This is a genomic window from Streptomyces subrutilus, from assembly GCF_008704535.1.
In the GTDB taxonomy this organism is placed as follows: domain Bacteria; phylum Actinomycetota; class Actinomycetes; order Streptomycetales; family Streptomycetaceae; genus Streptomyces; species Streptomyces subrutilus.
The window spans coordinates 3,189,474-3,242,915 of sequence record NZ_CP023701.1; the positions used below are offsets into that span (position 1 = coordinate 3,189,474).

The 53,442-nt window shown below is 69.9% G+C and carries 67 protein-coding genes (2 of these 67 running past the window's edge); 17 read left to right on the forward strand and 50 right to left on the reverse strand.

All coding sequences use genetic code 11. The features are described from left to right. Nucleotides 1-1,806, reverse strand: partial view of a glutamine--fructose-6-phosphate transaminase (isomerizing) gene (gene glmS / locus CP968_RS13710; RefSeq protein WP_150518298.1) — the 5' portion only. Its footprint begins 45 nt before the window's first position; the window shows 1,806 of its 1,851 coding nt (coding positions 1-1,806); its start codon is at nucleotides 1,804-1,806; its stop codon lies beyond the left edge, outside the window. A gap of 217 nt (nucleotides 1,807-2,023) precedes the next feature. On the opposite strand from glmS, the gene coaA reads away from it, so the two are divergent. Together coaA and CP968_RS13720 are read left to right on the forward strand one after the other, a co-directional pair. Next, on the forward strand, nucleotides 2,024-3,073 hold the full coding sequence (gene coaA, locus CP968_RS13715) for a type I pantothenate kinase (protein ID WP_150518299.1): 1,050 nt from the start codon (nucleotides 2,024-2,026) through the stop codon (nucleotides 3,071-3,073). A gap of 60 nt (nucleotides 3,074-3,133) precedes the next feature. Beyond that, the gene (locus tag CP968_RS13720) at nucleotides 3,134-4,102 is read left to right on the forward strand and encodes a DUF389 domain-containing protein (protein WP_150518300.1); all 969 of its coding nucleotides are present in this window, start codon (nucleotides 3,134-3,136) and stop codon (nucleotides 4,100-4,102) included. A 58-nt stretch (nucleotides 4,103-4,160) separates the two neighbouring features. On the opposite strand, the gene glmM is transcribed toward CP968_RS13720, so the two are convergent. The 43 genes from glmM to rfbB form a co-directional block, all read right to left on the reverse strand. Next, nucleotides 4,161-5,519 carry a phosphoglucosamine mutase gene (glmM, locus tag CP968_RS13725; protein ID WP_150518301.1) on the reverse strand — a complete coding sequence of 453 codons (1,359 nt, stop codon included), beginning with the start codon at nucleotides 5,517-5,519 and terminating at the stop codon, nucleotides 4,161-4,163. Nucleotides 5,520-5,654: 135 nt separating this feature from the next. After that, nucleotides 5,655-6,176, reverse strand: a complete 522-nt coding sequence (gene rpsI, locus CP968_RS13730; RefSeq protein ID WP_150518302.1) for a 30S ribosomal protein S9 — start codon at nucleotides 6,174-6,176, stop codon at nucleotides 5,655-5,657. A 42-nt stretch (nucleotides 6,177-6,218) separates the two neighbouring features. Continuing rightward, nucleotides 6,219-6,662 (reverse strand): 50S ribosomal protein L13, encoded by a 444-nt coding sequence (rplM, locus tag CP968_RS13735; protein ID WP_008739660.1) that lies wholly within the window; start codon nucleotides 6,660-6,662, stop codon nucleotides 6,219-6,221. 234 nt (nucleotides 6,663-6,896) lie between these two features. Then, nucleotides 6,897-8,195, reverse strand: coding sequence for a glycosyltransferase family 87 protein (locus CP968_RS13740; RefSeq protein ID WP_229886000.1), 1,299 nt, complete (start codon nucleotides 8,193-8,195; stop codon nucleotides 6,897-6,899). Nucleotides 8,196-8,236: 41 nt separating this feature from the next. Continuing rightward, nucleotides 8,237-9,865: an ABC-F family ATP-binding cassette domain-containing protein gene (locus CP968_RS13745; protein ID WP_150518303.1), complete on the reverse strand. Its 1,629-nt coding sequence runs from the start codon at nucleotides 9,863-9,865 to the stop codon at nucleotides 8,237-8,239. 33 nt (nucleotides 9,866-9,898) lie between these two features. Beyond that, on the reverse strand, nucleotides 9,899-10,750 hold the full coding sequence (gene truA, locus CP968_RS13750) for a tRNA pseudouridine(38-40) synthase TruA (protein WP_150518304.1): 852 nt from the start codon (nucleotides 10,748-10,750) through the stop codon (nucleotides 9,899-9,901). A gap of 91 nt (nucleotides 10,751-10,841) precedes the next feature. Continuing rightward, a complete protein-coding gene (gene rplQ, locus CP968_RS13755) occupies nucleotides 10,842-11,309 on the reverse strand; it encodes a 50S ribosomal protein L17 (RefSeq protein WP_150518305.1) in 468 nt (155 codons plus the stop codon). 138 nt (nucleotides 11,310-11,447) lie between these two features. Beyond that, a complete protein-coding gene (locus CP968_RS13760) occupies nucleotides 11,448-12,470 on the reverse strand; it encodes a DNA-directed RNA polymerase subunit alpha (RefSeq protein ID WP_008739666.1) in 1,023 nt (340 codons plus the stop codon). Between the two features lie 137 nt (nucleotides 12,471-12,607). Continuing rightward, a complete protein-coding gene (rpsK, locus tag CP968_RS13765) occupies nucleotides 12,608-13,012 on the reverse strand; it encodes a 30S ribosomal protein S11 (RefSeq protein WP_003956432.1) in 405 nt (134 codons plus the stop codon). A gap of 54 nt (nucleotides 13,013-13,066) precedes the next feature. Then, complete coding sequence (rpsM, locus tag CP968_RS13770) at nucleotides 13,067-13,447, reverse strand: 30S ribosomal protein S13 (RefSeq protein ID WP_150518306.1); 381 nt, start codon at nucleotides 13,445-13,447, stop codon at nucleotides 13,067-13,069. 200 nt (nucleotides 13,448-13,647) lie between these two features. Beyond that, nucleotides 13,648-13,761 carry a 50S ribosomal protein L36 gene (rpmJ, locus tag CP968_RS13775; protein WP_003956441.1) on the reverse strand — a complete coding sequence of 38 codons (114 nt, stop codon included), beginning with the start codon at nucleotides 13,759-13,761 and terminating at the stop codon, nucleotides 13,648-13,650. A 73-nt stretch (nucleotides 13,762-13,834) separates the two neighbouring features. Further along, nucleotides 13,835-14,056 carry a translation initiation factor IF-1 gene (infA, locus tag CP968_RS13780; protein WP_003956442.1) on the reverse strand — a complete coding sequence of 74 codons (222 nt, stop codon included), beginning with the start codon at nucleotides 14,054-14,056 and terminating at the stop codon, nucleotides 13,835-13,837. A gap of 138 nt (nucleotides 14,057-14,194) precedes the next feature. Then, nucleotides 14,195-15,046: a type I methionyl aminopeptidase gene (gene map, locus CP968_RS13785; RefSeq protein ID WP_150518307.1), complete on the reverse strand. Its 852-nt coding sequence runs from the start codon at nucleotides 15,044-15,046 to the stop codon at nucleotides 14,195-14,197. Between the two features lie 91 nt (nucleotides 15,047-15,137). Then, on the reverse strand, nucleotides 15,138-15,785 hold the full coding sequence (locus CP968_RS13790; protein WP_150518308.1) for an adenylate kinase: 648 nt from the start codon (nucleotides 15,783-15,785) through the stop codon (nucleotides 15,138-15,140). Then, nucleotides 15,785-17,098 (reverse strand): preprotein translocase subunit SecY, encoded by a 1,314-nt coding sequence (secY, locus tag CP968_RS13795; RefSeq protein ID WP_150518309.1) that lies wholly within the window; start codon nucleotides 17,096-17,098, stop codon nucleotides 15,785-15,787. The genes CP968_RS13790 and secY overlap by 1 nt, the downstream gene beginning before the upstream one ends. Before the next feature lie 187 nt (nucleotides 17,099-17,285). Next, nucleotides 17,286-17,741: a 50S ribosomal protein L15 gene (gene rplO, locus CP968_RS13800; RefSeq protein ID WP_053682613.1), complete on the reverse strand. Its 456-nt coding sequence runs from the start codon at nucleotides 17,739-17,741 to the stop codon at nucleotides 17,286-17,288. Nucleotide 17,742: 1 nt separating this feature from the next. After that, complete coding sequence (rpmD, locus tag CP968_RS13805; RefSeq protein ID WP_053682614.1) at nucleotides 17,743-17,925, reverse strand: 50S ribosomal protein L30; 183 nt, start codon at nucleotides 17,923-17,925, stop codon at nucleotides 17,743-17,745. Further along, nucleotides 17,925-18,530, reverse strand: a complete 606-nt coding sequence (gene rpsE / locus CP968_RS13810) for a 30S ribosomal protein S5 (RefSeq protein WP_030298218.1) — start codon at nucleotides 18,528-18,530, stop codon at nucleotides 17,925-17,927. Before rpsE ends, rpmD begins: the two co-directional genes overlap by 1 nt. Before the next feature lie 45 nt (nucleotides 18,531-18,575). Continuing rightward, nucleotides 18,576-18,959 (reverse strand): 50S ribosomal protein L18, encoded by a 384-nt coding sequence (rplR, locus tag CP968_RS13815; RefSeq protein WP_008739696.1) that lies wholly within the window; start codon nucleotides 18,957-18,959, stop codon nucleotides 18,576-18,578. A gap of 2 nt (nucleotides 18,960-18,961) precedes the next feature. Further along, a complete protein-coding gene (gene rplF, locus CP968_RS13820) occupies nucleotides 18,962-19,501 on the reverse strand; it encodes a 50S ribosomal protein L6 (RefSeq protein ID WP_150518310.1) in 540 nt (179 codons plus the stop codon). A gap of 20 nt (nucleotides 19,502-19,521) precedes the next feature. Beyond that, nucleotides 19,522-19,920 (reverse strand): 30S ribosomal protein S8, encoded by a 399-nt coding sequence (gene rpsH, locus CP968_RS13825; RefSeq protein WP_007265911.1) that lies wholly within the window; start codon nucleotides 19,918-19,920, stop codon nucleotides 19,522-19,524. A 223-nt stretch (nucleotides 19,921-20,143) separates the two neighbouring features. Then, nucleotides 20,144-20,329, reverse strand: coding sequence for a type Z 30S ribosomal protein S14 (locus CP968_RS13835; RefSeq protein WP_003956452.1), 186 nt, complete (start codon nucleotides 20,327-20,329; stop codon nucleotides 20,144-20,146). Between the two features lie 5 nt (nucleotides 20,330-20,334). Continuing rightward, nucleotides 20,335-20,886 (reverse strand): 50S ribosomal protein L5, encoded by a 552-nt coding sequence (gene rplE, locus CP968_RS13840; protein ID WP_030388859.1) that lies wholly within the window; start codon nucleotides 20,884-20,886, stop codon nucleotides 20,335-20,337. After that, a complete protein-coding gene (rplX, locus tag CP968_RS13845) occupies nucleotides 20,886-21,209 on the reverse strand; it encodes a 50S ribosomal protein L24 (protein ID WP_031146581.1) in 324 nt (107 codons plus the stop codon). Before rplX ends, rplE begins: the two co-directional genes overlap by 1 nt. Nucleotides 21,210-21,211: 2 nt before the next feature. Then, on the reverse strand, nucleotides 21,212-21,580 hold the full coding sequence (gene rplN, locus CP968_RS13850; protein WP_008739701.1) for a 50S ribosomal protein L14: 369 nt from the start codon (nucleotides 21,578-21,580) through the stop codon (nucleotides 21,212-21,214). Nucleotides 21,581-21,685: 105 nt separating this feature from the next. Continuing rightward, nucleotides 21,686-21,970: a 30S ribosomal protein S17 gene (gene rpsQ, locus CP968_RS13855; protein ID WP_150518311.1), complete on the reverse strand. Its 285-nt coding sequence runs from the start codon at nucleotides 21,968-21,970 to the stop codon at nucleotides 21,686-21,688. After that, a complete protein-coding gene (gene rpmC, locus CP968_RS13860) occupies nucleotides 21,970-22,194 on the reverse strand; it encodes a 50S ribosomal protein L29 (RefSeq protein ID WP_008739703.1) in 225 nt (74 codons plus the stop codon). Before rpmC ends, rpsQ begins: the two co-directional genes overlap by 1 nt. Next, on the reverse strand, nucleotides 22,194-22,613 hold the full coding sequence (gene rplP / locus CP968_RS13865) for a 50S ribosomal protein L16 (RefSeq protein ID WP_030026326.1): 420 nt from the start codon (nucleotides 22,611-22,613) through the stop codon (nucleotides 22,194-22,196). Before rplP ends, rpmC begins: the two co-directional genes overlap by 1 nt. 5 nt (nucleotides 22,614-22,618) lie before the next feature. After that, nucleotides 22,619-23,461: a 30S ribosomal protein S3 gene (gene rpsC / locus CP968_RS13870; protein ID WP_008739710.1), complete on the reverse strand. Its 843-nt coding sequence runs from the start codon at nucleotides 23,459-23,461 to the stop codon at nucleotides 22,619-22,621. Further along, a complete protein-coding gene (gene rplV, locus CP968_RS13875; RefSeq protein ID WP_037792011.1) occupies nucleotides 23,461-23,808 on the reverse strand; it encodes a 50S ribosomal protein L22 in 348 nt (115 codons plus the stop codon). The genes rpsC and rplV overlap by 1 nt, the downstream gene beginning before the upstream one ends. Nucleotides 23,809-23,852: 44 nt before the next feature. Beyond that, a complete protein-coding gene (gene rpsS, locus CP968_RS13880) occupies nucleotides 23,853-24,134 on the reverse strand; it encodes a 30S ribosomal protein S19 (RefSeq protein ID WP_142214205.1) in 282 nt (93 codons plus the stop codon). 12 nt (nucleotides 24,135-24,146) lie between these two features. Further along, nucleotides 24,147-24,983 carry a 50S ribosomal protein L2 gene (rplB, locus tag CP968_RS13885; protein WP_008739715.1) on the reverse strand — a complete coding sequence of 279 codons (837 nt, stop codon included), beginning with the start codon at nucleotides 24,981-24,983 and terminating at the stop codon, nucleotides 24,147-24,149. A 40-nt stretch (nucleotides 24,984-25,023) separates the two neighbouring features. Beyond that, nucleotides 25,024-25,347: a 50S ribosomal protein L23 gene (gene rplW, locus CP968_RS13890; RefSeq protein WP_073912895.1), complete on the reverse strand. Its 324-nt coding sequence runs from the start codon at nucleotides 25,345-25,347 to the stop codon at nucleotides 25,024-25,026. Further along, a complete protein-coding gene (gene rplD, locus CP968_RS13895) occupies nucleotides 25,347-25,997 on the reverse strand; it encodes a 50S ribosomal protein L4 (protein ID WP_150518312.1) in 651 nt (216 codons plus the stop codon). Before rplD ends, rplW begins: the two co-directional genes overlap by 1 nt. Before the next feature lie 4 nt (nucleotides 25,998-26,001). Further along, entirely contained in the window at nucleotides 26,002-26,646 is a 645-nt protein-coding gene (rplC, locus tag CP968_RS13900; RefSeq protein ID WP_007265899.1) for a 50S ribosomal protein L3, read from the reverse strand. A gap of 14 nt (nucleotides 26,647-26,660) precedes the next feature. Then, entirely contained in the window at nucleotides 26,661-26,969 is a 309-nt protein-coding gene (gene rpsJ, locus CP968_RS13905; RefSeq protein ID WP_003948644.1) for a 30S ribosomal protein S10, read from the reverse strand. An 820-nt stretch (nucleotides 26,970-27,789) separates the two neighbouring features. Continuing rightward, nucleotides 27,790-29,610: a hypothetical protein gene (locus CP968_RS13910; protein WP_150518313.1), complete on the reverse strand. Its 1,821-nt coding sequence runs from the start codon at nucleotides 29,608-29,610 to the stop codon at nucleotides 27,790-27,792. 6 nt (nucleotides 29,611-29,616) lie between these two features. Beyond that, nucleotides 29,617-30,918 carry a lipopolysaccharide biosynthesis protein gene (locus CP968_RS13915; protein WP_189828840.1) on the reverse strand — a complete coding sequence of 434 codons (1,302 nt, stop codon included), beginning with the start codon at nucleotides 30,916-30,918 and terminating at the stop codon, nucleotides 29,617-29,619. A 25-nt stretch (nucleotides 30,919-30,943) separates the two neighbouring features. Next, complete coding sequence (locus tag CP968_RS13920) at nucleotides 30,944-31,828, reverse strand: glycosyltransferase family 2 protein (RefSeq protein WP_150518314.1); 885 nt, start codon at nucleotides 31,826-31,828, stop codon at nucleotides 30,944-30,946. Nucleotides 31,829-31,837: 9 nt separating this feature from the next. Continuing rightward, nucleotides 31,838-32,644, reverse strand: coding sequence for a glycosyltransferase family 2 protein (locus CP968_RS13925; RefSeq protein ID WP_150518315.1), 807 nt, complete (start codon nucleotides 32,642-32,644; stop codon nucleotides 31,838-31,840). Next, entirely contained in the window at nucleotides 32,641-33,042 is a 402-nt protein-coding gene (locus CP968_RS13930) for a DUF2304 domain-containing protein (RefSeq protein ID WP_150518316.1), read from the reverse strand. Before CP968_RS13930 ends, CP968_RS13925 begins: the two co-directional genes overlap by 4 nt. A gap of 141 nt (nucleotides 33,043-33,183) precedes the next feature. Then, nucleotides 33,184-34,044, reverse strand: a complete 861-nt coding sequence (gene rfbD / locus CP968_RS13935; RefSeq protein WP_229886040.1) for a dTDP-4-dehydrorhamnose reductase — start codon at nucleotides 34,042-34,044, stop codon at nucleotides 33,184-33,186. Between the two features lie 47 nt (nucleotides 34,045-34,091). After that, the gene (gene rfbB, locus CP968_RS13940; protein ID WP_150518317.1) at nucleotides 34,092-35,069 is read right to left on the reverse strand and encodes a dTDP-glucose 4,6-dehydratase; all 978 of its coding nucleotides are present in this window, start codon (nucleotides 35,067-35,069) and stop codon (nucleotides 34,092-34,094) included. An 81-nt stretch (nucleotides 35,070-35,150) separates the two neighbouring features. On the opposite strand from rfbB, the gene rfbA reads away from it, so the two are divergent. Beyond that, a complete protein-coding gene (gene rfbA, locus CP968_RS13945; protein WP_150518318.1) occupies nucleotides 35,151-36,026 on the forward strand; it encodes a glucose-1-phosphate thymidylyltransferase RfbA in 876 nt (291 codons plus the stop codon). Then, the gene (gene rfbC, locus CP968_RS13950; RefSeq protein ID WP_150518319.1) at nucleotides 36,023-36,622 is read left to right on the forward strand and encodes a dTDP-4-dehydrorhamnose 3,5-epimerase; all 600 of its coding nucleotides are present in this window, start codon (nucleotides 36,023-36,025) and stop codon (nucleotides 36,620-36,622) included. Before rfbA ends, rfbC begins: the two co-directional genes overlap by 4 nt. A gap of 202 nt (nucleotides 36,623-36,824) precedes the next feature. On the opposite strand, the gene tuf is transcribed toward rfbC, so the two are convergent. The 5 genes from tuf to CP968_RS13975 form a co-directional block, all read right to left on the reverse strand. Beyond that, on the reverse strand, nucleotides 36,825-38,018 hold the full coding sequence (tuf, locus tag CP968_RS13955; protein WP_150518320.1) for an elongation factor Tu: 1,194 nt from the start codon (nucleotides 38,016-38,018) through the stop codon (nucleotides 36,825-36,827). Nucleotides 38,019-38,166: 148 nt separating this feature from the next. After that, nucleotides 38,167-40,296, reverse strand: coding sequence for an elongation factor G (gene fusA / locus CP968_RS13960; RefSeq protein WP_150518321.1), 2,130 nt, complete (start codon nucleotides 40,294-40,296; stop codon nucleotides 38,167-38,169). Nucleotides 40,297-40,335: 39 nt separating this feature from the next. Beyond that, nucleotides 40,336-40,806, reverse strand: coding sequence for a 30S ribosomal protein S7 (gene rpsG / locus CP968_RS13965; protein ID WP_007265894.1), 471 nt, complete (start codon nucleotides 40,804-40,806; stop codon nucleotides 40,336-40,338). 2 nt (nucleotides 40,807-40,808) lie between these two features. Continuing rightward, the gene (gene rpsL / locus CP968_RS13970; protein ID WP_007265893.1) at nucleotides 40,809-41,180 is read right to left on the reverse strand and encodes a 30S ribosomal protein S12; all 372 of its coding nucleotides are present in this window, start codon (nucleotides 41,178-41,180) and stop codon (nucleotides 40,809-40,811) included. A gap of 489 nt (nucleotides 41,181-41,669) precedes the next feature. Beyond that, nucleotides 41,670-42,149: a helix-turn-helix domain-containing protein gene (locus tag CP968_RS13975; RefSeq protein WP_150518322.1), complete on the reverse strand. Its 480-nt coding sequence runs from the start codon at nucleotides 42,147-42,149 to the stop codon at nucleotides 41,670-41,672. Between the two features lie 186 nt (nucleotides 42,150-42,335). Here CP968_RS13975 and CP968_RS34820 point away from each other — a divergent pair, with 186 nt between their 5' ends. The 7 genes from CP968_RS34820 to CP968_RS14010 all read left to right on the forward strand — a co-directional run bounded on the left by CP968_RS34820 (nucleotide 42,336) and on the right by CP968_RS14010 (nucleotide 46,284). Beyond that, entirely contained in the window at nucleotides 42,336-42,755 is a 420-nt protein-coding gene (locus CP968_RS34820; protein ID WP_229886003.1) for a WhiB family transcriptional regulator, read from the forward strand. After that, nucleotides 42,748-43,467 (forward strand): hypothetical protein, encoded by a 720-nt coding sequence (locus CP968_RS13985; protein WP_150518323.1) that lies wholly within the window; start codon nucleotides 42,748-42,750, stop codon nucleotides 43,465-43,467. The genes CP968_RS34820 and CP968_RS13985 overlap by 8 nt, the downstream gene beginning before the upstream one ends. A gap of 20 nt (nucleotides 43,468-43,487) precedes the next feature. After that, nucleotides 43,488-43,733 carry a MerR family transcriptional regulator gene (locus CP968_RS13990; protein WP_229886042.1) on the forward strand — a complete coding sequence of 82 codons (246 nt, stop codon included), beginning with the start codon at nucleotides 43,488-43,490 and terminating at the stop codon, nucleotides 43,731-43,733. A gap of 511 nt (nucleotides 43,734-44,244) precedes the next feature. Continuing rightward, the gene (locus CP968_RS13995) at nucleotides 44,245-44,655 is read left to right on the forward strand and encodes a hypothetical protein (protein ID WP_150518324.1); all 411 of its coding nucleotides are present in this window, start codon (nucleotides 44,245-44,247) and stop codon (nucleotides 44,653-44,655) included. 197 nt (nucleotides 44,656-44,852) lie between these two features. After that, a complete protein-coding gene (locus tag CP968_RS14000) occupies nucleotides 44,853-45,455 on the forward strand; it encodes a phage tail tube protein (RefSeq protein ID WP_150518325.1) in 603 nt (200 codons plus the stop codon). Between the two features lie 104 nt (nucleotides 45,456-45,559). Then, entirely contained in the window at nucleotides 45,560-45,850 is a 291-nt protein-coding gene (locus CP968_RS14005; RefSeq protein ID WP_150518326.1) for a hypothetical protein, read from the forward strand. A gap of 47 nt (nucleotides 45,851-45,897) precedes the next feature. Continuing rightward, nucleotides 45,898-46,284 carry a hypothetical protein gene (locus CP968_RS14010; RefSeq protein WP_150518327.1) on the forward strand — a complete coding sequence of 129 codons (387 nt, stop codon included), beginning with the start codon at nucleotides 45,898-45,900 and terminating at the stop codon, nucleotides 46,282-46,284. 47 nt (nucleotides 46,285-46,331) lie between these two features. Here the strand turns inward: CP968_RS14010 and CP968_RS14015 are convergent, their stop codons facing one another. Further along, nucleotides 46,332-47,324 (reverse strand): hypothetical protein, encoded by a 993-nt coding sequence (locus CP968_RS14015; protein WP_150518328.1) that lies wholly within the window; start codon nucleotides 47,322-47,324, stop codon nucleotides 46,332-46,334. Between the two features lie 294 nt (nucleotides 47,325-47,618). Here CP968_RS14015 and CP968_RS14020 point away from each other — a divergent pair, with 294 nt between their 5' ends. From CP968_RS14020 to CP968_RS14045, 6 genes are all read left to right on the forward strand, one after another. After that, a complete protein-coding gene (locus CP968_RS14020; protein ID WP_150518329.1) occupies nucleotides 47,619-47,813 on the forward strand; it encodes a hypothetical protein in 195 nt (64 codons plus the stop codon). Between the two features lie 87 nt (nucleotides 47,814-47,900). After that, entirely contained in the window at nucleotides 47,901-48,788 is an 888-nt protein-coding gene (locus CP968_RS14025) for a hypothetical protein (RefSeq protein ID WP_150518330.1), read from the forward strand. Between the two features lie 35 nt (nucleotides 48,789-48,823). Beyond that, nucleotides 48,824-50,023, forward strand: coding sequence for a phage tail protein (locus CP968_RS14030; RefSeq protein ID WP_150518331.1), 1,200 nt, complete (start codon nucleotides 48,824-48,826; stop codon nucleotides 50,021-50,023). Beyond that, a complete protein-coding gene (locus CP968_RS14035) occupies nucleotides 50,020-51,303 on the forward strand; it encodes a phage tail family protein (RefSeq protein WP_150518332.1) in 1,284 nt (427 codons plus the stop codon). Before CP968_RS14030 ends, CP968_RS14035 begins: the two co-directional genes overlap by 4 nt. 37 nt (nucleotides 51,304-51,340) lie before the next feature. Continuing rightward, complete coding sequence (locus tag CP968_RS14040) at nucleotides 51,341-52,252, forward strand: phage distal tail protein (RefSeq protein WP_150518333.1); 912 nt, start codon at nucleotides 51,341-51,343, stop codon at nucleotides 52,250-52,252. A 91-nt stretch (nucleotides 52,253-52,343) separates the two neighbouring features. After that, nucleotides 52,344-53,442: the 5' portion of a hypothetical protein gene (locus CP968_RS14045; RefSeq protein WP_150518334.1), read on the forward strand. It continues 95 nt past the right edge of the window; the window shows 1,099 of its 1,194 coding nt (coding positions 1-1,099); it begins with the start codon at nucleotides 52,344-52,346; its stop codon lies off the right edge, out of view.

The window sequence follows — 53,442 nt, forward strand, 5'->3', positions numbered from 1 at the left end:
CTCGTTCCCGCGCGCGGTCGCCAGCTCGCAGGCGAACACCTGCAACGGCACCGTCGCCACCAGCGGCTGGAGCAGCGTGGGCGTGGCGGGGATGCGGATCAGGTGGTCGGCGTAGGGCACGACCGCCTCGTCGCCCTCCTCGGCGATCACGATGGTGCGCGCCCCGCGCGCCCGGATCTCCTGGATGTTCGACACGATCTTGCCGTGCAGCACCGACCGGCCGCGCGGCGAGGGCACGACCACCACGACCGGCAGGTCCTGCTCGATCAGCGCGATCGGGCCGTGCTTGAGCTCGCCGGCCGCGAAGCCCTCGGCGTGCATGTACGCCAGCTCCTTCAACTTGAGCGCGCCCTCCAGCGCCACCGGGTAGCCGACGTGCCGGCCCAGGAACAGCACCGTGTTCTTGTGGGCGAGGGAGCGCGCGAGCTCGCGCACCGGCTCCATGGTCTCCAGCACGGTGTCCACCGCCGCGGCGATGTCCGACAGCTCCCGCACCACCACGTCGACCTCGTCGCCCCACTTCGTGCCGCGCACCTGGCCGAGGTAGAGCGCGACGAGGTAGCAGGCGACGAGCTGGGTGAGGAAGGCCTTGGTGGAGGCGACGGCCACCTCGGGGCCGGCGTGGGTGTAGAGCACGGCGTCGGACTCGCGCGGGATCGTCGAGCCGTTGGTGTTGCAGACGGCCAGCACCTTGGCGCCCTGCTCGCGGGCGTGCCGCAGGGCCATCAGGGTGTCCATGGTCTCGCCGGACTGGGAGATGGCGATCACCAGCGTCCGCTGGTCCAGGATCGGGTCGCGGTAGCGGAACTCGCTCGCCAGCTCCGTCTCGCAGGGGATGCGGGTCCAGTGCTCGATGGCCAGCTTCGCGATCATGCCGGCGTGGTAAGCCGTGCCGCAGGCCACGACGACGACCTTGTCGACCTCGCGCAGGACCGCGGCGGGGATGCGCACCTCGTCCAGGGTCAGCGAGCCGTTCGCGTCGATCCGGCCCAGCAGGGTGTCGGCGACGGCCTTCGGCTGCTCGGCGATCTCCTTGAGCATGAAGTAGTCGTAGCCGCCCTTCTCGGCCGCCGACGCGTCCCAGTCCACGTGGTAGGCCCGCACCTCGGCGGGCGCGCCGTGGAAGTCGGTGACGGTGACCCCGTCGCGGCGCAGCTCGACCACCTGGTCCTGGCCCAGTTCGATCGCGGACCGGGTGTGCTCGATGAACGCGGCGACGTCCGAGGCGAGGAAGTTCTCGCCCTCTCCGACGCCGACCACCAGGGGCGAGTTCCGGCGGGCGCCGACGACCACGTCCGGGGCGTCGGCGTGTACGGCGACCAGCGTGAAGGCGCCCTCCAGCCGCCGGCAGACGCGCCGCATCGCCTCGGGGAGGTCGTGTCCGGCGGCCGGGAACTCCTCCGCCAGCAGGTGCGAGACGACCTCGGTGTCGGTCTCGGACTCCAGCCGGTGGCCGCGTTCGGCCAGTTCGGCGCGCAGGGCGGCGAAGTTCTCGATGATCCCGTTGTGGACGACGGCCACGCGCCCCGCGTTGTCGAGGTGCGGGTGGGCGTTGACGTCGGTGGGCCCGCCGTGGGTCGCCCACCGGGTGTGGCCCAGTCCCGTGGAGCCGGCCGGCAGCGGGCGCCCGACCAGCTCCTTCTCCAGGTTGACCAGTTTCCCGGCCTTCTTGACGGCGGCCAGCCCGCCGTCGGCGAGGACGGCGACCCCGGCCGAGTCGTAGCCGCGGTACTCCAGCCGCTTGAGTCCGGCGATGACCACATCGAGCGCCGACTGCGCTCCCACGTAACCCACAATTCCGCACATAGGCGGCAGGTTACGCCGTGGCGGGGCGCCTGCCCGGGACCTGGACGAGACGAGAACCCGCCCGGTCGAACGCCCCGGGCGGGGCCGTCGGCGCGCCCGGGTCGGCCGGGCCCCGCCGGCCGCGCGCCGATCGGCCCGACCCGGGCCGGCCGCGGGGCCGTCGTCACGTGACCGACCCCACCACCCACAACCGCCCGCCAGCCCCGACAATGGCGGTGTGATCACTTCGCCGCCACGAAGCAGCACGCCGGACGACGCAACGGAGCGCACCGGTCCGGACGGGTCCGCCCCGCGGTCCGCCCATCGCCGGACCCCCGAGGCCTCACCGTACGTCGACCTCACCCGCGCCGAGTGGAGCGCCCTGCGCGAGCGCACCCCGCTCCCGCTCACCGCCGACGAGGTCGAGCGGCTGCGCGGTCTGGGGGACGTCATCGACCTCGACGAGGTCCGCGACGTCTACCTGCCGCTCTCCCGCCTCCTCAACCTCTACGTCGGCGCCACCAGCAACCTCCGCGGCACCCTGAACACCTTCCTGGGCGACGCGGGCAACGGCCACGGCGCCCAGCAGGGCACCCCCTTCGTCATAGGGGTCGCCGGCTCCGTCGCCGTCGGCAAGTCCACCGTGGCCCGCCTCCTCCAGGCCCTCCTCGCCCGCTGGCCCGAGCACCCCCGCGTGGAGCTGGTCACCACCGACGGCTTCCTGTACCCGATGAAGGAGCTCCAGCGCCGCGGGCTCACCTCCCGCAAGGGCTTCCCCGAGTCCTACGACCGCCGCGCCCTGACCCGCTTCGTCGCCGACATCAAGGCCGGCAAGGACGAGGTCCGGGCCCCGGTCTACTCGCACCTGATCTACGACATCGTGCCGGGCGAGGAGCTGGTCGTGCGCCGCCCGGACATCCTCATCGTCGAGGGCCTCAACGTCCTCCAGCCGGCCCTGCCCGGCAAGGACGGCCGCACCCGGGTGGGCCTCGCCGACTACTTCGACTTCAGCGTGTACGTGGACGCCCGCCCGGAGGACATCGAGCGCTGGTACCTGGGACGCTTCCGCAAGCTGCGCGAGACGGCCTTCCAGAACCCCTTCTCGTACTTCCGCAAGTACACCCAGGTCTCCGAGGAGGAGGCCCTGGAGTACGCGCAGACGATGTGGCGGACGATCAACCGGCCCAACCTGCTGGAGAACGTCGCCCCCACCCGCGGCCGCGCCACCCTGGTGGTCCGCAAGGGCCCCGACCACAAGGTGCAGAAACTCAGCCTGCGCAAACTCTGACCGCGGGACCGCTCTACGGCCGTGGGGCCGTGCGGGCCGTGGACCGCCTAGGGTGCGGGCATGCTGCATCTGCGGATGATCACCCCGCCCGATCTCACCGAGACGGTGGTCTCGCTCGTCCGCGGGACGGTCGGGACCACCCATCTGGTCGTGTTCACCGGCGCCGCCCGCGACCCGGCCGGGGACGTGGTGCTCTGCGACGTGGCCCGCGAGGCCGCGGACGAGCTGCTCGTCGAGCTGAGGCGGGTACGCCTGGACGAGCTCGGCTCGATCGCGGTCGACGACATCGACCTCTCCCTCTCCCGACGGGCCGACCGGGCCGAGGAGGAGGCGCCGGGCGAGGCCGCGGACGCCGTGATCTGGGAGCAGCTGACCGAGGCGACCCACGAGGAGTCGACCCTCTCGATCACCTACCTGGCGTTCCTGTCGATCGCCACCATGATCGCGGCCTGCGGGGTGGTCCTCGACAACGCCGTCCTGATCGTCGGCGCGATGGCCGTCGGCCCGGAGTTCGGCCCGCTCGCCGGGGTCTGCGCCGCCCTGGTCCGGCGCGCGCCGCGACTCGCGGGCCGCTGCCTGACCGCCCTCCTGGTGGGCTTCGCGGTGGCGATGCTGGCCACCACGGCGTTCAGCCTGGTGATGGACGCCCTCGGCCAGTTCCGGCCCGAGATGCTCGACACCCCGCGCCCGAACACCAGCTTCATCTGGCAGCCGGACTCGTTCTCCTTCGTCGTGGCCCTGCTGGCCGGCGTGGCCGGGGTGCTCTCGCTGACCTCGGCCAAGTCGGGGGCCCTGGTCGGCGTGGCCATCTCGGTGACCACCGTCCCGGCCGCCGCCAACGCCGCCGTCGCCCTCGGCTACGGGGAGTACGCCCAGATGTGGGGCTCGGTCGAGCAGCTGCTGCTGAACCTCGCCGGGATCATGGTCTCGGGCACCCTCACCCTCCTGGCCCAGAAACTGCTGTGGCGCACCCAGCAGAACCGGATGGTCCGCGAGCCGGGCGCGCCACGTGCGGCGGGGAAGGGCTAGGTCGTCTCTTTCGGATCTTGTCGGCCGAGCCCGAAGAGACGGCCTGGGGCCGGGCGGCCTAGCCCAGGGCCGACTTCACGACGTCGGCCAGCCGGCCGGCCACGGCACGGGCCTGCTCGATGTCGGCGGCCTCCACCATGACCCGTACCAGCGGCTCGGTGCCGGACGGGCGCAGCAGCACGCGGCCGGTGGAGCCGAGCTCGCGCTCCGCGTCCACGACGGCCGCGGCGAGGTCGCCGGAGGTCGTCACCCGGGACTTGTCCACGTCGGGCACGTTGATCAGCACCTGCGGCAGCCGCTGCATGACCCCCGCCAGCTCGGCCAGCGGGCGGCCGGTGGCCACCACGCGCGCGGCCAGCAGCAGGCCGGTCAGGGTGCCGTCGCCGGTCGTCGCGTGGTCGAGGATGATCACGTGGCCGGACTGCTCGCCGCCCAGCGCGTAGCCGTGCTGCTTCATCGACTCCAGGACGTAGCGGTCGCCGACGCCGGTCTGGACGACGTGGATGCCCTCGGCCTCCATCGCCAGCTTGAAGCCGAGGTTCGACATCACGGTGCCGACGACGGTGTTCTCGCGCAGCTGCCCGGCCTCGCGCATGGCCAGGGCCAGGACGGCGAGGATCTGGTCGCCGTCGACCTCCTCGCCGGCTCCGTCCACGGCCAGGCAGCGGTCGGCGTCGCCGTCGTGCGCGATGCCGAAGTCGGCGCCGTGTTCGATCACGGCCGCCTTGAGCAGGCCCAGGTGGGTGGAGCCGCAGCCCTCGTTGATGTTGAGGCCGTCCGGCTCGGCGCCGATCGTGACGACCTCGGCACCCGCCCGGGCGAAGGCCTCGGGCGACACGAACGCGGCCGCGCCGTGCGCCTCGTCCAGGACGATCTTCAGGCCGTCGAGACGGTTCGGGAGGACCCCGATGAGGTGGGCGACGTACTTGTCGAAGCCCTCGGTGTAGTCGGAGATCCGGCCGACGCCCGAGCCGGTGGGCCGGTCCCAGGGAGCACCGGTGCGGTGCTCCTCGTAGACCGACTCGATCCGGTCCTCCAGCTCGTCGGCGAGCTTGTGGCCGCCGCGCGCGAAGAACTTGATCCCGTTGTCGGGCATCGCGTTGTGGCTGGCGGAGAGCATCACGCCGAGGTCGGCACCCAGCGCACCGGTGAGATACGCCACCGCCGGGGTGGGCAGCACACCGACGCGCAGGACGTCCACGCCCGCGCTCGCCAGGCCGGCCACGACGGCGGCCTCCAGGAATTCGCCGGAGGCCCGGGGGTCACGGCCGACCACGGCAGTGGCCCGGTGGCCCGCGAAGGTACCCGCCTCGGCCAGTACGTGGGCTGCCGCCACGGAGAGACCGAGCGCCAGCTCAGCCGTCAGATCCGCGTTGGCGACGCCGCGTACACCGTCCGTCCCGAAGAGTCGTCCCACTGTTGTCCTCCCGAGTTTCTGCTTCGCTTTGTGACCGCTTGTGCCAGGTATTGCCGCTTGTGGCGGTAAACGAACCGCCCCGGCAGCACAGAAAGTGCTGCCGGGGCGGTTTCGTTGCAGAACAGCAGGCGCAGATTAACGCTTGCTGTACTGCGGAGCCTTACGGGCCTTCTTGAGACCGGCCTTCTTGCGCTCGACCGCACGGTCGTCGCGGGAGAGGAAGCCGGCCTTCTTCAGCGCCGGGCGGTTGTTGTCCACGTCCGCCTCGTTCAGCGCACGGGCCACGCCGAGGCGCAGGGCGCCGGCCTGGCCGGAGACGCCGCCACCCGAGATGCGGGCGATGATGTCGTAGCGGTTGTCGAGCTCAAGGAGCTTGAACGGCTCGTTGACTTCCTGCTGGTGCACCTTGTTGGGGAAGTAGTCCTCAAGGGTGCGACCGTTGATCTTCCACTTGCCGGTGCCCGGGACGATCCGGACGCGGGCGATGGCGTTCTTGCGACGGCCCAGGCCGGCGGCCGGCTGGGGGTCGCCGAAGCGGCCGGCAAGGGACTCGGAGGTGTAGTCGCCCTCGACGACGACCTCGGACTCGCTGGTGTACTCCTCGACGTTGCCCTCGAACTCGTCGACGGGGGTCGTCTCGGCGGTGGTCTCGGCCACGATGCTCCTCAGAATTTTCTACGTCTTAGGGGGTGGCCGGAACTACTGCGCGACCTGGGTGATCTCGAACGGCACCGGCTGCTGGGCAGCGTGGGGGTGCTGGTCGCCCGAGTAGACCTTCAGCTTCGAGAGCATCTGACGGCCCAGGGTGTTCTTGGGGAGCATGCCCTTGATGGCCTTCTCGACGGCCTTCTCCGGGTTGTTCGCCAGGAGGTCGTCGTAGCGCACCGAGCGGAGACCGCCCGGGTAGCCGGAGTGGCGGTAGGCCATCTTCTGCGACGCCTTGTTGCCGGACAGGTGAACCTTGTCGGCGTTGACGATGATGACGAAGTCGCCCATGTCCATGTGCGGGGCGTAGGTCGGCTTGTGCTTGCCACGCAGGAGGGCAGCGGCCTGGGTCGCCAGACGGCCGAGGACAACGTCCTGGGCGTCGATGACGAGCCACTGGCGCGAGATGTCGCCGGGCTTGGGGCTGAACGTACGCACGCGTATGCCTTCGCTTCTTCAGTGGTGGGTCATCCCCAGGGCATGAGCCCAGAGGGACGGGTCCTGACAGGGTCACCACGGACGATCACGACAGCCCTCGTTCACAGCGGCGACGCAAGCCGCGTGAACTGCTGGTCATCGGTCCGGTGGACCGGCGCAAGGCCCTTTCACGTGAGAATGAGCAAGCCAATACGCATAACAAACCAGCAGAGTACCCAAGCAGACCCGTACGGGTCAAAACGCGGTCCGCGATGCCGATCGTGCTGGCTTCGCGGCGCACTCCGGTTCGGTCCTGGGTGGGGACCCCGCAGTTGTTACGGGGTCCACAGTAACCCGTCCGGAGCACAGCGCACGACGCGCCAGCACGATCGCCAGGCCGCACAGCACGAAACAGTCCTTGAACGCCCGCCGCTTGCGCTCCAGCTCCGAGGGCCACGGGACCCCCGCCAGCTGCGGCACCAGGGCCGCCCAGAACCAGGGCGAGCGGGGCATCGAGCCGGGCCGCACCCCCGAGGCCAGCAGCAGCGGCACCACCACCAGCAGGTAGTGGTCGAAGGACGGCCGGGACACCAGGAATGCGGCGAGCATCACCATGCAGGCCGTCTCCACCAGCCGCAGCTCGCCCCCGTCCGCGTCCTCCTCCGCCCGCCGCCAGCGCACCCACACCGCCCACAGCCCGACCCCCGCGCCCGCGAAGGCCACCAGCACCGCCACCGGCTCCGGCACCCCCAGCCGCGGCAGCACCGCGATCGGCGAGGCGTCCCACGGCAGCGCGTACGCGTCCTGCCCCTTCAGCAGGAACGGCAGGGTCTTGGTGAAGAACAGCGACGGACTCGGCATCAGCAGCGCCCCGGCCAGCGACAGCAGCAGCGGCACCAGCACCGCCGCGGCCAGCCCGCGCCACCGCCGGGCCAGCAGGAACAGCAGCCCGATCGGCACCAGCATCGGCTTGCACGCGATGGCCAGCCCGATCACCACCCCGGCCGCCCCCCAGTGCCTGCGGTGCGCCAGCAGCAGGGCCACCGGCAGCGCCGCCGCCGAGATGGCGGTCCAGTTGCCGATCAGCACGAGGTTCACGTACGGCTTGTAGGCGAGGGCCAGCACCGGGAAGCCGATGACCGCGAACCGCGAGCGCAGCGGCACCGAGAACAGCCGCAGCGCCGCCAGCCAGCCCGCCCCCAGCAGCCCCGACATCCCCACCGGCAGCAGCCACCGCAGCGCGGTCTGCGGCAGCAGCGCCTCCGGGACGGCCATGAGCACGGCGCTCGGCAGGTACAGGAAGCGCTTGTCCTCGTACGGGGAGCCGCCCTCCAGCAGCGTCTGCGCGGCCTTGACCACGAAGGCGTTGTCCGAGCCCCAGTTCTCCCGCAGGCTCGTGGACACCGCGATCCCCAGCAGCACCGCGAGCGACAACAGCTGCCAGGGCCGCGCGGCGGGGCGCAGCAGCCACCCGACCAGCCGGTCCCCGGCCGGCCCGCTCGCGGCGGCCCCCCGCTGCCGCCTTATCCGCCAGATGCCAGGGCGCAGCCCCACGACGCCTCCCCCTCACTCCCGCGCGGGGGGCGGTCGTCCCCCTAGCGCTTGCGCTCGACTCTACGTTCGTCCCAGACGGGCTCCTGAGTCTCCCGCACCACACCGTCCGAACCGAAGACCAGGTAACGGTCAAATGTGCGCGCGAACCACCGGTCGTGCGTGACGCACAGCACAGTCCCGTCGTACGACTCCAGGCCGTCCTGCAGCGCCTCGGCCGATTCCAGGTCCAGGTTGTCCGTCGGCTCGTCCAGCAGCAGGGCCGTGGTGCCCGCCAGCTCCAGCAGCAGGATCTGGAAGCGCGCCTGCTGGCCGCCCGACAGCTTGTCGAACGGCTGGTCGCCCTGGCGCTCCAGCTCGTAGCGGCGCAGCACCGACATCGCCGCGCCCCGGTCCTTGGCGCACTGGGCCCACAGGATGTCCACGAGGGTCCGGCCGAAGAGCTCGGGGTGGGCGTGGGTCTGCGCGAAGTGGCCGGGAACCACCCGCGCGCCCAGCTTCCACGTCCCGGTGTGCTTCACGTCCTCGCCGGCCAGCAGCCGCAGGAAGTGCGACTTGCCCGAACCGTTCGAGCCCAGCACCGCGACCCGCTCGCCGTAGAAGACCTCCAGCGAGAACGGCTTCATGAGCCCGGTGAGCTCCAGGTTCTCCACCGTGAGCGCCCGCACGCCGGTCCGGCCGCCCTTGAGGCGCATCCGGATGTCCTGCTCGCGCGGCGGCTCCGGCGGCGGCCCGGCCTCCTCGAACTTCTTCAGCCGGGTCTGGGCCGCGGCGTACCGCGAGGACAGCTCGTGGCTGATCGACGCCGCCTGGCGCAGGCTGAGCACGAGCTTCTTCAGCTGGGCGTGCTTCTCCTCCCAGCGGCGCTTGAGCTCCTCGAAGCGGGCGAACCGCTCCCGGCGCGCCTCGTGGAAGGTGTCGAAGCCGGCGCCGTGCATCCAGACGTCCGAACCGTCGAGCCCCGGCTCGACACTGACGATCTTCTGCGCGGAGCGGGCGAGGAGCTCCCGGTCGTGGCTGATGAAGAGCACCGTCTTGCGGGTCGTGCGCAGCTGCTCCTCCAGCCAGCGCTTGCCGGGCACGTCGAGGTAGTTGTCCGGCTCGTCGAGCAGCAGCACCTCGTCGGGGCCGCGCAGCAGTGCCTCCAGGACCAGCCGCTTCTGCTCGCCGCCCGACAGCGTGCGCACCTCGCGGAACTGCGCGCTGTCGTACGGCACGCCGAGCGCGGCCGTGGTGCAGACGTCCCAGAGCGTCTCGGCCTCGTACCCCTGGACGTCCGCCCAGTCGCTGAGCGCCTGCGCGTACGCCATCTGCGCGGCCTCGTCGTCGACGGTGAGGATCCGCTCCTCGGCCAGGTCCACGGCCTTCGCCGCCGCCCGGATCCGGGGCTGGGACACCGACACCAGCAGGTCCCGCACCGTCGTCTCGTCCCGCACGGAGCCCACGAACTGCGACATCACGCCGAGGCCGCCGGTCACCGTCGTCCCGCCGCCGTGCGGCTGCAGCTCGCCGGAGATCAGCTTGAGCAGTGTGGTCTTGCCGGCGCCGTTCGCGCCCACCAAGGCGACCACGGACCCCTCCCCCACCCGGAAGGAGGCGTCCGACAGGAGCACCCGCCCGTCGGGAAGGTAGTACTCCAGGTGGCTGGCTTCGAGATGTCCCATGCCGCGCATTGTCCAGGCCGGGGGCGCCCGGGCCCAAACGGATTAGCAGCAGCCGGCGCCCGGCAGCGTCCGCACGTTGCGCGCCTCCCTGCTGCGGGCGGCGAGCAGCTCGTCGGCCGGATAGCCGACCTCCTCCAGGGTCAGGCCGTGCGGCTTGACCACGTGCACCGAGGAGTCCCGTACGGCCGCGGCCAGCACCGTGCCCGGCCAGTCGACGGGCCGGTGGCCGTCGCCGACGTGCAGCAGGGCGCCGACGAGGGAGCGGACCATGTTGTGGCAGAAGGCGTCGGCGCGGACGGTCGCGGTCACGATGCCGTCCGCGTCCCGCTCCCAGCTCAGCTGCTGGAGGGTGCGGATCGTCGTGGCGCCCTCGCGCTTCTTGCAGTACGCGGCGAAGTCGTGCTCCCCCAGCAGCGGAGCCGCGGCCTCGTTCATGGCGTCCACGTCCAGCGGCCACTGGTGCCACAGCACGTGCCCGCGGCGCAGCGGGTCCACTCCGGCCCGGTGGTCGCCGACCCGGTAGGCGTAGCGGCGCCAGACGGCCGAGAAGCGGGCGTTGAAGCCCGCGGGTGCCCGCTCGGCCTTCCAGACCCGTACGTCGTGCGGCAGCCGGCCCGCGAGGCGGCGCAGCAGCTTGTCGTGGTGCTCGGCCCACACCTCCTCGGCCACGTCGAACTGGGCGACCTGGCCGCGGGCGTGCACGCCCGCGTCCGTCCGGCCCGCCACGGTCAGCTCGACCGGGTCGGGCAGCCGCATGACGGTCTGCAGGGCCGCCTCCAGCTCGCCCTGGACGGTGCGCAGCACGCGCTGCTTCGCCCAGCCGGAGAAGTCCCTGCCGTCGTAGCTCAGGTCCAGCCGCACCCGGACGTGACCGGGCTTCACCTCGTCACTCACGTGAGCGATCCTCTCAGAAACACGAAAACGGGCCCGCCCCGGAAGGGGCGGGCCCGTTCAGAGCCGTTCAAGCAGGCGCGATCCCGGAGGATCAGGCCTCCTTGGTCTCCTCGGCGGCGGGAGCCTCGGCCACGGCCTCGGCGTCCTTCGCGGCGCGCTTGGTGGCGGCCTCGGCCTCACCGGTGGCCTGCTGGGCGACCGTCAGGGCCTCGACCAGCTCGATGACCGCCATCGGGGCGTTGTCGCCACGACGGTTGCCGATCTTGGTGATGCGCGTGTAACCACCGGGGCGGTTCTCGTAGCGCGGGGCGATCTCGGTGAAGAGCGTGTGCACGATGCTCTTGTCCGTGATCGTCTGCAGCACCAGGCGACGGTTGTGGATGTCGCCCTTCTTGGCCTTGGTGACCAGACGCTCGGCGTAGGGACGCAGGCGGCGGGCCTTGGCCTCGGTGGTGGTGATGCGGCCGTGCTCGAAGAGGCTCTTCGCGAGGTTCGCGAGGAGGTGCTTCTCGTGCGCGGCGCTGCCGCCCAGACGGGCACCCTTTGCGGGACGCGGCATGGTGTTACTCCTTCATATCTGCACCGGCCGTGTCAGGTACCGGTGTCAGTTCCCCCGGGGCGGACGCCCCGGGAAAGTTCACAGCGAGCCCGGCCGACGAACGGGGCCCGAGGGCACCGTCCGCCGGCGGCGGGAAAATCAGTACTGCTCGGTCTCGACGAAACCGGCGTCCGCGTCGTCGTCGGCGCCGAAGGCGTCGGCGGCGGCGGTCGGGTCGAATCCGGGCGGGCTGTCCTTGAGGGCCAGGCCCATGCCGGCCAGCTTCGCCTTGACCTCGTCGATCGACTTCGCACCGAAGTTGCGGATGTCGAGCAGGTCGGCCTCGGAGCGGGCGACGAGCTCGCCCACGGAGTGGATGCCCTCGCGCTTGAGGCAGTTGTACGAGCGGACCGTGAGCTCCAGCTCCTCGATCGGCAGGGCCAGATCGGCGGCGAGCGCGGCGTCCGTCGGGGACGGGCCCATGTCGATGCCCTCGGCGTCGATGTTGAGCTCGCGGGCCAGACCGAACAGCTCGACCAGGGTCTTGCCGGCGGACGCCATGGCGTCGCGCGGGCGCATGGCCTGCTTGGTCTCGACGTCGACGATGAGCTTGTCGAAGTCGGTGCGCTGCTCGACTCGGGTCGCCTCGACCTTGTAGGTGACCTTGAGGACCGGGCTGTAGATGGAGTCGATCGGGATGCGGCCGATCTCCTGGCCCAGCTGCTTGTTCTGGACGGCCGAGACGTAGCCGCGACCGCGCTCGACGGTCAGCTCCATCTCCAGCTTGCCCTTGCCGTTGAGCGTGGCGAGGACCAGGTCCGGGTTGTGCACCTCGACACCGGCCGGGGGCGCGATGTCGGCGGCGGTGACCAGGCCGGGACCCTGCTTGCGCAGGTACATCACGACCGGCTCGTCGTGCTCCGAGGAGACGACCAGCTGCTTGATGTTGAGGATGATGTCGGTGACGTCTTCCTTGACACCGGGCACGGTGGTGAACTCGTGCAGGACGCCGTCCACGCGGATGCTGGTGACGGCGGCACCCGGGATCGAGGACAGGAGCGTGCGGCGCAGCGAGTTGCCGAGGGTGTAGCCGAAGCCCGGCTCCAGCGGCTCGATCACGAACCGCGAGCGGTACTCGTCGACGACCTCTTCGGTCAGCGAGGGACGCTGAGCGATAAGCATGTGTGTTCCTTCTTTCGTGGGCGCCCACTATTTGACGCCCGACGGGCACTGCATACAGCAAGGGTACGGGCGGCACGTCCCCCGCGAGGGGTTCGTGCCGCCCGGACACTCAAGAACGCACAGGTGCGTCCGCTGCGTCAGACGCGGCGGCGCTTGGGCGGACGGCAGCCGTTGTGCGGGGTGGGGGTGACGTCCTGGATCGAACCGACCTCCAGGCCCGTGGCCTGCAGGGAGCGGATCGCGGTCTCGCGGCCGGAGCCCGGACCCTTGACGAAGACGTCGACCTTGCGCATGCCGTGCTCCTGCGCGCGGCGGGCGGCCGACTCGGCGGCCATCTGCGCGGCGAAGGGGGTGGACTTGCGCGAGCCCTTGAAGCCGACGTGGCCGGCGGAGGCCCAGGAGATCACGTTGCCCGAGGGGTCGGTGATCGAAACGATGGTGTTGTTGAACGTGCTCTTGATGTGGGCGTGCCCGTGAGCGACGTTCTTCTTTTCCTTGCGGCGCACCTTCTTGGCAGCGCCCTGACGACCCTTGGGGGGCATCTAAATCTCCTACGGGAGGTGGTCGGTCCTACAGCGCAAGACCGCTGAACAGGACTACTTCTTGCCCGGCTTCTTCTTACCGGCGATCGCGCGACGCGGACCCTTGCGGGTACGGGCGTTCGTGCTGGTGCGCTGACCGTGCACCGGGAGGCCGCGGCGGTGCCGGATGCCCTGGTAGCACTGGATCTCGACCTTGCGGCGGATGTCGGCCTGGATCTCGCGGCGGAGGTCACCCTCGGTGCGGAGGTTGGCGTCCACGTACTCGCGGATCTTGACCAGGTCCTCTTCGGCCAGGTCACGAACGCGGGTGTTCGGGTTCACACCGGTGGCCGCAAGGATTTCCTTGGACCGGGTGCGACCGACACCGAAGACGTAGGTGAGTGCGATCTCCACGCGCTTTTCGCGCGGGATGTCAACACCGGAAACGCGTGCCATTCAATGGCTCCTGTGTGTTCGGGGGTCTTCAGCAGAACCGACCCCGACCGCCGACCACACCTGTTGGGTGGTGGTACGCCCGGGTCCCCGGCCCCCGCCGGAGGTGCCGCCGGCCCCGTACGGGGCTGGGCGGGTTCTGCGTATGTACGTTTTTCTTACGTCGCGCGAAGAACTGCGGAAGGCAGGTCGGTCGGCGTGCGTCAGCCCTGGCGCTGCTTGTGGCGCAGGTTGTCGCAGATGACCATGACCCGACCGTGACGGCGGATCACCTTGCACTTGTCGCAGATCTTCTTGACGCTCGGCTTGACCTTCATTGGGTGAGGTTCTCCGGGTCAGTGCCACCACCCGCGTCGGGACGAGACGCCCAGACGGGAGTGAAGACAAGATCTACTTGTATCGGTAGACGATCCGGCCACGCGTCAGGTCGTACGGAGAGAGCTCCACGACAACCCGGTCATCAGGAAGGATGCGGATGTAGTGCATGCGCATCTTGCCGCTGATGTGCGCGAGGACCTTGTGACCGTTCTGGAGTTCCACCTTGAACATCGCGTTCGGGAGGGACTCGATCACGGTGCCCTCGATTTCGATGGCACCTTGCTTCTTGGCCACGCTTCGCCTTTCGAATCGGCTACCTTGATCGACCTCGCGCGCCATGCAGGCATGGAAGTGCACGAGAGCCGACGAGTCAGTCTACGTCAGGGCACCCAGAAAGACGAATCCGGAAAGTGTGCCCCAGAGTCTAGATCATTAACCGAGGGGGTCCGGAGCCGTCGTGACCCCGTACTCCGCCAGCTTCGCCTTGCCGCAGTCCGGGCTGGTCAGGACGATGGGCCCGGCCTCGGTCAGCGCGATGGAGTGCTCCCAGTGCGAGGACCAGGTGCCGTCCGTCGTGATGACCGTCCAGTCGTCCGCGAGCACCTCGGTCCGGGCCGTGCCCAGCGAGACCATGGGCTCGATCGCCAGGCAGACGCCCGGGACCAGCTTGATCCCCTTGCCCCGCTTGCGCGAGACGTAGTTCAGCAGGTGCGGGTCCATGTGCATCTCGGAGCCGATGCCGTGACCGCCGTAGTCCTCGATGATCCCGAACTTGCCCAGGCTGTGCTCACCGGTCGTCGGCCGCGGCTGCCGCTTGATGTAGGTCTCGATCGCCTTCGAGATGTCCACGAGGCGGTTGCCGAGCTTCATGGCGGCGATCCCGGCCCACATGGACTCCTCGGTCACCCGGGAGAGCTCCAGGAGCTCAGGGGCGTGCCCGGTGCCCACGAAGGCGGTGTACGCGGCGTCGCCGTGCCAGCCGTCGATGATCGCACCGGCGTCGATCGAGATGATGTCGCCGTCCTTCAGGACGGTCTTGTCGTCCGGGATGCCGTGCACGACGACCTCGTTCACCGAGGTGCAGATCGTGGCGGGGAAGCCGCCGTAGCCCAGGAAGTTCGACTTCGCGCCGGCGTCGTCGATGACCTTGCGGGCCACCATGTCCAGGTCCCGCGTCGTGGCGCCGGGCACGGCCGCCTCACGGGTCGCCGCGTGGATCGCGGCGACGACCAGCCCCGCCTCGCGCATCTTCGCGATCTGCTCGGGGGTCTTGATCTGGACCATGGAAAAAGCCTTCCACCTTCGAAACGGAACGTCTCAACAGTACGGCCGCGATGCCCGGAGGACATCGCGGCCGCATGTGCACTGCCGGGTACTACTTCTTCAGGGCTTCCATCGCGCGCCGGGTCACGTCCGCGACCTCGCCCAGGGCGGGGATGGTGACCAGCAGGCCCTGGCCCTGGTAGTAGGCGATGATCGGCTCGGTCTGCGTGTGGTAGACCTCCAGCCGGTTGCGCACCGTCGCCTCGGAGTCGTCCCCGCGCTGGTACAGCTCGCCGCCGCAGGTGTCGCAGACACCCTCGGTCTTCGGCGCCGCGTACGTCACGTGGAAGACGTGCCCGGAGTCGTTGCGGCAGACGCGCCGGCCGGCGATCCGCTTGACGACCTCGTCCTCCTCGACCTCCAGGTCGAGCACGGCGTCGAGCTTCATCCCGGCGTCCTTCAGCATCTCGTCCAGCGCCTCGGCCTGCGAGACGTTGCGCGGGAAGCCGTCCAGCAGGAAACCGCCCGCGGCGTCCTCCTGCTCCATGCGGTCCTTCGCCATGGCGATGGTGACCTCGTCGGGAACCAGGTTGCCGGCGTCCATGTACGCCTTCGCCTGCTTGCCGAGCTCGGTGCCCTGGCTGATGTTGGCCCGGAACAGGTCGCCCGTGGAGATGTGCGGGATGGACAGGTTCTTGGCAAGGAACGCGGCCTGCGTTCCCTTGCCCGCACCGGGCGGTCCGACGAGGACGATTCGCATCAGCGGAGGAACCCTTCGTAATTACGCTGCTGGAGCTGGCTCTCGATCTGCTTCACGGTTTCCAGACCCACACCCACGATGATCAGGATGCTCGTCCCGCCGAACGGGAAGTTCTGGTTCGCTCCGAAGCCGGCCAACGCCATCGTCGGCACAAGAGCGATCAGACCCAGGTACAGCGACCCCGGCCAGGTGATCCGGTTGAGTACGTAGCTCAGGTACTCGGCGGTGGGTCGACCGGCGCGGATACCCGGGATGAACCCACCATACTTCTTCATGTTGTCTGCAACTTCCTCGGGGTTGAACGAGATCGCCACGTAGAAGAACGCGAAGAAGACGATCAGGAGGAAGTAGGTCGCGATGTAGTACGGGTGGTCGCCCTTGACGAAGTGCTTCTGGATCCAGGTGGCCCAGCCGGCGGTGGACCCGCTGAACTGGACGATGAGCGCCGGGATGTACAGCAGCGACGAGGCGAAGATGACCGGGATGACACCGGCCTGGTTCACCTTGAGCGGGATGTAGGTCGAGGTGCCGCCGTAGGCCCGGCGTCCGATCATGCGCTTGGCGTACTGGACCGGAATCCGGCGCTGCGCCTGCTCGACGAAGACCACCAGGGCGACCATCGCGAGGCCGACCAGGATCACGACACCGAACTCGACCCAGCCGTCGGCGATCTTGCCCTGGAGCTTGATCTGCCAGAGGGCGCCGATGAAGCCGGCGGCGATCGAGATGAACATGAGGATCGACATGCCGTTGCCGATGCCGCGGTCGGTGACGAGCTCACCGAGCCACATGACGACGCAGGTGCCGGCGGTCATCGTGACCACCATGACGATCGTGGTGAAGATCGAGCGGTCCGGGACGATCTGGCTCGCGACGGGGCACCCCGTGAAGAGGGCACCCGTCCGGGCGGTGGCCACGAGGCCGGTGCCCTGGAGGATCGCGAGCGCAACCGTCAGATAGCGCGTGTACTGAGTGATCTTCGCCGTGCCGGACTGTCCCTCTTTTTTGAGGTTCTCCAGCTTCGGGATGACCACGGTCAGCAGCTGCAGGATGATGCTCGCCGTGATGTACGGCATGATGCCGAGCGCGAAGATCGTGATCTGCAGCAGCGCACCGCCGCTGAACATGTTGACCAGACCGAACAGCCCGTTGCTGTTGCCTGCCTGGTCGACACAGATCTGAACGTTCTTGTAGCTCACGCCGGGGACCGGGATGTGGGACCCGAGCCGGAACAGCACGATGATGGCGAGCGTGAAGAGCAGCTTCTTGCGCAGGTCGGGCGTCTTGAACGCCCGGGCGAACGCGGTGAGCACGGTGCCTCCTGCGACCCCCGCGCTACTGCGTCAGAGGTGACGGTCTGAGGGATCGACGAATACGTACATGCAAAGGTGCAGGCCACCTTACCGGCGACAGTGCCCCCCGTGGAACGACCAACCGGGGATGCCCCATATGTGAGGCATCCCCGGTCGGGTTTCGAGCTATTTAGCCACTGGATTCGTCTTAGACGAGCTCGGTGACAGTGCCACCGGCGGCGGCGATCTTCTCCTTGGCGGAGCCGGAGACGGCGTCAACCGAAACCTGCAGCGCCACGGAGATCTCGCCCTGGCCCAGGACCTTGACGAGGCTGTTCTTGCGAACCGCGCCCTTGGCGACCAGGTCGGCCACCGTGACTTCTCCACCCTCGGGGTAGAGAGCGCCGAGCTTGTCCAGGTTCACGACCTGGAACTCGGTGCGGAACGGGTTCTTGAAGCCCTTGAGCTTCGGCAGGCGCATGTGGAGGGGCATCTGCCCGCCCTCGAAGCGCTGCGGGATCTGGTAACGGGCCTTCTGGCCCTTCGTACCACGACCGGCCGTCTTACCCTTCGACGCCTCACCACGACCGACACGGGTCTTCGCGGTCTTGGCGCCGGGGGCGGGACGGAGGTTGTGGGCCTTCAGCGGGCTGTTCTCAGCCATGTTAGTCAACCTCCTCAACCGTCACGAGGTGGCGGACGGTCTGCACCATTCCGCGGAACTCGGGGCGGTCCTCCTTGACGACCACGTCGTTCAGGCGCTTGAGCCCGAGCGAACGCAGCGTGTCACGGTGGTTCTGCTTGCTGCCGATGTACGACTTCGTCTGCGTGATCTTGAGGCGGGCCATTACGCAGCACCCGCCCCGGCACGCGCACGCAGCAGGGCCGCGGGAGCGACGTCCTCAAGGGGCAGACCGCGGCGGGCCGCGATCTCCTCGGGACGCTGCAGACCCTTCAGGGCCGCCACGGTCGCGTGCACGATGTTGATCGCGTTGGACGAGCCGAGCGACTTCGACAGGATGTCGTGAACGCCGGCGCACTCCAGAACGGCGCGCACCGGGCCACCGGCGATGACGCCGGTACCGGGGGAAGCCGGCTTCAGCAGCACGACGCCCGCGGCACGCTCGCCCGTGATCGGGTGAGGGATGGTGCCCTGGATGCGCGGAACCTTGAAGAAGTTCTTCTTGGCTTCCTCGACACCCTTGGCAATGGCCGCGGGAACTTCCTTGGCCTTGCCGTAACCGACACCTACAGTGCCGTCACCGTCGCCCACCACGACCAGCGCGGTGAAGCTGAAGCGGCGACCACCCTTGACAACCTTGGCGACGCGGTTGATCGCTACGACGCGCTCAACGTAAGCGGTCTTCTCGGCGGCAGGGCCACCGTCGCGACCCTTCCGGTCCCGCCGCTCGCCGCCACCGGCACCGCTTCCGCGGCGCTGGGGTCCAGCCATTGGATTACCTCTCTCTGTTACGTCCGTGAGTCCCGGAACCGGGGCTTAGAACTTCAGCCCGGCTTCGCGGGCGGCGTCAGCCAGAGCGGCAATGCGCCCGGCGTATCGGTTGCCACCGCGGTCGAACACGACGGTCTCGACACCCGCAGCCTTGGCACGCTCGGCGACGAGCGCGCCGACGGCCTGGGCCTGGGCGCTCTTGTCGCCTTCGCCACCGCGGATCGAGGTGTCCAGGGTCGACGCGGACGCCAGGGTGTGACCCTGGAGGTCGTCGATGACCTGAGCAACGATGTTGCGGTTGGAACGCGTCACGACGAGGCGCGGACGCTCCGCCGTACCCGAGACGTTCTTGCGGATGCGGATGTGGCGGCGAGCCTTGGCGGCACGCTTGTACGCGTCGCCCTTGGCGATCTTCACACCGTATGCCATGGCTACTTACCAGCCTTTCCGACCTTGCGGCGGATGACTTCGCCGGCGTACTTGACACCCTTGGCCTTGTACGGGTCGGGCTTCCGCAGCTTGCGGATGTTGGCGGCGACCTCGCCGACCTTCTGCTTGTCGATGCCCTCGACCGAGAACTTGGTGGGCGACTCGACCTTGAAGGAGATGCCCTCGGGCGCCTCGATCAGGATCGGGTGGCTGTAACCAAGCTGGAACTCCAGGTTGGAGCCCTTCGCGGCGACGCGGTAACCGACACCGCTGATCTCGAGCGCCTTGACGTAACCCGTGGTCACGCCGGTGATCATGTTCGCCACCAGCGTGCGGGACAGGCCGTGCAGGGCCTTGTTCTGACGCTCGTCGTTGGGGCGGGTGACGTTCAGAACGCCTTCCTCACCCTTGACGATCTCGATCGGCGCGGCGACGGTGTGCGAGAGGGAACCCTTGGGGCCCTTCACCGCGACCGTGCGGCCATCGATGGTGACGTCCACACCGGCGGGAACCTGGATGGGGAGCTTGCCGATTCGCGACATTGCTTTTCCTCCGTTCCCGACTACCAGACGTAGGCGAGGACTTCCCCACCTACGCCCTTCTTGCCTGCCTGCTGGCCGGTGAGCAGACCGTGGGACGTGGAGATGATCGCCACGCCCAGGCCGCCGAGCACCTTCGGCAGGTTGGTGGACTTCGCGTACACGCGCAGACCGGGCTTCGAGATCCGCTTGATGCCCGCGATGGAGCGCTCACGGTTCGGCCCGAACTTCAGCTCGAGGACGAGGTTCTTGCCGACCTCGGCGTCCTCGACCTTCCAGCCGGTGATGAAACCCTCCTGCTTGAGGATCTCTGCGATGTGCGACTTGATCTTGCTGTGCGGCATCACGACGGTGTCGTGGTACGCCGAGTTAGCGTTACGCAGACGCGTGAGCATGTCTGCGATCGGGTCAGTCATGGTCATGAAGTGGCCTTCGGCCTCTCTCGCCGGGGTTTCCTGTATGCGCCATCCCTCTCCCCACTCAGTGGCGGGACGGGTGCGGTGCGGGGACCTACGGCGTAGTAAGTCGTTATGGGCGGCAGACGCCCAACCACACAAGCCTACGGCATGTGGGGCCGGGCATCTGCCGACCAGATGCTTACCGAGAGTGCCTGGTGCTCCTCAAGTCCTTGCGGACGAGAGGGAGTTACCAGGAGCTCTTGGTCACGCCCGGCAGCTCGCCACGGTGAGCCATCTCACGAAGGCAGACGCGGCACAGGCCGAACTTGCGGTACACGGAGTGGGGACGACCGCAGCGCTGGCAGCGGGTGTACGCACGCACACCGAACTTGGGCTTGCGGGCAGCCTTCGCGATGAGAGCCTTCTTCGCCATCTCGCTTACGCCTCCTTGAAGGGGAAGCCGAGGTGACGAAGGAGGGCGCGGCCCTCGTCGTCGTTGGTCGCCGTGGTGACCACGGTGATGTCCATACCCCGGGTACGGTCGATCTTGTCCTGGTCGATCTCGTGGAACATGACCTGCTCCGTGAGACCGAAGGTGTAGTTGCCACGGCCGTCGAACTGCTTCGGCGACAGACCACGGAAGTCACGGATACGCGGCAGCGCGAGCGACAGCGTACGGTCCAGGAACTCCCACATGCGGTCACCACGGAGGGTGACGTGGCAGCCGATCGGCTGACCCTCACGCAGCTTGAACTGCGCGATGGACTTCCGGGCCTTCGTGACGGCCGGCTTCTGACCGGTGATCGTCGTCAGGTCCTTGATGGCGCCGTCGATCAGCTTGGAGTCGCGGGCGGCGTCGCCCACACCCATGTTGACCACGATCTTCACGAGGCCGGGGATCTGCATGACGTTCTCGTAGGAGAACTCCTCACGCAGCTTGCCCGCGATGTCCTCGCGGTACTTCGTCTTGAGACGCGGAGTGGTAGCCATCAGATGTCCTCACCCGTCCGCTTGGCAACGCGGATCTTGTTGCCCTCGTCGTCGAAGCGGAACCCGACGCGGGTAACGACCTTCTGGCCGTCCTTCTCCACGACCAGCTGAACGTTGCTGACGTGGATCGGCGCCTCGGTGATCACGATGCCACCGGTCTGGGACCCACCAGCGGTCTGACCGGCCTTGGTGTGCTTCTTGACCCGGTTGACACCCTCGACCAGGACGCGGTTGTCAGCGGGGAAGGCGACGATGACCTTGCCCTGCTTGCCCTTGTCCTTACCGGTGATGACCTGAACCAGGTCGCCCTTCTTGATCTTCATGCTTACAGCACCTCCGGCGCGAGCGAGATGATCTTCATGAACTTCTTCTCGCGCAGCTCACGGCCCACCGGGCCGAAGATACGGGTGCCGCGAGGGTCGCCGTCGTTCTTCAGAATGACGGCGGCGTTCTCGTCGAAGCGGATGTACGAGCCGTCCTGGCGGCGACGCTCCTTGACGGTGCGAACGATGACCGCCTTGACGACGTCACCCTTCTTCACGTTGCCACCGGGGATCGCGTCCTTGACGGTGGCGACGATGACGTCACCGATGCCCGCGTAGCGGCGACCGGAACCACCGAGAACACGGATGCAAAGGATTTCCTTCGCACCAGTGTTGTCGGCGATACGCAGTCGCGACTCCTGCTGGATCACGTGTATCTCCTGTTTGTCTGCCGGTTCCCGGCGGGGGCTTCACTCCGGAGAGCTGGGCCCCCACCGAGCCTGGCGGAACGAACCTGAGGGAAACCCCTCAGGTGCTTACTTGGCCTTCTCGAGGATCTCGACGATGCGCCAGCGCTTGCTCGCCGACAGCGGACGCGTCTCCATGATGAGGACGCGGTCGCCGACGCCGGCAGCGTTCTGCTCGTCGTGAGCCTTGAGCTTGTTCGTACGGCGGATGACCTTGCCGTACAGGGCGTGCTTCACGCGGTCCTCGACGGCGACGACGACGGTCTTGTCCATCTTGTCGCTGACGACGAGACCCTCACGGGTCTTGCGGAAGCCGCGCGCGGTCTTCTCAGTCACGTTGTTGTTCTCGCTCATCAGGCGCTCTCCACCGTCTCGATACCGAGCTCACGCTCGTGCATCAGGGTGTAGATGCGAGCGATGTCCTTACGGACGGACTTGAGCCGGCCGTTGTTCTCCAGCTGACCCGTGGCCGCCTGGAAGCGGAGCTTGAACAGCTCCTCCTTGGCCTCGCGCAGCTTGCCAACGAGCTCCTCGTTGCCGAGCTCACGCAGCTCGGACGCCTTGGTTCCCGTCGCCATCACGACTCACCTGCCTCGCGCCGAACAATCCGGCACTTCATCGGAAGCTTGTGAGCAGCGCGGGTGAGCGCCTCACGAGCAATCTTCTCGTTCGGGTAGGACAGCTCGAACATGACCCGGCCCGGGTGCACGTTGGCGATCCACCACTCGGGAGAACCCTTACCGGAACCCATGCGGGTCTCGGCAGGCTTCTTCGTCAGCGGACGGTCCGGGTAGATGTTGATCCAGACCTTGCCGCCACGCTTGATGTGGCGGGTCATCGCGATACGAGCCGCCTCGATCTGGCGGTTCGTGACATAGGCGGGGGTGAGCGCCTGGATACCGTACTCGCCGAACGAGACCTCAGTACCGCCCTTGGCCATACCGCGGCGCTTCGGGTGGTGCTGCTTACGGTGCTTGACCCTACGAGGGATCAGCATGTCGGTCAGGCCTCCGTTCCGGTGCTCTCGGCCGGAGCGGCGGCGGGAGCGTCGGCCTTGGGGGCCTCGGCACCAGCAGCCTGCTGCGGCTTGCGGCCACCACGGCCGCCGCGCTCGCCACCACGGCCACCACGGCCGGCGGGACGGTCGCCAGCGCCCTGCGCGCCACGGGCCGGGCGGTTGCCCGCACGGGCCGCAGCGTTCTCGGCGCGAACCTCGGCGATGTTCTTGACGTCGCCCTTGTAGATCCAGACCTTCACACCGATACGACCGAAGGTGGTCTTGGCCTCGAAGAAGCCGTAGTCCACGTTCGCGCGCAGCGTGTGCAGCGGCACACGACCCTCGCGGTAGAACTCGGAGCGGGACATCTCGGCGCCGCCGAGGCGACCGCCGCACTGGATCTTGATGCCCTTGGCGCCGGCCTTCATCGTGCCCTGCATGCTCTTGCGCATGGCACGACGGAAGGAGACGCGGGAGGAGAGCTGCTCGGCAACGGCCTGGGCAACCAGCTGAGCGTCGAGCTCGGGGTTCTTGACCTCGAGGATGTTCAGCTGGACCTGCTTGCCCGTGAGCTTTTCGAGGTCGCCGCGGATGCGGTCGGCCTCGGCGCCACGGCGGCCGATGACGATGCCCGGACGAGCGGTGTGGATGTCCACACGCACGCGGTCACGGGTGCGCTCGATCTCAACCTTCGAGATGCCGGCGCGCTCCATGCCGGACGTCATCATCCGACGGATGGCGACGTCTTCCTTGACGTAGTCCTTGTACAGCTTGTCGGCGTACCAACGCGACTTGAAGTCGGTGGTGATGCCGAGCCGGAACCCGTGCGGGTTTACCTTCTGGCCCATTACCGGGAACCTTCCTTGCTGCTGACGACCACGGTGATGTGGCTGGTCCGCTTGCGGATCCGGTAGGCACGGCCCTGCGCACGCGGACGGAACCGCTTCAGGGTCGGGCCCTCGTCCACGAACGCCTCGCTGATGACCAGCGTGGAGGCGTCCGGGTGGTTGTAGTTGTGTGCGGCATTGGCAATGGCGCTGTCCAGCACCTTGCCAACCGGCACGCTCGCGGCCTGCGGGGCGAAACGCAGGACCGCCTGAGCCTCCGTGGCATCCATGCCACGGATAAGGTCCACCACTCGGCGGGCCTTCATGGGCGTGACGCGGATGTACCGCGCCTGGGCCCTGGCTTCCATGGTTGTCCCTTCGGTGTAAGTCATTAGTCGTAACCACCCCGCCTTTAGCGGCGCTTCGACTTCCGGTCGTCCTTGACGTGGCCGCGGAAGGTGCGAGTCGGCGAGAACTCGCCGAGCTTGTGGCCGACCATCGACTCGGTGACGAACACCGGGACGTGGGTCTTGCCGTTGTGCACCGCGATCGTGTGGCCCAGCATGGCCGGGATGATCATCGAGCGACGGGACCAGGTCTTGATGACGTTCTTGGTGCCGGCTTCGTTCTGGACATCCACCTTCTTGATGAGGTGGTCGTCGACGAAGGGCCCCTTCTTGAGACTGCGCGGCATCTAAACCCGCTCCTAGCGCTTCTTGTTCGTCTTGCGGCGGCGGACGATGTACTTGCTCGAAGCCTTCTTCGGCGAGCGAGTACGACCCTCCTTCTGACCCCACGGGGAGACCGGGTGGCGACCACCGCTGGTCTTACCCTCACCACCACCGTGCGGGTGGTCGACCGGGTTCATCGCGACACCGCGGACGGAGGGGCGAACGCCCTTCCAGCGCATGCGGCCGGCCTTGCCCCAGTTGATGTTCGACTGCTCGGCGTTGCCGACCTCGCCGACGGTGGCGCGGCAGCGCGCGTCGACGAGACGGATCTCACCGGACGGCATACGAAGGTGGGCCATGGTGCCCTCCTTCGCCAGCAGCTGCACGGACGCACCGGCGGAGCGGGCGAACTTCGCACCGCCACCGGGACGCAGCTCGATCGCGTGGATCGTGGTACCGACCGGGATGTTGCGCAGCGCCAGGTTGTTGCCGGGCTTGATGTCGGCCGTCGGGCCGTTCTCAATCCGGTCACCCTGCTTGAGGGCCTTCGGCGCGATGATGTAGCGCTTCTCGCCGTCGGCGTAGTGCAGCAGCGCGATGCGCGCGGTGCGGTTGGGGTCGTACTCGATGTGCGCGACCTTCGCCGGCACGCCGTCCTTGTCGTGACGACGGAAGTCGATCACGCGGTAGGCGCGCTTGTGGCCGCCACCCTGGTGGCGAACAGTGATCCGACCGGTGTTGTTACGGCCGCCCTTGCTGTGCAGCGGGCGAACCAGCGACTTCTCCGGCGTGGACCGCGTGATCTCGACAAAGTCGGCGACGCTGGAGCCACGACGGCCCGGGGTCGTCGGCTTGTACTTGCGGATACCCATTTCTCAGTCCTCGTCCGATTCCGGACGACTCAGGACTCCGTTAGGAGCCCTGGCCGCCGAAGATGTCGATTCGGTCGCCCTCAGCGAGGGTCACGATGGCGCGCTTGGTGTTCGCACGCTTGCCGAAACCGGTCTTGGTGCGCTTGCGCTTACCCTGACGGTTGATCGTGTTGACCCCGGTGACCTTGACCGAGAAGACCGCCTCGACGGCCTGCTTGATCTGGGTCTTGTTGGCGCCGGGCGCGACGATGAACGTGTACTTGTTCTCGTCCAGCAGCGCGTAGCTCTTCTCCGAGACAACCGGCTTGATCAGCAGGTCGCGCGGGTCAGTGAAGGTCTTGCTGGTAACGGTCGCCTCAGACATCAGGCGTCGCTCCCTTCGGTCTCATCGGCCTTGGGGCCAGACACGAAGGACTCGAAAGCGGCCTGGGTGAAGACCACGTCGTCAGAGACGATCACGTCGTACGTGTTCAGCTGGCCCGGCTCCAGGATGTGAACCTGGGGCAGGTTGCGGGCGGACAGCCACGCGGCCTCGTCGGCACGCTCGACGACCAGGAGCACGTTCTTGCGCTCCGAGATCTTGCCGAACAGCGTCTTGGCGGCCTTCGTGGAGGCGGCACCCTCGACCACGCCGGTGACGACGTGGATGCGGGAGTGACGCGCACGGTCCGAGAGGGCACCGCGGAGGGCGGCGGCCTTCATCTTCTTCGGGGTCCGCTGGGAGTAGTCACGCGGCTGCGGGCCGTGGACGACGCCACCGCCGACGAACTGCGGAGCGCGGGTCGAACCCTGGCGGGCGCGGCCGGTGCCCTTCTGGCGGTAAGGCTTGCGGCCACCACCACGGACTTCGCCACGACGCTTGGTCTTGTGCGTGCCCTGACGGGCAGCTGCCAGCTGGGCGACAACGACCTGGTGGATCAGCGGAACGCTGGTCTTGGCGTCGAAGATCTCCGCGGGGAGATCGACGGTACCGGCCTTGTCGCCTGCCGGCGAAAGGATGTCAATGGTGCTCATTACCTCAAGCCCCCTTGGCCGCGGTACGGACCAGGACGAGGCCGCCGTTCGGACCGGGGACCGCACCCTTGATGAGGAGCAGACCCTTCTCCGCGTCAACCGCGTGGATGGTCAGGTTCTGGGTGGTGACGCGCTCGTTGCCCATACGACCGGCCATGCGCATGCCCTTGAAGACACGCCCAGGGGTGGCGCAGCCACCGATCGAACCGGGGGAGCGGTGCTTGCGCTGCACACCGTGACCGGCGCCGAGGCCCCGGAAGTTGTGCCGCTTCATGACACCGGCGAAGCCCTTGCCCTTGCTGTTGCCCGTGACGTCTACCTTGACGCCGGACTCGAACACCTCGGCAGTGATCTCCTGGCCGAGCGTGTACTCGCTGGCGTCGGAGGTGCGGAGCTCCACCAGGTGGCGGCGGGGGGTGACGTCGGCCTTGGCGAAGTGGCCCTTGAGGGGCTTGTTCACCTTGCGCGGGTCGATCTCGCCGAAGGCGATCTGGACCGACTCGTAGCCGTCGATGTCGTTCGTACGGACCTGGGTAACGACGCAGGGTCCGGCCTTGACCACGGTGACCGGGACGACACGGTTGTTCTCGTCCCAGACCTGGGTCATGCCGAGCTTCTCGCCCAGGACGCCCTTGATCTGCTTTGCCATCTTCTCGACGCCTCTCAGAGCTTGATCTCGATGTCAACGCCGGCCGGAAGGTCCAGGCGCATCAGCGAGTCAACGGTCTTGGGGGTCGGGTCGAGGATGTCGATCAGGCGCTTGTGCGTGCGCATCTCGAAGTGCTCGCGCGAGTCCTTGTACTTGTGCGGCGACTTGATGACGCAGTACACGTTCTTCTCAGTGGGCAGCGGCACCGGGCCCGCGACCGACGCACCAGTGCGCGTCACCGTCTCGACGATCTTCTTCGCCGACGAATCGATGACCTCGTGGTCGTAGGCCTTGAGCCGGATGCGGATCTTCTGTCCCGCCATGGCTACTCCGTAGTCCTGTCTGTTGTGGAAACGCTCTGGCTCCCGGCCGGCTGCGGAGCGATTCGCTCCACTGTTCCCCCTCCGACCCACGCGGTCGGGCGTGTCGCACACCCTCTACAGAAAATTCCCATACGGAAATTCCCTCGTCCAAGGGGGTACGGTCCCAAGACCGCGATCGGGGGAAGAACACCCACCGAGTGCCTGGTCGGCCCCGTGCTCACGCTTCCCAGAAGATTCCCGTACGTCCGCCCTCATTGCTGCCCCGAGAGGCAGATTAAGGACGACGAGTACTGTGGGACTCGCTTCCGGTCCTCCCGGCGGGAGGCGCGCAGCATCGGCACTCAACCGAGCAACTTGAGTAGTCTGCCATACGAGGCACGTACTGCGCCAATCGGGCCGAAGAGAATACCCCGCCACGCTCCGTGGTCAAACCGCACGCGCCCGCACCGTGGCGGACGGCCGGTCGGCCCCGCACCGTGGGGTGCGGGACCTCCCGGGACCGGCCGGTCGGCGGCCGGAGCGGGTCACATGCCGAAGTACCCCGTGATGTCCGCGAGCAGGTCGACGCCGCCGGACAGGGGCGCAGCGGAAGCACCCGGCAGCCCGAAGGGCTTCGTGCCCTGCCGGCGGAGGACGGCCCTGCCCTCCCCCTTCTCCTTCGGCCCGAGCCGGTGGGCCGCTCCCTCGACGGGAGGGGCCGCCTCGCGGGAAGCGCCGTGGTCGACCCCGTCCAGGGGATCGACGCCGCTGCCGTGCCGGGCACGGGCGCGTGCGCGGCACGGGCGAAGGACGGAGGGGCTCAGCCCGGACGGGGCGCGGGCTACCCGCGTCGCCAGACCACGTAGTCGCGCTGCCGGACGTCGCGGTCCACGTGCCAGCCGGCCGGAGCCTTGGGCCAGCTGGCGGTGGCCGGGGCGTTGTCGTCGAAGAGGGCGAGCACGGCCACGTTGGCCTCCGCGGGCGGCTGCTCGTCCTTGATCAGGGCGCGGGTCCAGACCCGGCCGTCCAGCACCGTGTACGCCAGGGTCGTCCGGCCCTCCCAGCGCAGGTCCCGGTCCATCACCAGACGGTCACCCGGCCGGATGCCGGCCTCCTTGATCAGTCCGGTGCCGTCGCCGTAGCGTTCCTCGGTCCAGGGCTCGGTGACCCGGTCGGTGATGACGGCCGTCCCGGCTCCGGCGAACACGGCGAGCGCGATCCCGGCGGCACCCGCGCCCAGCGCGAACCGGCGGCCGGCGCCCAGCAGGCGCAGCAGCACGAGGGCGGCGAACACGATCAGGGCGACCGCGGTGGTCCGGCCCGCGTGGAAACTGTCCCACCCCTCCGACCAGCGGCTGGAGAGGAAGGTCGCGTCGGGCAGGCCCCACGGGATGAACCAGGACTTGTGCAGCTCGTTGACGGCCATGCGCAGCAGCACCGCCGTCAGTGCCGCCGTCACGGCGGTGGCCGCCACCCCGATCGCGACGATCTTCTTCCAGCCGCGGACGTGGTACAGCGCGGCCACCGCGACCACCACGTACACCGCGGCCAGCGGGGAGAGGTAGCGGGCGTAGACGATCGTGTCGATCCGGTGGTCGGCGGGCAGGCCGGCGGCCGCGGCCAGCGCGATGCCGCCCAGCAGCGCGACCATCAGGAAGCCCACCACCCGGTCGGCGCGGGCGAAGCGGGAGCTGAACACCACCCACACGCAGACCACCAGGGCCAGCGCGCCCAGCCCCCAGGTGCTGGTCATGAAGTACCAGAGGTGACCGACCGTCCGCATGAAGGTGCGACGCATCAGACGGGTGTTCTCAAGGGTCTGGAAGACCGCGTTGCCGACCTCGCTCGGCTGGGCGCCGTCGATCCGCGACATCAGCCAGGCGGTCATCAGCTGCTTGACGACGAACATCACGGCCAGTACGACCAGCCCCAGCGCCGCGGCGATCCGCGGAACCCAGTTGAGGACCAGCGCCACCAGCAGCACCAGGCCGGTCAGCGCGATGATCACGCCGCCGCGGTCGTGGGTGAGCAGGCAGTAGCCGGCGGCGAAGGAGGCCAGCAGGGCGAACCTGATCCGACGGCCGCGGCTGCCCTCGGAGAACAGCCCGTGCACGCCGATCAGCCAGAGCAGCACCAGGACCGGCAGCGCGGTGTCGGCCATCGCGAACTGCGAGTAGAAGACCACCGGCGGAAGCAGCACCGCGGCGGCCGCGACGACGTACGAGACGGGCCGGGAGACGTTCAGCCGGCGCAGCGCCCAGTACGCGGCCGGCAGCACCAGACAGCTGATCAGGGCGTTGATGCCCAGGATCAGGTGGTAGGCGTAGACCGGGTCCTGGGTGATCCGCATGGCGGGCGAGATGAGCAGCGAGTAACCACCGGGGATCACCTGGTTGCCCGGGATCTCGGTGGTCGGCAGACCGGCCATGATCCTGGCCATGACCAGGTACATCTGCTCGTCCGGGTTGACCGTCGGATAGTCCTGCCGGGTCACCAGGGACAGCCGGAAGAGCACGTTGAGCACGTACCCGAGGGCCAGCGCCGACGGCACCACCCACCGGGCGTGCCACCACTGCGGCCCGGTGCGGCCGTCCTCCGAAGAGGTCCCGGCGGACGGGCCGCTCTCCGGCTCGGCGGTGGACATGGGGGCCAGTCGCGTCATGACAGGTCAGACTTCCGTGAGATGTCCGTTGGGTACCGCTGCGGCGGTCGTACGGGGGGCCACCGCGCCGCGCAGCGTCAGCAGCATCGCGGCGGCGGCGGCCAGCGAGCCGACCGCGTAGGCGAGGCCCACCCGCAGTGCGATGTCGCCGGGGAGCACGGTGATGCCCAGCAGCACCGCGGTGCCGAACGCCCAGCAGGCCAGCTGGGCACGGTGCTTGTGCAGGACCATCTGGGCCTGGCCGAGCACCATCGCGAGCATGTAGCAGGTGGTCCCGGAGGCGAACCACAGGAAGTCCAGGTGACCCAGCTGCCCGGGCGACGCGCCGAACAGCACCTCGATCAGCCAGGGCCCGATCAGCACGGCGGGTACACCGCCCACGACACCGAGGCCGAGCACCACCAGGCAGGCCTTGCGGAGCATCCGGGCGAAGCCCTGGGGGTCGCCCGCGGCCACCACGGTGGACAGACCCGACAGCAGCGAGGCCTGCAGCGAACCGAAGACGAACAGCGGCACGCGGGCCAGCACCAGTGCGCTGAGCAGGGCCGAGATCAGCGCGGTGCGGTGGGGTTCGAGCAGCTGGGTGCTCATCACCGCCGCGTTCACCACCGCTTGGGCCAGCAGGGTCGCGGCGATCAGCGGTCCGAGACCGCGAACCAGCTCGGGGGTCCGGATGGTGCCGCCGGGCCGGGCCGCGCGCAGGGTCGGGCGCAGCGTGACCAGCAGCGCCACCACCGGCGACACGACGAGGATCAGACTGAAGGCGAGCGCCGAGTGGAGTCCGGCGGCGGCGCAGGCGAACGCCAGAACGATCCGCAGGCCACCGTCCACGGCGAGCTGCGAGCCGTACGGGGTGAACCGCCCGGTCCCCGCCAGGACGCCCCGGGTGAGGTAGCACACGGCCATCCCGGCGAAGGCGCCGCCGAGCACGGCGACCAGCTGGCGGTCGCCCTGGAAGAGCCGGTCGGCGATGGGCCCGGCGAAGACGGCGAGCACGCCGAGCACCGCGGCGAGGATGCCCGCGGTCAGCAACGCCGCCTTCCGGAGTACGGGAGCGACGCCCTCGCCCCGCACCGTACGGGCCGCGACGATCCGGGTGAGTTCCTGCTCCACCGGGAAGAACAGGCCGATCCCGACGGACATCACCAGGGTCCACAGGACCGAGACGCCGGCCATGTCGGCCTTGGAGAGGCTGTGTCCGGCGACGGCGAGGTGGATGTAGGAGGCGGCGCCCAGCACGGCGGTGCCCCCCGCGACCATGGTGGTCCCGGGGGGCAGGGCCTTGAGCAGTTTCGAGATCGGGTTCATCGGGGTGCTTTCGAAGGCCGCACGCTCAGCGCGTGGCGTGGCGGAGCATCGCCCTGACGCCGGGCCGGCCGGCGTGCTTGACGGCGCCGGGCAGCAGGGTGATCGCGTGCAGCCGGGAGGAGAGGTGGAGCCGGGAGATCTTGGCGGCGTGCGGCCAGCCGTGCCGTTCCAGCCGGTCGGCGGTTTCCAGGAAGAAGCGCTTGGCCTCCTCGAAGCGGTGGCCGGTGTAGGCCTTCGCCGAGGACTCGCTGCCGGCGTGCCGGCGGTAGCTGAAGCAGACCTCCGGCGTGGTGGCCAGGGTCTCCCCCGCGACCAGCAGGTCGATGACGAGGGCGAGGTCCTGGATCACGCCCAGGTCGGCACGGAAACCGAAGGGCTTGACCGCTTCGGTCCGCCAGCAGATGGACGGGAAGTACAGCCAGTTGCCGCGCAGCAGGCCGGCGGCCAGCTCCTCCCCGCCGAGCAGGGCCCGCTCCTGCCCCTGGGGCGAGTACAGCTTGCGCTTGGTGCGGTCGACCAGGGTGTCGAACGGCAGCCCGTCGGTGCCGATCACCCGGACCCCCGGCTGGATCATCGCGGCGGACGGCTCGCGGTCGGCCGCCGCCCGCACCACCTGGAGGTAGTTCGGGTGCATGAGGTCGTCGCAGCCCATGAGGACCAGGTACTCGTACTCGGCGAGCTCGACGCAGCGGTTGAAGTTGCCGGTCACACCGAGGTTGTGCTCGTTGCGGAAGTAGCGGACCCGCGGGTCCGCCAGGGCTGCGAACCAGCCGGGGACGTCCGGCTCGCTGCCGTCGTCGACGACCGTGAGCCGCCAGTCGTCACCGTCCTGGGCCAGGACGCTGCGGACCGCGTCCTGCATCAGCGCGACGTCGCCGTAGTACGGCAACAGGATTTCGAAACGCGACATCGTCTCCGCCTAGGCCTTCGTCAGCTCACGGCCGAGCTGCTCGGCGGTGCGCCGTCGGGAGGCGTCGTAGGACGGGGAGCCGGGGGCGAACGCCTTCAGTTCCTTGGGCATGCGCCGGATCATCGCGAGCAGCAGCACCAGGCCGGCCCGGGTGAGGTAGACCATCGCCTTGAGCGGCGAGGCGCTCGGCCGGCCGGTGGTGCGGGCCCGCATCGCCACGGGGACCTGGCGGACGGTGAAGCCCGAGCGGGCGGCGCCGACCATGGACTCGATGGTGTCGCCGAGGTACTCGACCGGGTACCAGCGGGCGAAGAATTCTATGAGGGGCCGGTTGCAGGCCCGGAAACCCGAGGTGGTGTCGGTGAGCTTGGTCCGGGTGATCCGGGAGAGCACCACGGACAGCAACGACATCGCCCACTTGCGCGGACCGCGCACCTGGTAGTCGCCGTCGCCGGCGAACCGGGCGCCTATGACGAGGTCGGCGTCGCCGGTGGCGAGCCGTTCGAGCAGGGCCGGGACGTAGGCCGGGTCGTGCTGGCCGTCGGCGTCCACCTGGATCGCCACGTCGTAGCCGTGCTGCTGCGCGTAGCGGTAGCCGAGGCGCATCGCGCCGCCGACGCCCAGGTTGAACGGCAGCTGGGCGACGGCCGAACCGGCTGCGCGCGCTACCGCGGCGGTGTTGTCCGTCGAGCCGTCGTCGACCACCAGGGTGTCGACGTAGGGCAGTTGGGCCTGGATCTCGCGCAGGACGGAGGGCAGTCCGTCCTCCTCGTTCCAGGCGGGAAGGATGATCAGGACGCGACGACCGTCGTTCACGACTTCACCTGTGCCTCGATGGCGCCGGAGTCCTCCGTGCGCGGCGACGTGCTGGGGTAACCGCCCTGCTGGACGAGATGCGCGCGGATGAGGGCCACGTCCTCCGCGAGGATGCGGGTCTCCGCCTCCAGCCGGCTGGTCTCCCAGCTCAGGTGCAGGCTGACCAGCAGGACCAGGACGAAGCCGGTGAACAGGACCAGGCTCGCGCCCGAGGCCACTCCGAGGCTCTTCGCCACCGGGTCCAGCAGGTTCGGCACGAATCCGAGCGGCGCGACCAGCAGCCCGATGGCCAGCCATATCGCGGCGTACTTCTCCCGCAGTTGCTGACGGCGCAGCAGCTCGAGGATGTACCCCAGCACCAGCACACCGGTGATGGAGGTCAGGACGGAGAGTTGCACGGGGGCGGCGCCTTTCGCGCGAAGGGGCCAACGGCTTTGTCGTAGAAGCATATGGCACGTCAGAAGACGCCGATCGGGCCCGGAAGGGTTCCCCCGGCCCCGCCCCGGCGCCGTGTGGTGCGGAGCGGCCGGCCGGTCCGCTCAGCTCTCCGACGGAGGCTTCAGCAGGTCGGCGAAGGCGGGGCGCCCGAGGGCATCGGCGAGCTGGGCCTGCCACCCGGGCAGCGGCTCCAGCCCGGCCCGCGCCCAGCGGTCGTGACCAAGCACACTGAACGCGGGCCGGGCGGCGGGGCGTACGAACGCCTCGGAGGTGGTGGGGCGGATGCGCTCGGGGTCCAGGCCGCTGAGCCGGTACGCCTCGCGGGCCAGCCCGAACCAGGTGGTGCGGCCGCTCGCGGTGCCGTGGTAGACCCCGGCCGGGGCGCGCCCGGCAAGGGCGGCGAGGCCGAGTTCGACGAGGCGGGCGGCCAGGGCGCGGGTCCAGGTGGGCTGGCCGTGCTGGTCGTCGACCACGTCGAGGTGGTCGCGCCGGGCCGCGAGCCCGAGCATGGTGGCGACGAAGTTCGGGCCGTGCTCGCCGTACAGCCAGGCCGTGCGGACCACGTAGCCGTCGTACGGGAGCAGTTCGGCGACGGCCTGCTCGCCGACGAGCTTGGAGCGGCCGTACGCGTTGACCGGGCCGGTGGCCGCGGACTCGGCGTAGGGCTCGGTGGCGTCGCCGGGCAGCACGTAGTCGGTGGAGACGTGCAGGAGGCGGGCGCCGGCCTCGGCGCAGGCCGCGGCGAGGACCCGTACGCCGGTGCCGTTGACGGCGGTGGCCGCGGTCTCGGCGCTCTCCGCGCCGTCCACGTCGGTCCAGGCGGCGCAGTTGACGACGACGGCCGCGCCCTCGACGGCGGAGCGGACGGCCGCGGGGTCGGTGATGTCGAGGTCGGCGCGGCGCAGGCCCACGGCCTCGATGCCGGCGTCGGCGAGGGCGGCGAGGACGTCCCGGCCGAGCATCCCGGCGGCGCCGGTCACCAGCCAGCGGGCGGCTGCGGGGTTCGCGCTCACTTCTGCAGGGCCGCCTTCGCCTTGAGCGGCTCCCACCAGGCGCGGTTCTCGCGGTACCAGTCGATGGTGGCCTTGATGCCGTCCTCGAAGCCGATCTGCGGGGCGTAGCCGAGCTCGGCGCCGATCTTGCCTATGTCGATGGAGTAGCGCAGGTCGTGGCCCTTGCGGTCCTCCACGGGCTCGACCATGTCCCAGCCGAGGCCGGCGGCGTCGAGGAGGACGCCGGTGAGCTCCTTGTTGGTGAGCTCGGTGCCGCCGCCGATGTTGTAGACCTCGCCGGCGCGGCCCTTGCGCAGGGCCAGGTCGATGCCGCGGCAGTGGTCGGAGACGTGCAGCCAGTCGCGCACGTTGCCGCCGTTGCCGTACAGCGGGACCTTCTTGCCGTCCATCAGGTTCGAGACGAACAGCGGGATGACCTTCTCCGGGAACTGGTAGTGCCCGTAGTTGTTGGAGCAGCGCGTGACCACCACGTCCATGCCGTGGGTGCGGTGGTAGGCCAGGGCCAGCAGGTCGGAGGAGGCCTTCGACGCGGAGTACGGGGAGTTCGGCACCAGCGGCCACTCCTCGGTCCAGGAGCCCTCGGCGATCGAGCCGTAGACCTCGTCGGTGGAGATGTGGACGAAGCGGCCGACCCCGTGCTTGCGGGCGGCGTCCAGGAGGACCTGGGTGCCCACGACGTTGGTCAGGACGAAGGGGCCCGCACCGGCGATGGAGCGGTCCACGTGCGACTCGGCGGCGAAGTGGACGACCGCGTCGTGACCGGCCATCACCTGGTCGACGGCGGCCGGGTCGCAGATGTCGCCCTGGACGAAGGCGTATCCGGGGTGGTCGGCGACCGGTGCGAGGTTGGCTTCGACGCCCGAGTAGGTCAGTTTGTCGAAGACCGTGATCCGCGCCGACGGGTCCGCACCGAGCTGCTGCCGGACGAATTCTGAACCGATGAAGCCGGCGCCGCCGGTCACGAGGATGCGCATAATACGAAGAGTCTAGCCGCTAGCCGAACGTCACAGGCCCGTGGCTCCGTTGCCCCGCACGCTCTCGCATAGGGTTCTCCCATGCGTGGAATCCTCTTGGCCGGTGGCACCGGATCGCGACTCTGGCCGCTGACCCGGGCAGTCTCGAAGCAGCTGCTGCCCGTCTTCGACAAGCCGATGATCTACTATCCGCTCTCCACCCTGGTGATGGCGGGCATAACCGAAGTCCTGATCATCACCACACCGGACGACCGCGACCAGTTCGAGCGCCTGCTCGGCGACGGCTCCCAGTTCGGGCTGCGGCTGGAGTACGCCGTCCAGGAGCGCCCCGAGGGGATCGCCCAGGCCTTCGTCCTCGGCGCCGACTTCATCGGCGACGACTCCGTCGCGCTCATCCTCGGCGACAACATCTTCCACGGCAGCGGCCTGGGCACCCGGCTCTCCGAGCACACCGGGTCCGCGGGCGGCCGCGTGTTCGCCTACCCGGTGGCCGACCCGACCGCGTACGGCGTGGTCGAGTTCGACGAGAAGGGCCAGGCCATCTCCATCGAGGAGAAGCCGGCCGCGCCCAAGTCCCGCTACGCCGTGCCCGGTCTGTACTTCTACGACAACCGCGTCGTCGAGATAGCCCGCGGGCTGAAGCCCAGCGCCCGCGGCGAGCTGGAGATCACCGCGGTCAACGACGCGTACCTCCAGGCCGGCGAGCTGAACGTCACCATCCTCGACCGCGGCACCGCCTGGCTGGACACCGGCACCTTCGTCTCGATGGTGCAGGCCTCGGAGTTCGTGCGCGTCATAGAGGAGCGCCAGGGCTTCAAGATCGGCTGCATCGAGGAGGCGTCCTGGCGGGCCGGCCTGATCGACTCGGCCCAGCTGCGCGCGCTCGCCGAACCGCTGACGAAGAGCGGCTACGGCGACTACCTGCTGACCCTGCTGGACGAGGAGGAAGCCCGATGAAGTTCCGCGAGCTGTCCATCGAGGGCGCGTTCGAGATCACCCCTCAGCTGCACGGCGACCCGCGCGGCCTGTTCACCGAGTGGTACCGCTTCGACCGGCTCGCCGAGGTCGTCGGACACCCGCTGAACCTCGCGCAGGGCAACCTGTCCGTCTCCGCCGCCGGCGTGGTCCGCGGCGTCCACTTCGCCGACGTGCCGCCCGGCCAGGCCAAGTACGTGACCTGCGTGCGCGGCGCCGTCCTCGACGTGATCGTCGACCTGCGCGTCGGCTCCCCCACCTTCGGCCGCTGGGAGGGCGTGCGCCTCGACGACGCCGACCGCCGTGCCGTCTACATCGCCGAGGGCCTGGGCCACGGCTTCTGCGCGCTGAGCGACGACGCCACGCTCTCCTACCTCTGCTCCGAGCCGTACAACCCGACCGGTGAGCACGCGGTGCACCCGCTCGACCCCGACCTGGCCATCGAGTGGCCGGCCGACGTGCCGCAGCTGTCCGCCCGCGACGAGGCCGCCCCGTCGCTGGCCGAGGCGATCGCCTCCGGCCTGCTGCCGGACTACGCCGCGTGCAAGGAGTTCACCGAGTCGCTCCGGACGGCCTGACCCCGGCCCCCACGCGCTCCGCACGACACGAGGGCCGCACCCCGCAACGGGGGTGCGGCCCTCCGTCGTCGGCCAGCGCGCGGACCCGCCGCGGCCGGTCCCGCCCACGCCGAAGGGCCCCGTCCCACCGCCTGCGCGGTGGGCCGGGGCCCTTCAGTGCAACGTGGTGCCCGGTGACCGGGCTACCAGGTCAGAGCACGAATTACTTCGTGATCTTGGTGACCTGGCCGGCGCCGACGGTACGACCACCCTCACGGATGGCGAACTTGAGGCCCTCCTCCATGGCGACCGGCTGGATCAGCGCGACCGTCATCTCGGTGTTGTCGCCCGGCATGACCATCTCCGTGCCGGCCGGCAGGGTGACGACACCCGTGACGTCCGTGGTACGGAAGTAGAACTGCGGGCGGTAGTTGTTGAAGAACGGGGTGTGACGGCCACCCTCGTCCTTCGACAGGATGTAGGCCTGGGCCTCGAACTCGGTGTGCGGGGTGACCGAACCGGGCTTGATGATGACCTGGCCGCGCTCGACGTCCTCGCGCTTGATGCCGCGGAGGAGCAGACCGACGTTCTCGCCGGCCTGGCCCTCGTCGAGCAGCTTGCGGAACATCTCGATACCGGTGACCGTGGTGGTGGTCTTGGTCTCCTTGATACCGATGATGTCGACGGTCTCGTTGACCTTCAGGACACCACGCTCGATACGGCCGGTGACGACCGTACCGCGACCGGTGATCGTGAAGACGTCCTCGACGGGCATGAGGAACGGCTTCTCGGTGTCACGCGGCGGGGTCGGGATGGCCTCGTCGACGGCGGCCATGAGGCCGAGGAGCTTCTCGCCCCACTCCTTGTCGCCCTCAAGGGCCTTCAGCGCGGAGACGCGGACGACCGGAAGGTCGTCGCCCGGGAACTCGTACTCGGAGAGCAGCTCGCGGACCTCGAGCTCGACGAGCTCCAGGATCTCCTCGTCGTCCACCATGTCGGCCTTGTTCAGGGCGACGACGATGTAGGGGACGCCGACCTGGCGGGCCAGGAGCACGTGCTCCTTGGTCTGCGGCATCGGGCCGTCGGTGGCGGCGACCACGAGGATCGCGCCGTCCATCTGCGCGGCACCGGTGATCATGTTCTTGATGTAGTCGGCGTGACCCGGGCAGTCGACGTGGGCGTAGTGACGCGCCTCGGTCTGGTACTCGACGTGCGCGATCGAGATGGTGATACCGCGCTGGCGCTCCTCGGGAGCCTTGTCGATCTGGTCGAAGGCCGAGGCCTCGTTCAGGTCCGGGTACGCGTCGTGCAGCACCTTGGTAATGGCGGCCGTGAGGGTCGTCTTACCGTGGTCAATGTGACCGATGGTGCCGATGTTGACGTGCGGCTTAGTCCGCTCGAACTTCGCCTTCGCCACGGGGTCCTCCTGGAGAGTGGTTCTGTACGCCTTACTCATCGGCGCCAGGTGATCTTTGCTGGATAGCCGGTCCCTCCGGGGCAACGAAGGGTTACTCCTGTTGCCCCAGAGGCTCCGGTGACAAGCCTAAAGCGTGTACTCGGAAGAGTTACTCGCCCTTGGCCTTCGCGATGATCTCCTCAGCGACGTTCCGGGGAACCTCGGCGTAGGAGTCGAACTGCATCGAGTAGCTGGCGCGACCCGAGGTCTTGCTGCGGAGGTCTCCGACGTAGCCGAACATCTCCGAAAGGGGCACGAGGCCCTTCACGAGGCGTGCGCCGTGACGCTCCTCCATGGCCTGGATCTGGCCACGGCGGGAGTTGATGTCACCGATGACATCGCCCATGGACTCTTCGGGCGTGGTGACCTCGACGGACATCATCGGCTCGAGGAGCACGGGGGACGCCTTGCGCGCGGCCTCCTTGAAGGCCTGCGAACCGGCGATCTTGAAGGCGAGCTCCGAGGAGTCGACCTCGTGGTAGCCACCGTCGAGAAGAATGACGCGGACGCCGGTCATCTCGTAGCCGGCCAGGATGCCGAACTGCATGGCTTCCTGCGCACCGGCGTCGACCGAGGGGATGTACTCCCTCGGGATGCGGCCACCGGTGACCTTGTTCACGAACTCGTACGCCGGACCGTCGGCTTCGAGGATGGGCTCGATCGCGATCTGCACCTTGGCGAACTGACCGGTACCACCGGTCTGCTTCTTGTGGGTGTAGTCGTGACGCTCGACGGTCTTGCGGATCGTCTCGCGGTAGGCCACCTGCGGCTTGCCGACGTTGGCCTCGACCTTGAACTCGCGCTTCATACGGTCGACCAGCACCTCAAGGTGCAGCTCGCCCATACCGCCGAGGATGGTCTGGCCGGTCTCCTCGTCCGAGTGAACGTGGAAGGAGGGGTCCTCCTCCGCGAGACTCTGGATGGCGACACCCAGCTTCTCCTGGTCACCCTTGGACTTGGGCTCGATGGCGACCTGGATGACCGGAGCCGGGAAGTCCATGGACTCCAGGATCACGGGTGCCTTGTCGTCACACAGCGTCTCACCGGTGGTGGTCTGCTTCAGGCCCATGACGGCGACGATGTCGCCGGCGCCCACCGCCGCGATCTCCTCACGCTTGTTCGCGTGCATGCGGTAGATCTTGCCGATGCGCTCCTTCTTGCCCTTGACGGAGTTCAGCACCGCGGTGCCGGCCTCCAGGCGGCCCGAGTAAACCCGGACGAAGGTGAGCTTGCCGAGGTGCGGGTCGCGCATGATCTTGAACGCGAGCGCCGCGAGGGGCTCGTCGTCCGAGGGCTTGCGCTTCACGACGACCTCGGCGTCACGGACGTCGTGACCCTCGATGGCCTCGATGTCCAGCGGCGACGGGAGGTAGCGGATGACGGCGTCGAGCAGGGGCTGAACGCCCTTGTTCTTGAACGCCGTGCCACAGAACACCGCGGTGATCGTGGCGCCGTTGCCCTTGCCCGAGCCGATGATGATCCGGCGGACGGCGGCGTGCAGCTGCTCGACGGAGGGCTCGGTGCCCTCCAGGAACAGCTCCATGACCTCGTCGTCGTTCTCGGCGACCTGCTCCACGAGCTTGGCGCGCCATTCCTCGGCGGCCTCGGTGTGCGTGGCCGGGATGTCGACGATGTCGTACATCTCGCCCTTGGTCGCCTCGGCGGACCAGACGAACGCCTTCATGGTGACCAGGTCGACAACACCCTGGAAGTCGGCCTCGGCACCGATCGGCAGCTGCATGACGATCGGAACCGCACCGAGGCGGTCCTTGATCATCTCGACGCAGCGGTGGAACTCGGCGCCGGTGCGGTCCAGCTTGTTGACGAAGCAGATGCGGGGCACGCCGTAACGGTCGGCCTGGCGCCAGACCGTCTCGGACTGCGGCTCCACACCGGCGACACCGTCGAAGACGGTGACGGCACCGTCGAGGACGCGGAGCGAACGCTCCACCTCGACGGTGAAGTCGACGTGACCCGGGGTGTCGATGATGTTGATCGTGTGGTCAACGTCGTCGAGGGGCCAGTGGCAGGTCGTCGCGGCAGACGTGATGGTGATACCACGCTCCTGCTCCTGCTCCATCCAGTCCATCGTGGCGGCGCCGTCGTGGACTTCACCGATCTTGTACGACACACCGGTGTAGAACAGGATGCGCTCGGTGGTGGTCGTCTTGCCCGCGTCGATGTGGGCCATGATCCCGATGTTGCGGACCTTGGCCAGGTCAAGCGAAGTGGTAGCCATAAGGCTTCGGTCTTCTCTCGGTCTCGATGTGGGGTGGGACTACCAGCGGTAGTGCGCGAAGGCCTTGTTGGACTCGGCCATCTTGTGCGTGTCCTCACGCTTCTTGACGGCCGCACCGAGGCCGTTCGAGGCGTCGAGGAGCTCGTTCATGAGGCGCTCGGTCATGGTCTTCTCGCGGCGGGCGCGGGAGTAGCCCACGAGCCAGCGGAGGGCCAGGGTCGACTGGCGACCCGGCTTGACCTCGACGGGGACCTGGTAGGTCGCGCCACCGACACGGCGGGACTTGACCTCCAGCGACGGCTTGACGTTCTCCAGCGCGCGCTTCAGCGTGATGACCGGGTCGTTGCCGGTCTTCTCGCGGAGGCCTTCCATGGCGCCGTAGACGATGCGCTCGGCGGTGGAGCGCTTGCCGTTCAGGAGGATCTTGTTGATGAGCGACGTCACCAGAGGAGATGCGTAGACCGGGTCGATGATGACCGGGCGCTTCGGGGCGGGGCCCTTACGAGGCATTCTTACTTCTCCTTCTTGGCGCCGTAGCGGCTGCGGGCCTGCTTGCGGTTCTTGACAGCCTGGGTGTCAAGCGCACCGCGGATGATCTTGTAGCGAACACCCGGCAGGTCCTTCACACGGCCACCACGCACGAGCACGATCGAGTGCTCCTGCAGGTTGTGTCCCTCACCCGGAATGTAGGCCGTGACCTCGATGCCGGAGGTCAGACGCACACGCGCGACCTTACGCAGCGCCGAGTTCGGCTTCTTCGGGGTGGTCGTGAACACACGCGTGCAGACGCCACGACGCTGGGGCGAAGCCTCAAGCGCGGGGGTCTTTGTCTTCTCGACCTTGTCCTGCCGGCCCTTCCGGACCAGCTGCTGGATCGTAGGCACTACTTCTCCGGTTTCTGTGTGCCGTGTAGTGAAGCTAACCTGGAACATTTGCCGACCCACGCGGTCGGGTGTGTCGGATCCGGCGGACCTCCGCGCAAGCACGGAAACGCATGGATCGCGGTGGCCGATCCGACCCACATGCGGTTGATGGACACGCACGGGAGCCGAGGCACACCCCAGGCACAAGGTCAGAGCGTACCTACCTCACAGAGGTAGGTCAAAACAAATGCCCAGCACGAAAACACACCGGGCGCAAGCGGAGCACCCGCCGCGTCCGGGGGCCGGTCGGTACGCGCGGCGCGCCGGGCGGGGCCGGGCGGGGGGCCGCTGCCGGGCGGGTGCGGCGCCCGGACGCGGCCGGCGGCACGGGGCCGCCGACGGCCGGGCGGGCCGGCCCCGAGGCGGTCCGAGGTCGGTCCCGGGTCAGTCCCGGGTCAGTCGCGGGTCGGTCCCGAGGCGGTCCGAGGTCGGTGCCGGGTCGGTCCGGGGTCAGTCCCGGGCCCGGCGGCGGCCTTCCGCGGCGGCCGGGGCGTCGGCGGGCGTCTCGACGGGGGCGTCGCCCCCGGCGGCCGCCGCGTCCGGCTCCAGGAACTGGCTGACGACCTTGACGAACACCTCGCGACGGCCCTCGGGGACGCCGAGCCAACGGGCGAAGTCCTCGATGGTCGGGGGCCTGCCCCCGGGTGGCGCCCCCTGCGAGGCGAACGGGAGCTCCTCGGGGCTGACCCGGCCGGACCGGATCAGCATGTCGCGCACCGATACGCCCAGCAGCGGGGCGATCCGCCGCATGGTCTCCAGGTCGGGCATGCTCTGCCGCTGGAGCAGTCGCGTGACGGCGGCCCGGTGGACTCCGGCCTCGTCGGCGATCCTCGACTTGCCACCGCCCCGCGGGGTGTCGATGTCGTAGCCGCGCTCCCGCATGAGGCCTTCGACCCAGGCCGCGAACGCGTCCAATTCGAGAGTGCTCATGTGCCGCTCCTCAAGTCCGCAGTCCGCTCCATGAGATCACAGCCTAGCGTGCTTGCGCGCACAGAATTATACCCTCCACCAATTCGCCACACCCTACGGTAAAGGGTTCTTGATTGCGCGCTCGCACGCAACGTGTCACAGTGATCGCGCCGTGAGCCACGGCAGTCCCACCGTCGCGGAGTCGCCATGCCCCTCGCCCTGTCCCGCCCCCCGTCCCCCGCTCCCCCGGCCCGTTCCTGCCCCCCGGCGCCGCCGGCCCCGCCCGTGCGGACGGCCCGCCCCCCGCTCCACGCCGCCCGTCCCGCCACCGCGCCGACACCGGGTCCGGTCCCGGCCCGGCCCGCCGCGGTCGGGGCGGCCGCGGTGGACGGGTACTGGCAGGCCGCCGCCGCGTGCGCCGGGCTGCCGCCGGCGGTCGTCTTCGCCCGGAAGCCCAAGGACGCCGCCCCCGCGCTGCGGGCCTGCGCCGTCTGCCCCGTCCGGCGGCAGTGCGTATCGGCCGTGGCCCCGGCCGAGAGCCTGTTCGACGGCGTCTGCGGCGGCCGGCTGTGGCGCAACGGCCGGCCCGCCGCCGTCCCCTCGTCCTCCGGGAGCCCCCGTGACTGATCAGACCGCCACCACCACGACCGACAGCGCCCTCTGGATCGGCTCGCTGATCCGCCACTTCCCCGAACTGTGCGAGGAGTTGGCTCCCGGTCGCGCCGCTCCGTTCAGCTCCGCGGTCCCCGCGCGGCGCTCCCCGCGCGACGACGCCCTCGTACGGGAGGAGCGGCGCGAGGCCCTGCTGCTCCAGCAGGACCACGGCCTGACGGCGCCCGGGCGCAGCGCCGCGCCGCTGCGGCTGCACGTCTCCGACGCCATCCGCGACATCACCGACGGCGTGGTCGAGCTGGAGGAGGCCGTCCGCGCCCGGCTCGGCCTCCCGCGCCCCCGGCGCGCACTGGTGCCGGAGCGGCTGCGCCGCCTCGCGGCCCTGCTCGACGAGGTCGCGGCGCACCCCGTCCTGGCCCGGCACGTACGGGACGAGACGCGCCGCATGGCCCGTCGCTGCGCCCGCGCGCTCGGCGACACCGAGCAGGTGGTGCGGGTGTCGGGGCGGTGCCCGTGGTGCGATTCGGTCTCGCTGCGGGCGTTCCCGGACCGCCGGGCCGTGCTGTGCGTGAACCCGGCCTGCCGGTGCACCGACGGCGGGTGCGGCTGCCACGACGACCCGGCCTACCGCCACCTGTGGCCCGAGGCCGAGTGGGGCGGCCTGGTCGCGGCGGCGGGCTGCCGTCCCGAGGAAATCGACTCCGCGATGGAAGGCATCCCGCAGTGACCCCTCCCGCTCCCCTCCCGCTGTCCCTCGCCCTGCCCGTCCTGGTCCCCGGACCGCTGGCCGCACACGAGGCGGGGGTGGCTCCGGCCACCATCCGCAAGTGGGTCCAGCTGGGCCGGCTGACCGCGGCCGGCAGGGCCGGCCGGGCCCAGCTGTTCCGGCTGGAGGACGTCTTCGCGGCGGAGCGCGCCGCCAGCCGCCGCGCACACCGCCCGACACCGGGGCCGGAGCCCGCACCGGTACGGCACGCGGACACCGCACCGTAGGACGTACGGATGCACGTGATGCACGGGGCGAGCGGGATGTACGGGGCGAGCGGGCGCCGGGTTCGGGGGCCCCGGACCCGGCTCCGGGACGGGCCCCGCCCCCCCTTCCCCCGCCCCTCCCCGATGCCCGGCCTCCCTCCCGGAGGCCGGGCATCCGCCGTTTCCGGGGCCGGGCCGCAGCGGGCCCGGGGCGCGGCCCGACCCCGGAGCCTGCACGGCCCAGCCGGCCCGGCCCCTGCCCGCGCCCGTTCCGCGCACGGCCCCGCCGCGGACCGGGGCCGGAGGCCGGGGGCAGCCGGTTCGGAGGTCGTTCCCGGCCCGTTCCGCCCGGATGCCGGCCGACCGTCGAATTAGTTGCGCGCTCGCACGCAACGTGTCACAGTTGGTGCAGCGGCGGAGCTGCGCCCGCAGGACGGGCGGCGGCCCCGCCGCTTCCGTGTCGGGCGGCGCCCCTCTCCCCCCTTCGGGCGCCGCCCGGCATCCCGCCACCCACCACCCGAGGTGAACCGTCGTGACCACTCCTCCTCCGAGTGCCTTCCCCGACGTCGAGGCCCTGGTCGTCGACGTCCTCGAAGCGGACTCCGCGCTCTCCACCGCCGTCGTCGCCGTGACCCCGCCCGCCGGGTTCAACGGCACGCAGCGCGCCGTCCTCGTCAACCGGCGCGGCGGCGCCTGGACCGGCGACCTGCACGTCGACATGCCGCTGATCGAGCTGGAGGTGTACGGCCCCGACAAGGCGGCCGCCCACACCCTGGCCAACGCGGCCCGCCGGGCCCTGCTCGCCGCGATCGGGAAGACGTACGGCCGCAACACCTTCACGGACGTCGTCGAGCACGACGGTCCGCGCTGGCTGCCGGACTACCTGTACGCGGCGGCCAACCGCTACGTGTGCGTCATCCAGGTGTCGCTGACCGTCTTCTGACGGCCCGCCGGCCACCCCCCGGCAGCCACCTCCGGCCACCACTCCCGCCCGGCGCGCCCCCGCGCGCGGGCCCCCAGACCGAGGCCCCGCCGTCCGGCGGGGCCTCTGCCGTACCCGCACCTCCGTACCCGTACCCCGGACGTCTCCGGAGTCTCCACGGGACCGGGACGGCGCACCCCTATATAAGGAGAAGCACCATGGCAGGAAACTCGTCCGAGATCCGTGTGGCCGGCAGCGGCCGCATCTTCGTGGCGGCCGCCGGCACGGCGCTGCCGACGGCGTTCACCGGCAAGCCGGACACCGACTGGGGCGCCAACTGGAAGGACCTCGGCTTCACCACCAGCGACGGCGTCACCTTCGCCAAGAAGGACAAGCTGGAGCCGGTCGACTCGTGGCAGGCGGTCAGCCCGGTCCACTTCACGTACTCGGACCGGGACCTGAGCCTGAAGTTCTCGCTGCTCCAGTTCAACGAGCTGACCCTGCCGTTCTTCATGGGCGGCGGCGCGGTGGCCGACGAGGCGACTCCGTCCAACGGCATCTACCGCTACGACATCGCGGACTCCCCGAAGGCCGACTCCCGCGCCCTCGGCCTGGAGTTCACGGACACCAAGGCCAGCGACGGCTCGGTCGTGACCTACCGCTTCTACATCCCGCGCGGCCAGGTCACCGCCTCCGACGACATCAAGCTGGCCCGCAAGGCGGCGTCCACGCTCGGCATCACCTTCACCGCCCTGACGGCGGGCGACGACAAGCCGCTGGCGAGCTTCGTCATGAAGGACAGCGCGTACGCCGCGGTCTGATCCGCCCCGGGGCGGGGCGGCGGCCCCCCGCCGCCCCGCCCCTCCCCTTCTCTCCCCTTCTCTCCCCCCTTCTCGACCCACTCATCCTGAGGAGACGCATCACCATGGCAGGCTTCGACGTCAACGCGGCCCGCGCCCAGCGCCAGGAGGCCCTCGGCCGCACCTGGTCCTTCGAGCTGGACGGCGCGACCTACACCCTCCCCACCGAGCTCTCCCGCGCCGCCGCCAAGGGGCTGCGCAAGCTCGACGACAACGACGTGGACGGCCTGCTCCGGCTCCTGCTGGGCGAGAAGCAGTTCACGGAGTTCGAGCGGCACGACATCACGATGCAGGACATCGCCGCCATCCTGGAGGCCTACGGCAAGGAGACGGGGCTCGGCCTGGGGGAAGGCTGAGCCTCGCCGAGTTCGTCGACGAACACGCCGAGGCCCTCGAAGCGGACCTGCTCCGCTACTACGGCAAGGACCTGCTGGACTGGCACCGCGGGGAACTGTCCTCGCGCCGGCTCCAGGTCCTGGTCAAGCACCTCCCGCGGGAGAGCTCCGTCAACCGGGAACTGTTCGGCGAGGCCGCCGACTGGTCGGTGACCGACCACCTGCTGGCGGCGACGGTGGACCATCTCGCGGCCGCGAACTGGATGTTCGCCTCGGTCAACTCCGAGGAGGACGCCGATCCGCTGGACGCGCCGGAGCCGGTGCCGCGCCCGGACGGCAAGCCCCTCCGGGGCGACGCCGGACCGGACGAGGACGGCCCCGACACCGGCGGGGAGGCGGTGCGGGCCGCCGAACCGGCTCCCTCGCCGCAGCAGCTCGTACGGTTCTTCGGCTGAGTCCCGGCCGTCGGCCCACGAGCCACCGGGCCCCGGTCGGCGCCGTGTCAGCGGCTGCCCTCCGGGGCCACGGGCCTGGTTCCGCCCCCCTTGGTCTCCATGTCGTCCGCGAGCGCGCGGGCCCGGGAGGTCAGGCTCCGGCGCCGGGGCTCGCCCGGCCCCTGGGCGTCGGCGGACTGCCCGGGCGGGCGGGCCTGCACGGGCACCGCGTCCAACGGGGGCACGATCGGACGCCCGTTGCGGCGGACGACCTTGCGGCTGGCCGGCGGCGTCCGCTTCTCGCGGACCTGCTGGACGGCGAGCGGCCCCGCGCCGCTCGCGCGCGCGGCGCCCGCGTCCTCGCCGTCCGCCCCACCCGCACCGGAGTCCGCGACACCGCCGGAATCGACTGAGTCCGCGGAGTCGACGGAGTCGACGCAGTCCACGGCCCCGACGGACCGCCCGACCGGGGCACCGCCATCGGTGACCCCCTCGCCTCCGCCGTCGGGGCTGTCGGGGCCGTCGGAGTCGTCGTGCCGGCGCGCCCGGCCCGCGGCCCGGCCCCCGTCCGGGCCGTCCGCACCGTCCGCACCGTCCGCACCGTCGTCCTCGGCGGCCTGGGCGTGGCCGGTGTCCGACAGGCGGCCCAGGGCGGCCTGGGCGCGGCGCACCCGGTCCTCGACCTCGCGCACCATCGCGGGCGGCTCGATCAGCGCGGCGAACGGCAGCCGGATCACGTCGGCGTCCCGGCCGTGGCCCGGGCCGCGCGGGCCGCCCCGGCGGCCGGCGCTGCCCGCGGCGTACGCCTCGGCGATGCGCTTCTCGTACTCGCGGCGCAGCCGGGGCAGGTCCTCGGCCACGGCCTCGGCCCAGCCGGCGGTGAACGCCGCGGTCTCGCGGCGGTCGAGCTCGGAGCGCGGTATCAGAACGATGTCCTCGGGCGCGTAACCCGCTCCGTGAACGAGTTCGGACAGTCTGGCGAACAGATGGGGCAGGTCACTCGCTATTTCCAGCCAGTCGACGGCATGCTCACGCCCCCTGGCCCCTGTGTCCCTGTCCATGCGTCAGCACTGCCTTCCCGCCCCCGGGCTCCCCTCACGCCCCACGTGACCCGCGTTTTCCCGGGCCGGGGAACAGAGATCCAGCCTACCCGGTCACTCGGAAACCCCCCGTTCCGGCATCAACCAGCCCCTCCGGCGACGTGCCCGGACGCGCCATTAGGGCTTTCAAGCTCGACAAACGCCGAACGGATGTTCCAAACTCGGTTCGCACACCCGTTCGACCAACTGGTGCCCCCGCTCCTCGTCCGCGGCGCCACCACACAGCAAGGGCAAGCAACTGGAAGGCAGGCGTCCATGACCCAGCAGGCTGAGGGCTCATCGCACATCACGCTCCACGACCGCCTCAGCCAGCTCCTGGACGGACCCGCCCCCCTCGACAAGAGGGCGCTGCTCGCCTCCCTGCACGCCGAGGTCACCACCCGGGAGACCCGCGCGTACACGGCCGGCTGGAACGACGCCCTCGCCGAGGCCCGGCGCCCCAACCCGTAGCAGCCCTGCGTACGCCCCAGCCCCTGCCGAGCACGATCCGGCAGGGGCTTTCAGGTGTTGGCCCCCCGGCCAGAAGCGGAGTAACCCATGGCAGAACCCACCCAGGCCGAGGTGCCGGCCCTCCTCGCCGAACTCAAGAAGTACGTGATGGGGGGCCCCGTCTCGAACTTCGTCGAGCTGAACCCCACCCCCTCGAAGCTGGTCACGGAAGGCGTCCTGGCCTCGGAGCTGTCGGGCCAGCTGGCCCCCCTCATCAAGGACATCAAGGACATCCACCAGGAGGTCGTGAACCCCCTGAAGGTCGAGCTGCTCCAGCAGTTGGGCATGGACCACCTGGCCGCCGCGGTCAAGAAGGTCACCGAGGGGAACCCGGCGGCCTGGCTGTACTTCGCCGGAGCCGTCGGCGGAATCCTCGTCCCCATCATCGGCGCCGCACTCCTCCTCAGCGCCAGCAACGTCCTGTCCGGATGGTTCCGCAACAGGATGGAGGCAAGCACGGGCCGCATCCTCGCCCGCGACGAGAACCAGGAACTGCGGCTGCAGAACCGCGCCACCGTCGAGCAGCGCGAACGCAACGTCAACGGCGCCGGCAGCATCGCGAACCTCCCCAGCGCGGCGTCCCTGGAGCCGCTGCGCGCGAAGCTCGCGGAGATGACCCCGGTCATCGACGCCTTCAACAAGGAGGCGAAGAAGCTCCCCACCGGCCGGGAGATCAGCCGGATCTCCACCGCCCTCGGAAAGCTCGACCGCGCCATCCGCCAAGTGGACGCCGGGGTCCTGCGGGACACCGCGAGCGGCATCCGCAGCCTCAAGGGCGCGCTCAAGAACTTCGAGCCCGGCCACATCCCCAAGGCCGGCCCGCTGAAGCAGACCGCCCGTGCCTCGCGCGACCTCAGCACCGCCACCCGCGACCTTGCCACCCGGTTCAGGGAGCTCGGCACGGCCGCCACCGCCGCCGCCGGCCAGCTCGCCTGACCCCCGTCCCCCCACCGCACAAGGAGGTGTGAACCATGAGTCTCGCCAGTTCGACCAAGCGCGCCGCGGACGCCCTGCGCAACCTGAAGACACAGGCGGCCGGCGCCGCCGCGCCCGTCAAGCGCGTCGGCGACAGCGGCAACGCGGCCTCCGGCCAGCTCAGATCGCTCCGTACGTCCGCCCAGGGCTCCACCGGTCAGCTCAAGAACCTCAAGTCCGCCAGTGACCAGGCCGAACGGGCCATGGCCAAGGCGGGGCAGACCGGCCAGCGGGCCGGCACCCAGCTCGGCCGGTTCAAGACCGGCGCCGACCGGGCCGCCTCGGGCCAGGACAAGCTCAACAAGTCGATGCGCGGCAACTTCCTCGCCCGGCTGCTCGAACTGTTCATGCCGCTCATCGAGAAGATCGTCGAAATGGCGATGCGCTCGAAGACCATGCAGACCGTGATCCGGACCGCGTTCAACGCGATCCGCTCCGTCATCTCCACGGTCATCAAGGTGATCGGCCCGATCATCCGCAGCGCCGGCAACCTGATCAAGTCGGTGTGGAACAGCGTCAAGAACGCCGTCATGCCGATCGTCACGGCCATCGGCAACGCCGTGAAGAGCGCCTTCAACGGCATCCGCTCCGCGATCAGCACCGTGATGAACGCCGTCCGCTCGGTCATCAGCAGCGTGTGGAACGGCATCAAGGCCGTCATCATGCCGGTGGTCAACTGGATCAAGTCGGCCATCCCGAGCGCCTTCAACTCCGTCAAGAACGCGATGTCCAACGCCTGGAACGGGCTCCGGGGCATCGCGTCCAACGCCTTCGGAGCCATCCTCGGCGCCGTCAAGTCCCCCATCAACTCCGTCATCGGCCTGATCAACTCGATGATCGGGCGGATCAACCGCATCCGCGTCAGCGTCCCCGGCTGGGTCCCCTTCGTGGGCGGCAAGAGCTTCGGCGTCAGCCTGCCCACCATCCCCATGCTCGCCACCGGCGGTGTGGTCATGCCGCGCAGCGGCGGTGTCCCGGCGATCCTCGCCGAGGCAGGCGAGGCCGAAGCGGTCCTGCCGCTGTCCAAGCTCGACCGGCTGCTCGCCCGTACCGCCGCCCGCGCCCGGATGACCTCCGCCGCCCCGGGCAGCGGTGACGGCGCGGCCCTGCACATCGAGCACTACTACGCCGCCCAGAACACCGACCCGCAGCGCACCGCCGACGCGCTGATGTACCTGGCGAAGGCCCGCGGATGAGTGCGGCCGTCGCCGCGACGAACCCGCTGGCCGGCCTCACGAGGGGGCTGGGCGGCCTGCGGACCCGGACCGGCGGCGCCGCCCAGGCCGCCCGCCAGGGCGTCGCGTCGCTGAAGCAGGCCGCCGCGGCGGCCGGCGGGGCCGCGACCGGCACGGCACGGGTCGCGCCGGCGGCGGCCGAGGCGGGCCGCGTCCTGGCCGGGCTCCGCACCCAGGCCGGCGCGTCCGCGCAGTCCGCGACCCGGCTCGGCCGGTCCGCCGCCCGCGCCTCCACCGGCACGCGGCGGATGGACTCGGGGGCGCGCGGGGTGCGCTCCGCCCTCCTCAAGCTGGGCGGGAGGACCGGCGGCGTCCTGTCCGCCATCGGCGGGCTGATCGGCGTCACCGGGGTCGTCTCCACCCTGATGGGCAGCTTCGGCATCGCCATGACCGTCGGCTCGGTCGTGATGACGGCGGTCAACGTCGCCATGCGCGCCAACCCGCTCGGCTTCGTCCTCGGCATCCTGATCCCGCTGGGCGCCTGGCTCGTCGAGCTCGCCCTCAACTCCGAGACCGGACAGCGCCTGGTCCAGCAGGCGTTCACCGTGGTCCTCCAGGTGTTCGAGGGCTACCTGGCGTTCCTCGTCCCGGTCCTCAAGACCATCGCCAGCGTCGTCGGCACCTACTTCAAGGGCTACTTCACGGTCATCTCGTCGGTGGTCGGCGGTCTGCGCGCCGCCGTCAACGGCTTCTCCGGGACCGGCGCCTCCGCACGCTCCGCCACCACCGCCCTGCGGGCCATCGCCTCGACCGCGTTCAACGCGGTCATGGCGCCCGTCCGCCCGGTGCTCGCCTTCCTCACCCAGACCGCCCCCGGGTTCTTCACCCGCGTGCGCACCGCCCTCTCCAGCGCCCTCGGCGGCATCGGCCGCATGGTGTCCACCGGCGCCCAGGCCGTCCTCGCCGCCGTCACCGGGCCGGTCAACGGCATCATCGCCTTCGCCAACTGGATCATCGACGGCCTGGAGGACCTCAGCTTCGAGCTCCTCGGCAAGAAGTTCGGCGTCGACCTCGACAAGATCCCGATGCTCGCCGAAGGCGGCGTCGTCTGGCCCACCTCCCTGGGCCGGCCCCCGGTCATCCACCCGGTCTCCGACCTCGACCGCCGCCGTGTCGCGCCCGCCTCCGCGTCGTACCCGCGCACGGGCCCCCACCGCATCGCCGAGTACCGGGAACCCGCCGGCGGGGGGCCCCGCTCCACCGCCGAGGACCTGCTCTTCCTCGCCGCCGCCCACGCGTGAACCACGCCCCACCACCGAGAGCGAGGTGACGGCCGCCATGGCCGAGACCACCACGACCGCAGAGACCACCGACCAGGCACCCGGCTCACTCATCACCCAGGACGGGCAGGTGCAGTGGGCCGGAATGCTGTTCGGCCCGGGAACCCCCTACACGATCGAGAGGTCGGGGCTGACCGGCTGGGAGGACCTGCCGGAGTACGACTCCTCCGACGCCGAGCGCCCCACCGGCCACGGCGCCTGGCCCGGCGCCCGCTACGCCAAGCCCCGCAAGGTCGGCGGCACCATCTGGCTGCTGCCGGAGGCCGGTGCCTCGCTGGAGACCGTACGGGCCCTGCGCCGGGCGCTCGCGCTGGGCGACGAGGAGCGCTGGCTGGCCGTGCGCCTGCACGGCGAGACCCTCGCCGTGCGCGCCCGGGTCAGCCAGCGCGTGCTGCCCGCCGACCGGGTGTACGCCACCCAGGGCGCGGGCAAGGCCGCCGTGCAGTGGACGGCCACGGACCCGCGCCGCTACCTGACCGGCGAGCAGAGCGCCATCGTCCCGGCGCCGGAGCCGGAGAGCGGCCTGACCTGGCCGCTGGTGTGGCCGCTGAACTGGGGCCAGGCCGCCAAGACCGGCGACGCGGGCGCCGACAACACCGGTTCGGCGCCGACCCATCCGGTGATCACCTTCCGCGGGCCGTGCGGCACGCCGTCGGTGACCGAGCGGGTCAGCCGCCGCCTGCTGCGGTACGCCATCGACCTCACCGCGGGCGACGAGCTCGTCGTGGACACCGCGGCCGGCACGGTCACCCTCAACGGCACGGCCTCCCGGCGCCACACCGCCACCCCGGACAGCAGCCCCGAGGAGCTGTTCGCGTTCGAGGCGGGCCTGGCCGAGCTGTCGTTCCGCCCGGACAGCGCCCAGCCCGGCGCCGAGATGGCCGTCACCTGGCGCAGCGCGGAGTGGTGACCACCGGCCCGCACCACCCGCACCCCACACCCCGCCCGCACCACGCCCCCCACGCCCCCCGCACCCGCCCCGCAGATCCGGAGGACCGATCATGACCGTACGGGCAGCCTGGCTCACGCCGACCGGCCAGACCCGCGAGGACACCCGCGTCGCCCTGTCCGCCCTCCTCACCCCCAACGGCCAGGCCGACGCCGACATCCCGCTCAAGGCCCGCGGCGGCATCGTCCCCGGCGGCTTCGCGCTGACCCCGGCCTCCGCCATGCAGTGCGCCGTCGGCACCGGCCGCGCCCTCGTCCAGGGCGACTCCCAGCAGGGCGCCTACCCGGTGGCCGTGACCGCGCCGGAGAACCTGACCCTGGCCGACGGCGACCCGCAGCTGGACCGGATCGACCTGATCGAGCTGGCGGTACTGGACGACGCGTACGACGGCACCGGGAAGACCGAGGCCGTGGTCCGGCTGGTCAAGGGCGTCCCGGCGGCCGTGCCGGTCGCCCCGTCCAGCCCGTCGGGCCGGGCCCTGCAGCTCTACACCGTCCGGGTCCCGGCCGGCACCTCCGCCGGCAACGGCGGCATCGCCTGGGCCACCGCCGTCACCAGCCTGAAGTACCCGACGGTGGCCCTCGGCGGGATCGTCCCCGCCGACGGCTTCAAGGGCGCCTACCCGGGCCAGTACCGGGACGCGGGCGGCCGGTTCCAGCGCTGGGACGGCGCCACCTGGGTCTCGTACCCGGTCGAGGTGGGCGGCATCGCCGGGCCGGGCCGGCTGTCGAACGGCACGTACCAGGGCCAGTACCGGGACGGGCCGGCCGGCGTGCTCCAGCGCTGGGACGGGACCGCCTGGCAGTACGCGGAGGGCCGTTCCACCCTGCTGTTCAGCGTCTCGCAGACCGCCATGCAGTCCATCGCCTCCTCCAGCACCAGCGGCTGGACCGCGGTCACCCTCCAGACCACCGACGTGGACGACGCGGGCGGCTGGAACGGCACCGGCTACACGGTGCCCCGCAGCGGCTGGTGGCGGGTGAACGGGCAGGTGGTGTGGAGCTCCGACTCCACCACCGGCTCGCGCGGCGCCCGCCTGGTCGTCGGCGGCGCCGGCGTCCCGCGGGCCACCTGGCTCCAGGGGGCCGGCCCAGGCGCCACGGCGGTCGGCGGCGACGCGCTCCTGAAGCTGACCGCGGGCCAGGTCATCC

What these genes read in the sequence shown, in the direction of transcription:
- map (WP_150518307.1), bottom strand. Translation starts at nt 15,046, where the DNA reads ATGGTCCAGATCAAGACCCCCGAGCAGATCGCGAAGATGCGCGAGGCG.
- rplE (WP_030388859.1), bottom strand. Translation starts at nt 20,886, where the DNA reads ATGGCTACCACTCCGCGTCTCAAGACGAAGTACCGCGAGGACATCGCG.
- CP968_RS13915 (WP_189828840.1), bottom strand. Translation starts at nt 30,918, where the DNA reads ATGAACCCGATCTCGAAACTGCTCAAGGCCCTGCCCCCCGGGACCACC.
- CP968_RS14020 (WP_150518329.1), top strand. Translation starts at nt 47,619, where the DNA reads ATGACCCAGCAGGCTGAGGGCTCATCGCACATCACGCTCCACGACCGC.
- rfbD (WP_229886040.1), bottom strand. Translation starts at nt 34,044, where the DNA reads ATGCTCGGCCGGGACGTCCTCGCCGCCCTCGCCGACGCCGGCATCGAG.
- rpsM (WP_150518306.1), bottom strand. Translation starts at nt 13,447, where the DNA reads ATGGCACGCGTTTCCGGTGTTGACATCCCGCGCGAAAAGCGCGTGGAG.
- rplR (WP_008739696.1), bottom strand. Translation starts at nt 18,959, where the DNA reads ATGGCATACGGTGTGAAGATCGCCAAGGGCGACGCGTACAAGCGTGCC.
- rplB (WP_008739715.1), bottom strand. Translation starts at nt 24,983, where the DNA reads ATGGGTATCCGCAAGTACAAGCCGACGACCCCGGGCCGTCGTGGCTCC.
- rpmJ (WP_003956441.1), bottom strand. Translation starts at nt 13,761, where the DNA reads ATGAAGGTCAAGCCGAGCGTCAAGAAGATCTGCGACAAGTGCAAGGTG.
- rplD (WP_150518312.1), bottom strand. Translation starts at nt 25,997, where the DNA reads ATGAGCACCATTGACATCCTTTCGCCGGCAGGCGACAAGGCCGGTACC.
- rpsG (WP_007265894.1), bottom strand. Translation starts at nt 40,806, where the DNA reads ATGCCTCGTAAGGGCCCCGCCCCGAAGCGCCCGGTCATCATCGACCCG.
- CP968_RS13720 (WP_150518300.1), top strand. Translation starts at nt 3,134, where the DNA reads ATGCTGCATCTGCGGATGATCACCCCGCCCGATCTCACCGAGACGGTG.
- CP968_RS14030 (WP_150518331.1), top strand. Translation starts at nt 48,824, where the DNA reads ATGAGTCTCGCCAGTTCGACCAAGCGCGCCGCGGACGCCCTGCGCAAC.
- rpsQ (WP_150518311.1), bottom strand. Translation starts at nt 21,970, where the DNA reads ATGAGCGAGAACAACAACGTGACTGAGAAGACCGCGCGCGGCTTCCGC.
- fusA (WP_150518321.1), bottom strand. Translation starts at nt 40,296, where the DNA reads ATGGCTACCACTTCGCTTGACCTGGCCAAGGTCCGCAACATCGGGATC.
- CP968_RS13760 (WP_008739666.1), bottom strand. Translation starts at nt 12,470, where the DNA reads ATGCTTATCGCTCAGCGTCCCTCGCTGACCGAAGAGGTCGTCGACGAG.
- rpsJ (WP_003948644.1), bottom strand. Translation starts at nt 26,969, where the DNA reads ATGGCGGGACAGAAGATCCGCATCCGGCTCAAGGCCTACGACCACGAG.
- rpsC (WP_008739710.1), bottom strand. Translation starts at nt 23,461, where the DNA reads ATGGGCCAGAAGGTAAACCCGCACGGGTTCCGGCTCGGCATCACCACC.
- CP968_RS34820 (WP_229886003.1), top strand. Translation starts at nt 42,336, where the DNA reads ATGCCCCTCGCCCTGTCCCGCCCCCCGTCCCCCGCTCCCCCGGCCCGT.
- rpsE (WP_030298218.1), bottom strand. Translation starts at nt 18,530, where the DNA reads ATGGCTGGACCCCAGCGCCGCGGAAGCGGTGCCGGTGGCGGCGAGCGG.
- rplC (WP_007265899.1), bottom strand. Translation starts at nt 26,646, where the DNA reads ATGGCAAAGCAGATCAAGGGCGTCCTGGGCGAGAAGCTCGGCATGACC.
- CP968_RS13910 (WP_150518313.1), bottom strand. Translation starts at nt 29,610, where the DNA reads ATGACGCGACTGGCCCCCATGTCCACCGCCGAGCCGGAGAGCGGCCCG.
- rpmC (WP_008739703.1), bottom strand. Translation starts at nt 22,194, where the DNA reads ATGGCGACGGGAACCAAGGCGTCCGAGCTGCGTGAGCTCGGCAACGAG.
- CP968_RS13745 (WP_150518303.1), bottom strand. Translation starts at nt 9,865, where the DNA reads ATGCGCGGCATGGGACATCTCGAAGCCAGCCACCTGGAGTACTACCTT.
- rplO (WP_053682613.1), bottom strand. Translation starts at nt 17,741, where the DNA reads ATGGCTGAGAACAGCCCGCTGAAGGCCCACAACCTCCGTCCCGCCCCC.
- CP968_RS14015 (WP_150518328.1), bottom strand. Translation starts at nt 47,324, where the DNA reads ATGGACAGGGACACAGGGGCCAGGGGGCGTGAGCATGCCGTCGACTGG.
- CP968_RS13835 (WP_003956452.1), bottom strand. Translation starts at nt 20,329, where the DNA reads ATGGCGAAGAAGGCTCTCATCGCGAAGGCTGCCCGCAAGCCCAAGTTC.
- rplP (WP_030026326.1), bottom strand. Translation starts at nt 22,613, where the DNA reads ATGCTGATCCCTCGTAGGGTCAAGCACCGTAAGCAGCACCACCCGAAG.
- CP968_RS14040 (WP_150518333.1), top strand. Translation starts at nt 51,341, where the DNA reads ATGGCCGAGACCACCACGACCGCAGAGACCACCGACCAGGCACCCGGC.
- rfbB (WP_150518317.1), bottom strand. Translation starts at nt 35,069, where the DNA reads ATGCGCATCCTCGTGACCGGCGGCGCCGGCTTCATCGGTTCAGAATTC.
- rpsH (WP_007265911.1), bottom strand. Translation starts at nt 19,920, where the DNA reads ATGACCATGACTGACCCGATCGCAGACATGCTCACGCGTCTGCGTAAC.
- CP968_RS13920 (WP_150518314.1), bottom strand. Translation starts at nt 31,828, where the DNA reads ATGTCGCGTTTCGAAATCCTGTTGCCGTACTACGGCGACGTCGCGCTG.
- rfbC (WP_150518319.1), top strand. Translation starts at nt 36,023, where the DNA reads ATGAAGTTCCGCGAGCTGTCCATCGAGGGCGCGTTCGAGATCACCCCT.
- CP968_RS13975 (WP_150518322.1), bottom strand. Translation starts at nt 42,149, where the DNA reads ATGAGCACTCTCGAATTGGACGCGTTCGCGGCCTGGGTCGAAGGCCTC.
- rplQ (WP_150518305.1), bottom strand. Translation starts at nt 11,309, where the DNA reads ATGCCGCGTCCCGCAAAGGGTGCCCGTCTGGGCGGCAGCGCCGCGCAC.
- rfbA (WP_150518318.1), top strand. Translation starts at nt 35,151, where the DNA reads ATGCGTGGAATCCTCTTGGCCGGTGGCACCGGATCGCGACTCTGGCCG.
- rplW (WP_073912895.1), bottom strand. Translation starts at nt 25,347, where the DNA reads ATGTCTGAGGCGACCGTTACCAGCAAGACCTTCACTGACCCGCGCGAC.
- rpsK (WP_003956432.1), bottom strand. Translation starts at nt 13,012, where the DNA reads ATGCCCCCCAAGGGTCGTCAGGGCGCTGCCAAGAAGGTGCGCCGCAAG.
- rpmD (WP_053682614.1), bottom strand. Translation starts at nt 17,925, where the DNA reads ATGGCCCGCCTCAAGATCACGCAGACGAAGTCGTACATCGGCAGCAAG.
- rplV (WP_037792011.1), bottom strand. Translation starts at nt 23,808, where the DNA reads ATGGAAGCCAGGGCCCAGGCGCGGTACATCCGCGTCACGCCCATGAAG.
- CP968_RS14000 (WP_150518325.1), top strand. Translation starts at nt 44,853, where the DNA reads ATGGCAGGAAACTCGTCCGAGATCCGTGTGGCCGGCAGCGGCCGCATC.
- rplX (WP_031146581.1), bottom strand. Translation starts at nt 21,209, where the DNA reads ATGAAGATCAAGAAGGGCGACCTGGTTCAGGTCATCACCGGTAAGGAC.
- rpsS (WP_142214205.1), bottom strand. Translation starts at nt 24,134, where the DNA reads ATGCCGCGCAGTCTCAAGAAGGGGCCCTTCGTCGACGACCACCTCATC.
- CP968_RS14005 (WP_150518326.1), top strand. Translation starts at nt 45,560, where the DNA reads ATGGCAGGCTTCGACGTCAACGCGGCCCGCGCCCAGCGCCAGGAGGCC.
- CP968_RS14035 (WP_150518332.1), top strand. Translation starts at nt 50,020, where the DNA reads ATGAGTGCGGCCGTCGCCGCGACGAACCCGCTGGCCGGCCTCACGAGG.
- CP968_RS14025 (WP_150518330.1), top strand. Translation starts at nt 47,901, where the DNA reads ATGGCAGAACCCACCCAGGCCGAGGTGCCGGCCCTCCTCGCCGAACTC.
- rplF (WP_150518310.1), bottom strand. Translation starts at nt 19,501, where the DNA reads ATGTCGCGAATCGGCAAGCTCCCCATCCAGGTTCCCGCCGGTGTGGAC.
- CP968_RS13790 (WP_150518308.1), bottom strand. Translation starts at nt 15,785, where the DNA reads ATGCGAATCGTCCTCGTCGGACCGCCCGGTGCGGGCAAGGGAACGCAG.